50 protein-coding genes are annotated in these 55,548 nt (G+C 56.0%); 22 read left to right on the forward strand and 28 right to left on the reverse strand.

Annotated elements, in window-relative coordinates; all coding sequences use genetic code 11:
- Positions 1-131: 131 nt before the first annotated feature.
- The 8 genes from ACOYIE_RS00705 to rpsO form a co-directional block, all read right to left on the reverse strand.
- Positions 132-1,193, reverse strand: coding sequence for a DUF4179 domain-containing protein (locus ACOYIE_RS00705; RefSeq protein ID WP_433409909.1), 1,062 nt, complete (start codon positions 1,191-1,193; stop codon positions 132-134).
- The gene (locus ACOYIE_RS00710; RefSeq protein ID WP_433409910.1) at positions 1,177-1,668 is read right to left on the reverse strand and encodes an RNA polymerase sigma factor; all 492 of its coding nucleotides are present in this window, start codon (positions 1,666-1,668) and stop codon (positions 1,177-1,179) included. Before ACOYIE_RS00710 ends, ACOYIE_RS00705 begins: the two co-directional genes overlap by 17 nt.
- A gap of 116 nt (positions 1,669-1,784) precedes the next feature.
- On the reverse strand, positions 1,785-3,089 hold the full coding sequence (locus tag ACOYIE_RS00715; RefSeq protein WP_433409911.1) for a permease prefix domain 1-containing protein: 1,305 nt from the start codon (positions 3,087-3,089) through the stop codon (positions 1,785-1,787).
- Positions 3,076-3,423 (reverse strand): PadR family transcriptional regulator, encoded by a 348-nt coding sequence (locus tag ACOYIE_RS00720; RefSeq protein WP_433409913.1) that lies wholly within the window; start codon positions 3,421-3,423, stop codon positions 3,076-3,078. The genes ACOYIE_RS00715 and ACOYIE_RS00720 overlap by 14 nt, the downstream gene beginning before the upstream one ends.
- A 101-nt stretch (positions 3,424-3,524) precedes the next feature.
- Complete coding sequence (locus ACOYIE_RS00725; RefSeq protein ID WP_433409914.1) at positions 3,525-4,460, reverse strand: AEC family transporter; 936 nt, start codon at positions 4,458-4,460, stop codon at positions 3,525-3,527.
- Between the two features lie 180 nt (positions 4,461-4,640).
- Positions 4,641-6,764, reverse strand: a complete 2,124-nt coding sequence (locus ACOYIE_RS00730) for a polyribonucleotide nucleotidyltransferase (RefSeq protein WP_433409916.1) — start codon at positions 6,762-6,764, stop codon at positions 4,641-4,643.
- A complete protein-coding gene (locus ACOYIE_RS00735; protein WP_433409917.1) occupies positions 6,742-7,113 on the reverse strand; it encodes a hypothetical protein in 372 nt (123 codons plus the stop codon). Before ACOYIE_RS00735 ends, ACOYIE_RS00730 begins: the two co-directional genes overlap by 23 nt.
- 134 nt (positions 7,114-7,247) lie before the next feature.
- Positions 7,248-7,514 carry a 30S ribosomal protein S15 gene (gene rpsO / locus ACOYIE_RS00740; RefSeq protein ID WP_031476090.1) on the reverse strand — a complete coding sequence of 89 codons (267 nt, stop codon included), beginning with the start codon at positions 7,512-7,514 and terminating at the stop codon, positions 7,248-7,250.
- A gap of 500 nt (positions 7,515-8,014) precedes the next feature.
- Between rpsO and ACOYIE_RS00745 the strand changes: the two genes are divergently transcribed.
- A complete protein-coding gene (locus ACOYIE_RS00745; protein ID WP_433409918.1) occupies positions 8,015-8,899 on the forward strand; it encodes an SPL family radical SAM protein in 885 nt (294 codons plus the stop codon).
- A gap of 95 nt (positions 8,900-8,994) precedes the next feature.
- Here the strand turns inward: ACOYIE_RS00745 and ACOYIE_RS00750 are convergent, their stop codons facing one another.
- The 3 genes from ACOYIE_RS00750 to ACOYIE_RS00760 are packed head-to-tail and all read right to left on the reverse strand — an operon-like array spanning position 8,995 to position 11,322.
- Positions 8,995-10,707, reverse strand: coding sequence for a hypothetical protein (locus tag ACOYIE_RS00750; RefSeq protein WP_433409920.1), 1,713 nt, complete (start codon positions 10,705-10,707; stop codon positions 8,995-8,997).
- A 59-nt stretch (positions 10,708-10,766) separates the two neighbouring features.
- The gene (locus ACOYIE_RS00755; RefSeq protein WP_433409922.1) at positions 10,767-11,108 is read right to left on the reverse strand and encodes an RNA polymerase sigma factor; all 342 of its coding nucleotides are present in this window, start codon (positions 11,106-11,108) and stop codon (positions 10,767-10,769) included.
- On the reverse strand, positions 11,086-11,322 hold the full coding sequence (locus tag ACOYIE_RS00760) for a hypothetical protein (RefSeq protein ID WP_433409924.1): 237 nt from the start codon (positions 11,320-11,322) through the stop codon (positions 11,086-11,088). Before ACOYIE_RS00760 ends, ACOYIE_RS00755 begins: the two co-directional genes overlap by 23 nt.
- Before the next feature lie 153 nt (positions 11,323-11,475).
- On the opposite strand from ACOYIE_RS00760, the gene spoIID reads away from it, so the two are divergent.
- Both spoIID and ACOYIE_RS00770 read left to right on the forward strand, forming a co-directional pair.
- Positions 11,476-12,447: a stage II sporulation protein D gene (spoIID, locus tag ACOYIE_RS00765; RefSeq protein WP_433409926.1), complete on the forward strand. Its 972-nt coding sequence runs from the start codon at positions 11,476-11,478 to the stop codon at positions 12,445-12,447.
- Positions 12,448-12,493: 46 nt separating this feature from the next.
- Complete coding sequence (locus ACOYIE_RS00770; protein WP_433409927.1) at positions 12,494-13,225, forward strand: peptidoglycan DD-metalloendopeptidase family protein; 732 nt, start codon at positions 12,494-12,496, stop codon at positions 13,223-13,225.
- A gap of 33 nt (positions 13,226-13,258) precedes the next feature.
- Here ACOYIE_RS00770 and ACOYIE_RS00775 read toward each other — a convergent pair whose 3' ends face one another.
- The 4 genes from ACOYIE_RS00775 to ACOYIE_RS00790 form a co-directional block, all read right to left on the reverse strand.
- Entirely contained in the window at positions 13,259-13,933 is a 675-nt protein-coding gene (locus ACOYIE_RS00775; protein WP_433409929.1) for a hypothetical protein, read from the reverse strand.
- Between the two features lie 92 nt (positions 13,934-14,025).
- On the reverse strand, positions 14,026-17,139 hold the full coding sequence (locus ACOYIE_RS00780) for an efflux RND transporter permease subunit (RefSeq protein WP_433409930.1): 3,114 nt from the start codon (positions 17,137-17,139) through the stop codon (positions 14,026-14,028).
- A gap of 6 nt (positions 17,140-17,145) precedes the next feature.
- Positions 17,146-18,360: an efflux RND transporter periplasmic adaptor subunit gene (locus tag ACOYIE_RS00785; RefSeq protein WP_433409932.1), complete on the reverse strand. Its 1,215-nt coding sequence runs from the start codon at positions 18,358-18,360 to the stop codon at positions 17,146-17,148.
- Positions 18,361-18,386: 26 nt separating this feature from the next.
- Complete coding sequence (locus tag ACOYIE_RS00790) at positions 18,387-19,730, reverse strand: TolC family protein (protein WP_433409934.1); 1,344 nt, start codon at positions 19,728-19,730, stop codon at positions 18,387-18,389.
- Positions 19,731-20,136: 406 nt separating this feature from the next.
- On the opposite strand from ACOYIE_RS00790, the gene ACOYIE_RS00795 reads away from it, so the two are divergent.
- Positions 20,137-21,297: a GTP-binding protein gene (locus tag ACOYIE_RS00795; protein WP_433409935.1), complete on the forward strand. Its 1,161-nt coding sequence runs from the start codon at positions 20,137-20,139 to the stop codon at positions 21,295-21,297.
- Positions 21,298-21,310: 13 nt separating this feature from the next.
- The gene (locus tag ACOYIE_RS00800) at positions 21,311-22,258 is read left to right on the forward strand and encodes a TIGR03943 family putative permease subunit (RefSeq protein WP_433409936.1); all 948 of its coding nucleotides are present in this window, start codon (positions 21,311-21,313) and stop codon (positions 22,256-22,258) included.
- A 142-nt stretch (positions 22,259-22,400) separates the two neighbouring features.
- Here the strand turns inward: ACOYIE_RS00800 and ACOYIE_RS00805 are convergent, their stop codons facing one another.
- Together ACOYIE_RS00805 and ACOYIE_RS00810 are read right to left on the reverse strand one after the other, a co-directional pair.
- Positions 22,401-23,768, reverse strand: a complete 1,368-nt coding sequence (locus tag ACOYIE_RS00805) for a TrpB-like pyridoxal phosphate-dependent enzyme (protein WP_433409938.1) — start codon at positions 23,766-23,768, stop codon at positions 22,401-22,403.
- 421 nt (positions 23,769-24,189) lie between these two features.
- On the reverse strand, positions 24,190-24,405 hold the full coding sequence (locus tag ACOYIE_RS00810) for a hypothetical protein (protein ID WP_433409940.1): 216 nt from the start codon (positions 24,403-24,405) through the stop codon (positions 24,190-24,192).
- Positions 24,406-24,535: 130 nt separating this feature from the next.
- On the opposite strand from ACOYIE_RS00810, the gene ACOYIE_RS00815 reads away from it, so the two are divergent.
- The 4 genes from ACOYIE_RS00815 to ACOYIE_RS00830 all read left to right on the forward strand — a co-directional run bounded on the left by ACOYIE_RS00815 (position 24,536) and on the right by ACOYIE_RS00830 (position 29,159).
- Positions 24,536-25,501, forward strand: a complete 966-nt coding sequence (locus tag ACOYIE_RS00815) for a leucine-rich repeat protein (RefSeq protein WP_433409941.1) — start codon at positions 24,536-24,538, stop codon at positions 25,499-25,501.
- Between the two features lie 29 nt (positions 25,502-25,530).
- The gene (locus ACOYIE_RS00820) at positions 25,531-26,817 is read left to right on the forward strand and encodes a vWA domain-containing protein (RefSeq protein WP_433409942.1); all 1,287 of its coding nucleotides are present in this window, start codon (positions 25,531-25,533) and stop codon (positions 26,815-26,817) included.
- 45 nt (positions 26,818-26,862) lie between these two features.
- Positions 26,863-28,350 carry an ATP-binding protein gene (locus ACOYIE_RS00825; protein ID WP_433409943.1) on the forward strand — a complete coding sequence of 496 codons (1,488 nt, stop codon included), beginning with the start codon at positions 26,863-26,865 and terminating at the stop codon, positions 28,348-28,350.
- A 203-nt stretch (positions 28,351-28,553) separates the two neighbouring features.
- Positions 28,554-29,159, forward strand: a complete 606-nt coding sequence (locus ACOYIE_RS00830) for a VanZ family protein (RefSeq protein WP_433409945.1) — start codon at positions 28,554-28,556, stop codon at positions 29,157-29,159.
- Positions 29,160-29,215: 56 nt separating this feature from the next.
- Here ACOYIE_RS00830 and ACOYIE_RS00835 read toward each other — a convergent pair whose 3' ends face one another.
- From ACOYIE_RS00835 to ACOYIE_RS00875, 9 genes are all read right to left on the reverse strand, one after another.
- Positions 29,216-29,530 (reverse strand): hypothetical protein, encoded by a 315-nt coding sequence (locus ACOYIE_RS00835; protein ID WP_433409947.1) that lies wholly within the window; start codon positions 29,528-29,530, stop codon positions 29,216-29,218.
- On the reverse strand, positions 29,527-29,934 hold the full coding sequence (locus ACOYIE_RS00840; RefSeq protein ID WP_433409949.1) for a hypothetical protein: 408 nt from the start codon (positions 29,932-29,934) through the stop codon (positions 29,527-29,529). Before ACOYIE_RS00840 ends, ACOYIE_RS00835 begins: the two co-directional genes overlap by 4 nt.
- A 31-nt stretch (positions 29,935-29,965) precedes the next feature.
- A complete protein-coding gene (locus ACOYIE_RS00845; RefSeq protein WP_433409950.1) occupies positions 29,966-31,447 on the reverse strand; it encodes a UxaA family hydrolase in 1,482 nt (493 codons plus the stop codon).
- 11 nt (positions 31,448-31,458) lie between these two features.
- Positions 31,459-32,949: a tagaturonate reductase gene (locus ACOYIE_RS00850; protein WP_433409951.1), complete on the reverse strand. Its 1,491-nt coding sequence runs from the start codon at positions 32,947-32,949 to the stop codon at positions 31,459-31,461.
- Between the two features lie 26 nt (positions 32,950-32,975).
- Positions 32,976-34,259 carry a lactate racemase domain-containing protein gene (locus ACOYIE_RS00855; RefSeq protein WP_433409953.1) on the reverse strand — a complete coding sequence of 428 codons (1,284 nt, stop codon included), beginning with the start codon at positions 34,257-34,259 and terminating at the stop codon, positions 32,976-32,978.
- Between the two features lie 78 nt (positions 34,260-34,337).
- Positions 34,338-35,621, reverse strand: coding sequence for a TRAP transporter large permease (locus tag ACOYIE_RS00860; RefSeq protein ID WP_433409955.1), 1,284 nt, complete (start codon positions 35,619-35,621; stop codon positions 34,338-34,340).
- On the reverse strand, positions 35,621-36,148 hold the full coding sequence (locus ACOYIE_RS00865; RefSeq protein ID WP_433409957.1) for a TRAP transporter small permease: 528 nt from the start codon (positions 36,146-36,148) through the stop codon (positions 35,621-35,623). Before ACOYIE_RS00865 ends, ACOYIE_RS00860 begins: the two co-directional genes overlap by 1 nt.
- A 152-nt stretch (positions 36,149-36,300) precedes the next feature.
- The gene (locus tag ACOYIE_RS00870; RefSeq protein ID WP_433409958.1) at positions 36,301-37,389 is read right to left on the reverse strand and encodes a C4-dicarboxylate TRAP transporter substrate-binding protein; all 1,089 of its coding nucleotides are present in this window, start codon (positions 37,387-37,389) and stop codon (positions 36,301-36,303) included.
- A gap of 60 nt (positions 37,390-37,449) precedes the next feature.
- Positions 37,450-38,475, reverse strand: coding sequence for a zinc-binding alcohol dehydrogenase family protein (locus tag ACOYIE_RS00875; protein WP_433409960.1), 1,026 nt, complete (start codon positions 38,473-38,475; stop codon positions 37,450-37,452).
- 349 nt (positions 38,476-38,824) lie between these two features.
- On the opposite strand from ACOYIE_RS00875, the gene ACOYIE_RS00880 reads away from it, so the two are divergent.
- The 13 genes from ACOYIE_RS00880 to ACOYIE_RS00940 all read left to right on the forward strand — a co-directional run bounded on the left by ACOYIE_RS00880 (position 38,825) and on the right by ACOYIE_RS00940 (position 53,750).
- Positions 38,825-39,493, forward strand: a complete 669-nt coding sequence (locus tag ACOYIE_RS00880; RefSeq protein ID WP_433409962.1) for a GntR family transcriptional regulator — start codon at positions 38,825-38,827, stop codon at positions 39,491-39,493.
- Between the two features lie 27 nt (positions 39,494-39,520).
- Entirely contained in the window at positions 39,521-39,952 is a 432-nt protein-coding gene (locus ACOYIE_RS00885; RefSeq protein WP_433409963.1) for a hypothetical protein, read from the forward strand.
- Between the two features lie 26 nt (positions 39,953-39,978).
- Complete coding sequence (gene larE / locus ACOYIE_RS00890; RefSeq protein WP_433409964.1) at positions 39,979-40,770, forward strand: ATP-dependent sacrificial sulfur transferase LarE; 792 nt, start codon at positions 39,979-39,981, stop codon at positions 40,768-40,770.
- Positions 40,771-40,783: 13 nt separating this feature from the next.
- On the forward strand, positions 40,784-41,542 hold the full coding sequence (gene larB, locus ACOYIE_RS00895) for a nickel pincer cofactor biosynthesis protein LarB (protein WP_433409966.1): 759 nt from the start codon (positions 40,784-40,786) through the stop codon (positions 41,540-41,542).
- Positions 41,539-42,864: a nickel pincer cofactor biosynthesis protein LarC gene (larC, locus tag ACOYIE_RS00900; protein WP_433409967.1), complete on the forward strand. Its 1,326-nt coding sequence runs from the start codon at positions 41,539-41,541 to the stop codon at positions 42,862-42,864. The genes larB and larC overlap by 4 nt, the downstream gene beginning before the upstream one ends.
- Before the next feature lie 274 nt (positions 42,865-43,138).
- Positions 43,139-46,423, forward strand: coding sequence for an S-layer homology domain-containing protein (locus ACOYIE_RS00905; protein WP_433409969.1), 3,285 nt, complete (start codon positions 43,139-43,141; stop codon positions 46,421-46,423).
- A gap of 198 nt (positions 46,424-46,621) precedes the next feature.
- Complete coding sequence (locus ACOYIE_RS00910; RefSeq protein ID WP_433409970.1) at positions 46,622-47,671, forward strand: LacI family DNA-binding transcriptional regulator; 1,050 nt, start codon at positions 46,622-46,624, stop codon at positions 47,669-47,671.
- 84 nt (positions 47,672-47,755) lie between these two features.
- The gene (locus tag ACOYIE_RS00915) at positions 47,756-48,961 is read left to right on the forward strand and encodes a CaiB/BaiF CoA transferase family protein (protein ID WP_433409971.1); all 1,206 of its coding nucleotides are present in this window, start codon (positions 47,756-47,758) and stop codon (positions 48,959-48,961) included.
- 15 nt (positions 48,962-48,976) lie between these two features.
- Positions 48,977-50,125 carry an extracellular solute-binding protein gene (locus ACOYIE_RS00920; protein WP_433409973.1) on the forward strand — a complete coding sequence of 383 codons (1,149 nt, stop codon included), beginning with the start codon at positions 48,977-48,979 and terminating at the stop codon, positions 50,123-50,125.
- 23 nt (positions 50,126-50,148) lie between these two features.
- The gene (locus tag ACOYIE_RS00925) at positions 50,149-50,904 is read left to right on the forward strand and encodes an enoyl-CoA hydratase/isomerase family protein (protein WP_433409975.1); all 756 of its coding nucleotides are present in this window, start codon (positions 50,149-50,151) and stop codon (positions 50,902-50,904) included.
- 33 nt (positions 50,905-50,937) lie between these two features.
- Positions 50,938-51,954: a C4-dicarboxylate TRAP transporter substrate-binding protein gene (locus ACOYIE_RS00930; protein WP_433409977.1), complete on the forward strand. Its 1,017-nt coding sequence runs from the start codon at positions 50,938-50,940 to the stop codon at positions 51,952-51,954.
- Positions 51,955-51,977: 23 nt separating this feature from the next.
- Positions 51,978-52,466, forward strand: coding sequence for a TRAP transporter small permease (locus ACOYIE_RS00935; RefSeq protein ID WP_433409979.1), 489 nt, complete (start codon positions 51,978-51,980; stop codon positions 52,464-52,466).
- Complete coding sequence (locus tag ACOYIE_RS00940) at positions 52,467-53,750, forward strand: TRAP transporter large permease (RefSeq protein ID WP_433409981.1); 1,284 nt, start codon at positions 52,467-52,469, stop codon at positions 53,748-53,750. It abuts the gene before it with no gap.
- An 856-nt stretch (positions 53,751-54,606) separates the two neighbouring features.
- On the opposite strand, the gene ACOYIE_RS00945 is transcribed toward ACOYIE_RS00940, so the two are convergent.
- The gene (locus tag ACOYIE_RS00945) at positions 54,607-55,314 is read right to left on the reverse strand and encodes a M48 family metallopeptidase (protein WP_433409983.1); all 708 of its coding nucleotides are present in this window, start codon (positions 55,312-55,314) and stop codon (positions 54,607-54,609) included.
- Positions 55,314-55,548, reverse strand: a 235-nt coding sequence (locus ACOYIE_RS00950; protein WP_433409984.1) for a hypothetical protein, incomplete at its 5' end; no start/stop codon positions are given. The genes ACOYIE_RS00945 and ACOYIE_RS00950, both read right to left, overlap by 1 nt.

Below are 55,548 nucleotides of genomic sequence, written 5' to 3' on the forward strand. Positions count from 1 at the left end.
CAGTTTCCCTCGTTCCAGCATCTTTCATCACCCATCCGCATTTTACCATATACATGCGAAAAAGCCCAGCCGTAGCTGGACTTTTTCGACAAGCTGAGGGCTTCCTTTCGGAAGCCCTTTCTGTTTTTCTGTCACGCAACCGGAATTTCAATGCCGCCCAGCAGAACAGCCTCGATCTGTTCGAGCGGAATCACCTCGTCAAACACGCCGCCGCGGATGCAGATGGTTTTTCCGTCCTGCACATCCATGCTGCCGCCGTTGCCCGATTTCCGCAGGTCGATCACCGTGCCGTCGGTCAGGCGCACGCCGTAGTCGGTAGAAAAGCGCGTCCACTCCTCCTCGTGCTGTTTGGGCTGCTTGCCGCTCGGCGCATCGTCAAACGACGCTTCCGCGTTCACGCTGTACACAAAGTGGTAGCCCATCGGCGAAACCAGCGCCTGTTCGACCGTTCCCGTCATGCCGTCCAGCGTAATTTCCTGCCCGGCGGGCAGCGCAACGGACAGGTTTTCCGCATTCAGCTTGAACTTCACACGCCATGTTCCCTCGGCGATGACCTTTTCCGGTGTGCGCAGATCGCCGAACATAACCTTTGCCGTGCCGCCGGTTTTAACCGCTTCGTTATAGGACATGGTCTCCACATACTGAATGGCGGGGTCTTCCGGATTTTCATCGAAAAAGTAGCTGCCGCCATGCCCGCCCGAGGTATTCGAGCCGATATCGCTCGACCAGCGGTTCCAGAGCAGATCCAGCTTGCCGCCGTCCGGAATCTCCTGCACGTCGAACGGCTGGCCGTCCTCCCGCACAAGCGAGTAGGTGAGCATATAGTTATAGCCGTCAAACAGAATCGCATCCGCGGTTACGGTCACGCCGTTGTCCGTATCGCTCGCGCCGACCGGGCGGCCGATCCTGTCGATGATCTCGGTGTCCGCAGTCGGGCCGAACACGCCCGCAAAGGCTTCGCCCGCCGTTTTCAGCACGCCGGTCGCCCCTGCGCCGACGCCCAGCACCAGCGCGGCCGCCACGCCCACAGCCGCAATGCGCGGCAGGCGGCGGGTACGCCGGCGGGCGGGCTGCTCGGCGCGGGAAAGGGAATCATGCAATCGGTTTGCCATACGCTGCTTTGCCTCCTCCGAAAAGTGCAGTTCGTTCATCGCAGCCTGATAATTTTTATCCTCGTTATATGCTTTGCTCACAGCAATCGCCTCCCAGTTCCAGTCTCAGTTTGTTTCTTCCTCTGCTCAGATGGGCGGATACCGCCGCCTCGCTGCGCCCCAGCAGCGAAGCGATCTCACGAACAGAGTAACCTTCATAATAAAACAGATACACCGCCTCACGGTATTTTTCCGGCAGCACCATCACCGCGTCCAGCACGGAGCAGTCCGGCGGCTCGGGCGCGGCGGCGCTGTAAGCCGTGTCCAGCGGCGCATTTTTCCGCCGGAAGGCGCGCAGCTCGTCCTTGCAGGCGTTGGCGGTCGTCCGGATGATCCACGCCTTTTCATGTGCGGGGCTTTCAAATTCCCGCCCGTCCGTTAAAAGCTTGAGAAGCACGTTCTGACAGATATCCTCCGCATCGTACGTCGATTTCAGATAGGTATAGGAGAGCCGCAGGATCAGGTCGGAGTAGGTATCCACCAGCCGCTCGGCCTCGGCCCTGTCAATTTGTTTCATTTGGTCATCAGCTCCTTTGGAAAGCGCTTTCACCTACAATACGAACGGCAGGGCGCGATCCTGACACCGAAATAAAAAAGAGACGGTTTTTACCGTCTCTTCATTATACCACAATCTCAGCCGCCTATGTCGGATGCCTGCACCGGCGGCGCGCCCGCCTCCAATGCGCCGCAGCGCTGCGCGGAAAGCAAAACGCCGAGCAGCAGCATGGTCTGGCACAGATATGCGCCGCCGTAGGACAGCAGCGGCAGGCCGGTGGCAAACGCGTTGCCGATCAGCCCCAGATCTACAAACAGGTAGATGAGCGTCTGCGCGGCAAGCGTCAGCACGACCGCATGGCTTACCAGCCACGCAAGCTGTCCGCTCTGCCGTCCCGCCTGAAGCAGGCCGCGGCCGAACAGAATGAGCAGCGGCAGCAAAACAGCCAAAACCGCCAGCCACCCCCACCGAAGCTGCGCCAGCGTCAGCAGGTGGTCGGCGGTATCCGCACTTTGTGCAAAACTTTCTGCCGGATGCGCAGCAATTTCACCGCCGAACGGGATCTCCGTGCCGTACAGCAGGTGGCGGATTACATGCGTCATGGCGCTGTATTGGTATTTCGCATCGGACATCAGATCTGCATAAAATACCGCGTCCATTGCCTGCCGCACAGCCGCGTAGCCGATGGGCAGGGCGGCAAGCGCCATATGCCCCGCGCGCCGCGGGCCGAATACGCCGTGCCATACGGCGATCAGCAGAATCACGCCGCAGGTGGCCAGCAGCGCCCTGTCATACACAACTTCCATGATTCCGAACCGCGCCAGCAGCGCAACGGCTACAACAGCCATCAGGCAGTTGGCCACGCCCTCCATCCCTTTGCCGCGCATGCGGTAGATCAAGCCGGCCAGCAGCAGCGGAAAAGTCCATAAAACCGGCGTCCCCACCGAAACCAACACATCCGCTTCCCGCCAAAAGGCGTGTATGCGGTGGCCGAGCAGAACAGCCGCAAACCATACCCCCAATACGATCCAGAGATGCCGCCCGAGCAGGGTATAATCGACAAAATAAGCAGCCAGCAGGCAAACTGCGCCCACTGCATAATGCCCCAGCAGGGTGTACCACATCAAATCGCTGTTCGTGCGCAGCAGGTATTGCAGTACGCATCCCACTGCGGCGATCGCCAGCACCAGACCGAGCATGACCCAGTTAGGCTGCGGCCGCCAGGCGCGGTCAAGCCGCGTGCCGGTTTCCACAGGGTCGCCCATCTCGCGTACCGTGGCCGCCGCTGCGGCATCCTCCTCCATACCATCCTCCAGAAAGGCGGCGTATTGATCCTCCATGTGATCCGCCAGCTCCTTTGCCGCCACCGGACGCGCCCGTTTCCACCGCATTTGTCCGGCTGCGGTATCCAGCCACTGCTGCAAAGCTTCAGGCAAACGCATGGTTTTCTCCCCCTTTCAGCACGCGGTCGACCGCGCCGGAAAACGTCCTCCATTCCTCGGTTTTTTCCGCAAGCTGGGCGTGTCCCGCATCGGTCAGGTGATAATATTTGCGGATACGCGCGCCGTCCGCCGTCTGCTCGTAGGACTGCACCAGCCCCTGCGTTTCCAGCGTGTGCAGCAGCGGGTACAGCGTGCCCGCCTTGAGTGAAAAGGTGTCGTCTGACCGCTCACGCAGCCGCTCGATCATCTGGTAGCCGTACAGGTCCTCTTCCTGCAGCAGGCGCAGTACAAGCAGCCCCGTACTTCCCGCCAGCAAACTTTTGTCGATCGCCATGCTTCTCTCCTCCTCATATCGATGTTCTATATATAGAATATATCGAATACCGATATATGTCAAGCAAAAAAAACGGACGGCTGACCGTCCGCTTTTATCGCCTATAATATTTCAAACAACGCGCCGAATACTGGCAGCGCAACAATGCTCAATACCGATGTAACCGCACAAATAATGCTGGAATATTCCGCATCTCCCCCATAAAGCTGCACCATCTGCGTAACGGTGCTGCCCGCATTCGTCGCCACCGCCAGCAAAACGATGAGCAAAATATTCGTTCCGTCCGGCGCCAGCAGCTCCGCATGCGTCACCTTAAGCAGAAAAATGGCAAACAGCGGCGCCGCCACCATGCGCAGCAAAACGATCAACGGCAGACGGCGGTAGCTCCGCATCTTCTTCCAGCTGACGCTGCCCACCAGAACGCCCGTGACAATCATACTGAGCGGGCCAAACAGCCCTGCAACGGCTTCAATCGTTCCGCTCAGCACCACCGGCAGCTGAATATTTGCCAGCAGCAGCACAAATCCAACCGCCATGCAAAGCAGATTGGGATTGCAGAGCACTTTTTTCCAGTTGACATGCGGATGTCCCGACAGCCGGCTCGAACAATGCGTCCATACCAGAATGGTGTGCACAAAAATCATGCCCGTTGCATACATGACGTATTCCCTGCCGAACGCCGAAATGACAATCGGCACGACAATACCCGTATTGAAATACAGGATATTCATTTCCTCCACCGTCGTCAGCCGCAGCGGCTTCATCAGCAGTGTCACCAGTCCCACCAGCGACAGGCTGATTACCGCGGCCGCCGCATAAGCCAGCACCAGCCCGCGCGCCTTATCCATCGTAAATTCCACACAGAACGAATGGAACACCACGCACGGCAGCACGATATACAGCAGCAGTTTGGAAATGACCTTGCTCTCCTCCACGCTGAGCACATGCCGCCGGTACATCAAAAAGCCCAGCAACATCATCAAAAACAGCTTGCCGACTTCCGCCGTCAGCAATCCGAAAATTTCCATCTCTTTCATCCCCCATACCGGCCGTTTTCCGCCTCCGGCCGGACTCCGCGCTTTCATTGCAGCGCCGTCCCCCCGCCATTGCAAACAGGCTTCCGGCGGAAAACAGCCTTTGCGCCGCAATTCCGCACCATTCCAGTAAAAAAGACTTCGGAAGAGGCTTCCGAAGTCTTTTTTCTCATGTCAAATCTATTACAGAATCTTTTCGTCGTCCTTAACGTCCTTCATGGACAGGTTGATACGGCCCTTGTCGTCAATCTCCATGACCTTGACCCAGACCATATCGCCTTCCTTGACGGCGTCCTCCACCTTCTCAATGCGGTGATCCGCCATCTTGGAGATGTGTACCATGCCGTCCTTGCCCGGCAGCAGGTTGACGAACGCGCCGAAGTTCATCAGACGCACAACCTTGCCGTAGTAGATTTCGCCCGGCTCCGGCTCCTTGACGATTGCTTCAATCATCTTGCGGGCCTTGTCCGCATCCGAAGCCTTGATCGCCGCGATGGTGACCGTGCCGTCATCCTCGATATCGACCTTTGCGCCGGATTCAGCAACGATGTTCTGGATCACGCTGCCGCCCTTGCCGATGACCTCGCGGATCTTATCCGGATGGATGTGCATGGTGGTCATCTTGGGCGCCCACTCGGATACGTCCGCGCGCGGCTTGTCGATCGCCTTGAGCATGATCTCATCCAAAATGCCGTAACGGGCAACGCGGCACTTCTCGAACGCCTGCTTGATGATGTTCGGGGTCAGGCCGTCCACCTTGATATCTACCTGAATCGCGGTGATGCCCTTCTTGGTGCCGGCAACCTTAAAGTCCATATCGCCGTAGAAGTCCTCAACACCCTGAATATCGGTAAAGGTGGTCTCCTGACCGCCGTCCGTAATCAGGCCGCAGGAAATGCCGGCAACCGGCGCGGTGATCGGAACGCCTGCGTCCATCAGCGCCAGCGTGGAACCGCATACCGAACCCTGCGAGGTCGAACCGTTGGAGGAAATGACCTCGGATACCAGACGCAGCGCGTACGGGAACTCGCTCACCGGAGGGATAACCGGCAGCAGCGCACGCTCCGCCAGTGCGCCGTGACCAATCTCACGACGGCCGGGGCCGCGGGACGGGCGGGTCTCACCGACCGAGAAGGACGGGAAGTTGTAGTGATGGATATAGCGCTTTTCCTTCTCTTCAAAGATGGTATCCAGCTCCTGCGCGTCACCCAGCGTGCCCAGCGTACACAGCGTCAGCACCTGCGTCTGGCCGCGGGTGAACATGCCCGAACCGTGTACGCGCGGCAGCACGCCAACCTCGGCCGCCAGCGGACGGACTTCCTCCATGCCGCGGCCGTCTACGCGCTTGCCGTTCGCCAGCCAGCGACGGACGATCTTCTTCTGCAGCTTGTCCACGCACTCGCCGAGGTTCGCGCCGTGCTCTTCCTTGTATTCCTCGGAAAGGGTCGCCTCGAACTCGTCTACAATCGCGCGCACGCCCGCATCGCGGACGGTCTTGTCGTCGGTGTCCATTGCGACCTCGAACTTGTCATTGCAGGCCGCCTCGAGCTTGTCAAACAGGTCGTGGTCGATGTCATGATGCTCGTACTCGAACTTGGGCTTGCCGATCTCGTCCTTGATGGACTGGATGAATGCGCAGATCTTCTTGAGTTCCTCATGCGCTTCCATCAGGGCGTTAAACATATCGTCCTCGGGCACTTCCTTGGCGCCGGCTTCGATCATGACGATCTTGTCCTTGGTTGCGCACAGGGTAACGTCCATCTCGGACACCTTGCGCTGCTCGCAAGTCGGGTTGATGACGGTCTTGCCGTCCACAATGCCGACCTGGCAGCCTGCTACCACATAGTCAAACGGGATATCGGAAATCGAAACCGCAATGGATGCGCCCAGCAGGGAAACGACCTCGGGCGAGTTGTCGTAGTCGTTCTCCAGCACGGTGCAGACGATGGAAACGTCGTTGCGCAGATCCTTGGGGAACAGCGGACGCATCGGGCGGTCAATCTGGCGGGAGGCCAGGATCGCCTTTTCGGACGGACGGCCCTCGCGGCGCATGAAGCTGCCGGGAATACGGCCTACCGAATACAGGCGCTCCTCAAAATCAACCGAAAGCGGGAAAAAGTCGATGCCGTCGCGCGGCTTGGCCGACGCGGTCGCGGTGACGAGCACGGCGGTATCGCCGTAGCGTACCAGGCACGAGCCGTTGGCGAGCTGCGCCATCTTGCCAGTTTCGACGGTCAGCTTGCGGCCGGCGATCTCGGTTTCAAACACACGGTAGTTTTTGAAGTCAAAATGATTGATGTTTGCCATTTTTTGTCCTCCTTTTTTGTTTGGCGGAGGGCGGCAGATGCTTTTTTAGCACTTGAAACAAAGCCCAAACTCCTATAGGGGGCTTCCAAAGCCCCCTATATACGAAACCAAGTTCCAAGGCAACTTGGTTTCGATACCCGAAGGATGCCGCCCAAGGCGGCTGGGTCGGGGTGTAAAAAACCACGCGCATGTCGCGGTTTTTTACGGAAACCGCAAAGCGGTTTCCAAATGAAATGCCGCGCGATACGCGCGGTCGCCTGCGGGCGGGCCAAAGGCTCGCCGCGCCCTCCGGCACGGCTGCCTTGTGGATACGGTTTGCAAGCAAACCGGTTTTTTGTACCGCGAACAAAGTTCGCAGGTTGTCTGCGGATGAGCGTTCTCCCCTTATTGGGCGCTGTTTCAACTGCTAAAAAGCGGTTTTGCCGCCTTCCATGAAAATACAGAAACAGGGGAGCAGACTGCTCCCCTATATCCTTGTAGCTTTTACTTACGGATGCCGAGCTTGGCAATCAGCGCGCGGTAGCGGTTGATGTCCTTCTTCTGGAGGTATGCCAGCATCGAACGGCGCTGGCCGACCATCTTGAGCAGGCCGCGGCGGGAGTGGTTATCCTTCTTGTGAACCTTCAGGTGCTCGGTCAGCTCCTGAATGCGCGCGGTCAGAATGGCGATCTGAACCTCCGGCGAACCGGTATCGGTCGCATGGGTGCGGTTTGCTTCAATTACGGCAGTCTTGTCTTCCTTACGGATCATGTTGGTGTTTCACCTTTCTGTAATAAATTTTTGTTACCCACAGGCTGGGCCGCGGCTTGGTGAAATGGACACGGTAAAACGCGCCCGGTTGGTCCGTCGGCTAAGCAGGGGGCGAAAGTACATATATAATACCATACAGCGGATATTTTGTAAAGTAATTTCTCTTTTTTTATTCGTTTTCACTCTTTTTCGGCGCAAATTCTGTCAAATCCAATCACGCATTGTCGATTTGTACAATTATGAACAAATTGTGAATTATATTTTGTCAAATTTTAACCTTGTCCCAGAGAAAGCCAAAGTGCTATAATCTTTTCATTCGATGGATAGTTTCTTTCGGTGGATAGCTTGATATTCCTATCGCTTGAATCCGTTTTTATTTATTGCTTGAAGATACGCGACGGGGCGGTGCAACAGCGCGGCCTGATGTCGCGTTCTTTTTTTATTCTTTTGCGCCGCTGCTGCATTTTTCTGTTATACTAAAGCAGAAGGGGGCCTGTCCTATGCAGACAATTCCGGCCAAAACCATCGTCACCAATACCAAAAGCGCCGCGGGCTGGTTCGGCGCGCGGTATAATATGAACATCTACCGCGGCTGCTGCCACGGCTGCATCTATTGCGACAGCCGGTCCGAATGCTACCGCAACGACGATTTTGACACCGTCTGCGCCAAGCAGGACGCGCTGCGCATCATCCGCGACGACCTGCGCCGCAAAACGCGCACGGGCGTGGTCTCCACCGGCGCGATGAGCGACCCCTACAATCCTTTCGAGCGCACAGAACAGCTCACGCGCCACGCGCTCGAACTGCTGGCGGCTTACGGTTTCGGCGCCGCCATCGCCACCAAAAGCGACCTCATCTGCCGCGATATTGATGTCCTGCGGGAAATCCGGCAGAACGCACCTGTGCTGTGTAAGCTGACCGTTACCACGGCGGATGACGCGCTCGCCCGCAAAATCGAACCGCATGCACCATCTCCCTCCGCACGGCTGGACGCCCTCGCGCGCCTGCACGACGCCGGACTGCACACCTGCATCCTGCTCATGCCCGTGCTGCCCTGGATCACCGACACCGAAACGCATTTGCTGACCATCGTGCAGCGTGCCAGGCAGGCGGGCGTGGATTTTATCTATCCCGCCCTCGGCCTGACCATGCGAGACCGGCAGCGCGCTTATTTTTATGCCGCGCTCGACCGGGAATTTCCCGGTCTCAAGCAAAAATACGTCGCCCGCTACGGCACGCGCTACCAATGCGCCAGCCCGCGCGCCGAAGCGCTGTGGGCCGCTTTCACCCGCGCCTGCAACGAAGCCGGCATCTTCTATCAGATGCGCGACATCACCCGCCGTTACCAGCGCGGCTACGGCGCCGGTCAGCTGACCCTGTACTGAGAGAGGCCGCCTGCCTCTCCCCGTTTTTCTCCCACTGGGGCAGCACATCTGGATAAAAAAGCAAACAGCCGGAGCAATTCTGCTCCGGCTGTTTTTCATTGCATGTATGGCTTGCTTGTATCAATCGAGATCACGCCTGCCGCGCCGTCCCACGAAACGCTGACACCCAGCACCATGCACAAATCGCGCAGTTTAAAATAGTGATTCCCGTCAATCATATACGCCTTGCCGAGCAGCGGCATGTTCTCCACATAAACTTCCGCATCCGCACGGACCGCGGGCTTTGTCCCGCCTTCCAGCGGCAGCAGTTCACCGCCAACCGGCGTATATACGCCTCCGGACAGCGTGACTCTCCGCGCCGCGCCATCCCAGTTCACCTGAAAAGCCGCCCGTGTGCCGGCAAACGCCATCGCAAGGTCGCGCAGTTTAAAATAGTTGCTGTCCCCAATTTCATATGCGGCAGCGGCAGCCGCTTTGCCATCCACCACGAGCCGGGCGGACGAAACCTCTGCCGGTCTGCGCAGTTCCGGTTTGACCGGCTCCCGCTTCAGAATTTCCTGCACAGCAGTGTCCACGCCGTTCAAATAGTCCGCAAAGCGCTGTTCCACTGCAATATCCGGCGGAAAACTCTCAATCCCATAGGGCTTGGCAGCCTCATAAACGCCCAGGTCGATAAACTTGTTGGAGTACTGCCCGCGGATGCCCGAATACGGCAGCGTAAAGCCTGTAATCTGACCGAAGTGATCGACGCTGCCGCCCGTCGGCGCGCCGACGACTGTCGCACCGATATCCTTGAGCTGCACGGTGTTGATCAGCGCAGAAGAAAACGTATTCTCACCCGCCAGCGCATATACCGCGCCGCCTTTTACCAGAAACTGCTGCGCCGCATACATCACCGGATACAATACGCCGTCCGAACCGCCGCCATTATAACGCAGGTCAATCACAAACTTTTCATATGCGCCCGATTCCAGCTTTGCCGTGATCTGCGCGGCAAACGCCTCTATCGGCAGGTTGGGGTCCTCCCGGCAGGCATTATACTGCATATACAGCGTGCCCTGTCCCAAATCAAGCAGTTTGTAGACCGCATTTTTATCCGGCTCGGTCGGCGGTACCGCCTTGCGCAGCTGCGCCTGGCTGACATAGCCCTGCTCGCCAAGCGCCGCATATTCCGCAGGCGTCAGCACAGGATAAGACAGCACCGTCTCCTTGCCCCCGGCGTCGCGCACCGTTAGAGAGACCGTCTCCGCGCCTTTTTCCACCAGACCGTAATGCTCCAGAATCTGCACAATATACATCATACTGCCGAGATCGCGGCGCAGGCGCGTTTCATTATCGTATGAAATCATGGGGGCGATCCGGCGCTGCACCTCATCCATCGTGCAGCCGGCGACTGCAACGATTTGCTGACCGATATAGTCCCTGTATTCCGCCGCCGTTCCGGCAAGCGTCCACCGGCCGTCATACCATGCAGGCGCAAAAGGAAGCAGCCGCGGCTCCTTGAGCGTCTGCCCGATGCCCAGCATCGTATGCGAATCCCCGCCCAGCGCGGTCAGTTCGGACAGCGCGACCGCAAAATCGAAATCGTCCATCTGTTCCATGTTCCGCTCGATTTCCGCCTTTTTGTCCAGCACGGTCTGCTCGCTCACTTTGGTAAAGAAATCCGGATGCTTTTCAGTCAGAATCTCCATCAGCATATCCAGATCCTCCTGCCGCCCGTCCGCAGCATCTGCCGCGCCCGCAGCGGGCAAACCGCCGCACAGCATCGCTGCGCTCAGGCATCCGGCCAGCCAGCGTTTCCACTTCATCTCCATCGCTCCTTTGTATCGTTTTGATAATACAAATATATATCGATTTTCTGTGCTTGTCAAGCTCTTGTTTGCCCGGTCTGTCCGTCAAATATTTCATGCTGCAAATCCAGGTTGTAGGACAGCAGCACGCGCAGTTTCCGTTTGCCGCGCGTGCGGTGACGCGAAACCGCGCTTTGGCTGATGCCCAGCTTGTACGCGATTTCCTTGCCGGAAAGACCGTCTACTTCGCTCAGCCACAGCACTTCATATTGCCGTGCGGTCAGCTGCTCGCGCATCGCGCGGAAGAAGGTTTCCCGGAATGCCGCGCGAAACGCGCTGTTGTCCGACGCAAGAGAGGACAGATACCCTTGATATGCCGCTCTGTCCGCCTGCATGTCAAACAGCCCGTCTTTCATCATAGGCCACCCCTCCCCTGTCGTGATAATGTTCCATCTCAAACGCTGCCTTGCGGCTTTCATTAATCAGCATGCGCAGGCAGCCGATTCTTCGCTTAAGCCGGAACCGCACCTCCTTTTGCCGTGCAAGGCGCTGCGCCGCCTGAAGCTGTTTGACACGCAGTTCAAGCAGCGCAGTGTTCGCACGGTATTCTTTTGACATTTCATGAAGTGTCATCACTGCACCCCTCCCAAATACGAACATTTGTTTGATTATTATGTTTTCAATAATACATCATCTTGTGTTTATTGTCAACAGAAAATCAATATATCCGTATTCTATTCCTTATCGCATCTGCATACAATATTCACAGGAAAGGAGGCGGCGGACATGCGCAGGCTGTTTATGACCGGTTTGGGGCTAAGCGTTATTCTGTATCTGCTGCCCGCTGTATGGTCGCTGACCGGCACAGCGGAGCCGCCCGAGCTGCTTACCGTTCCGCAAACGGTTGCGGGCGAAATCAAAAACGAGGGCGGCGGTCAGCCAACCATTACTGTTCAGCTGGAGGGCACACCGGTCGAGATGCCGCTTGAACAGTATGTGGAGGGCGTAACCGCCGCCGAAATCCCAAATGATTTTCCAATTGAAGCCATCCGCGCACAGGCGGTTGCCGCACGAACCTATGCCGTTTACAAATGCCGCCTCGGCCGGTCCGAGGTCCATCCGGACGCCGATGTATGCGATAACTTCAGCCACTGTGCCGCCTACCGCGACCCTGCCGCAGCCGCTGCGGCAGGCACAGGGCTTGACAGAGTGCGGCAGGCTGTGCAGAACACCGCAGGGCAGATTCTGACCTGTCAGGGCGCACCGATTGCCGCGGTATTCCACAGCGCCAGCGGCCCGCGCACCGAGGCTGCGCGCGATGTCTGGGGCGAGGACGTTCCTTATCTGCAAAGCGTGGTGAGCCCCGGCGGCTCCGCGTCCAGCGAATACGAAGATACCGTAACCGTATCGGCGGACGAATTCCGCAAAAAAGTAAACGAAGCTTTCCCGTCGGCAGATGTATCCGGCGCCCCGCGCACCTGGTTTAAAGCCTCCGAGCGTTCGGAGGCCGGCGGTATTATCACGGTGAAACTGGGCGGTGTTCCGGTGGAGGGCACGGCTGTGCGCACGCTGTTCGGGCTGCACTCCACCAACTTCACCATTACCACCACAGAGGACAGCATCTCTTTCCATACCGTCGGTTACGGGCACGGCGTCGGCCTGTCGCAATACGGCGCGCGGTACATGGCCGAACAGGGCGCTTCCTATATCGATATTTTAACGCATTATTACAAAGATACCGTGCTTTCCAATGTATAAATCCCCCGCTCCGCGGCGATACTTTTTGCAACGGAGGTAAAGGGTTATGAAACAATATCATGCAAAGCACACTGCGGTCCTGTCGACGCGCGGATTCTACACCATTCTGACCGTCTGCGGTCTGATTATCGCGGTTTCGGCGTGGGTGCTCTGGACGAGCATTTCCGCACCCAACGAGCCGCCGGCAGCCGCAGACACGCCCGTCATCACGCCCGCCGGCGCGCTGCCCGACCTGAGCGAAGACCTGCCCGCTGCACAGCAGGAGCCGCAGCCGGCCGAACCGGCGGATGCCGAAGTTGCGGAAGAGTCGCCGGCACCGGCCGAAGAGCAGCCATCCGCCCCTGTGCAGACCGTCTATGCGCCTGTTTATGTCCGTCCGGTTTCGGGCGCGGTGCTCACGCCGTTTTCCGGAGACGAGCTGCTGTTCCAGCCCACTTTGGGCGACTGGCGCGTACACACAGGTACGGATTTCGCCGCAGAAGCGGGAGAAACCGTGCTTGCGCTGACCGACGGCGCGGTGACCGACGTATTTGAGCAGGGCCTGTACGGCACCTGCGTGACGATGACGCATGACGGCGGTCTGACGACCACCTACCGCGGCCTGACCGACGTGCGCGTTTCTGCCGGACAAGCCGTATCCGCAGGCGAGGCCATCGGCGCATGCGCGCCGTCTATCGAGGCCGAGGCAGCGCTCGACCCGCACATCCACGTGGAAGCCGCAATCGACGGCACGGCCATTGACGTGCTCACCCTGCTTGGCGAGTACGAGCCGGAATAAGCAAAAGCCGCAGGAAAATCCCTGCGGCTTTTCTTATACTGCAATTTTTCGGGAATAATTGCCCGTCATTCCCCCGCCGACGACGGTTACAATATCGTCGGAATACAGGAAGTTCATCTCACCGTCCTGCGATTTTGCAGTGCTGCCCGTAATATCGGCGTTGCCCGCTGTCCCGTCTGAAAAGCGATATTCAAACGAATGCGGATCTGCCTGCAAAATTTCCAGTCCAACCAGGATTGGGCTTTCATACGCCCCCTCCCAGTCGCACGTTTCACCGGCGTCTGTTTGACAGAGCGATTCCAAAGCCTCCAGCGTTCCCTCGCCCAAATAGCGATAGGTTTCACCGGTCTGCTGATCCACCGCAGCCTGGCCGACTACACTGCCAGACGCCGTTTGCACGTCAAACACGAAAAACGCATGCGCGCCGTCTTCGCTTCCGCCAACTTCCAGTTGAATATCGGTCAGCTGAACAGTATATGCATCGGTATCCAGCGCTTTCGTAAGCAGATTCGCGGCTTCCTGAGCGGTCAGCAGTGCAGGCTCTTCCGCTTCGTCCGTCAGCAAACCGGCCTCTTTGGCCTGCTCCAGCGCCTGCATCTGCGAATTTTCCGCAATATCCGCCTGCGCGGCGGCCGCATCACTGTCCTGCTCCGTACAGCCTGCCAGCAGCAATACAAGCAGCGCCGGCAGCGCGATCAACCGTTTCATCCGTCTTCCCCCTTCTCTTCTTACTGGTCTGTTCATTAATATAGCGCAGCAAGAGAAAAAAAGCAACGGATTTTTACGCAAAGCGTGCGGAATTATTCTGTCGGATTCTTCTTTTTCCGCCATCCGCGCGGCTGTTTCGGCATTTTCTTCCGGTTTTTGAAGCGTTCCGTCAGGCTGTCCATCAGCGAATAATATACCGGCGTGATGAACAGCGTGGCGGCAGTCGAAACGACCATGCCCGTCATCATAACAATGCCCATCGGGCGCATCATCTCCGCGCCCTCGCCGCCGGAAAAGACCATCGGCACCAGACCCAGGATCGTGGTCAGCGAGGTCATCAGCACAGGGCGCACACGGCGCGGACATGCGTTGAGAATCGCCGTCTGCTTATCCTCTCCATGCGCACGGCGCTGTTCAATATAGTCAATCAGCACAATGGAGGAGTTAACCACCGTACCCGCCAGAATGATCACGCCCAGCAGCGCCACCATGGAGAGACGGTGCCCTGTCGGCGCCAGCAGCGCCATGGAGGCCAGCAGACCGACCGGCATAATCGTCATGATGATCACCGGCAGCAGGAACGAGTTATACTGGCTGGCCAGCACGAAATAAATCAGCAGAATAGATACTGCCAGCGCCAGCAGCAGCGTGTTCATCGTTTCGTTGATTGTTGCAAGGGTGGTTTCGCCGTCGTCAATTTCAACGCCTTCCGGCAGCTCGTAATTCGCAAGCAGCGCCTGTACGCTGGCGTTCATGCCCGCAGCATCGCCCGATTCCGACTGTCCCGTAATCGTGACGACCTCCTGCTGGCCCACGCGCGAGATCGACTGCGGCGACAGTTCGGTATATACATCGGCCACCATGCTGAGCGGCACCGTGCCGCCCGCCGCAGTCGGAAGCTGCATCGAACGGAGCGCGTCCAGGCTTTCCGATGACGCTTCGCTGCCCGAAACGGTAACGTCATATTCCTCGCCGCCCATGCGCAATGTGGTTGCCGTCGAGCCGGTCAGTTCCGCACGGACCAGTCCGCCGATGGCAGCGGCGCTCAGCCCGAAGCGAGAGGCATTCTCCCTGTTGATTTTAACCGCAACGCGCGGTACCTCCTTGCCGGAGGAAGACTCCACATTGATGGCGTCCGGCAGCGCGGCAACTTCTCTGGCCAAAGCGTCCGCCGCTTCCGCCAGTTCGTCATAGTCTCTGCCCATCAGCTGAATGCTGATATCCGAACCGCCCGTCATCTCCATCATGCTGCTGCTGGATACGGTCAGCTCGCAGCCCGCAATATCGGCAAGATGCCGACGAAGCTCGTTGGCAATTTCGGTGGCCGAGCGGCTGCGGTCCTTCAAATCGGTCAGCATAATCGTAACGCTCGCACCCGAAGACGCGGACATAACAGAGGCCGAATCGCCCGTTGAGTAATACAGCTGGTCAATTTCCGGTATGGTATCCAATGCAATGCGCGCAATGCGTTCCTGAATCGCAGCCGTCTCTTCCATCGAGGCGCCGGTCGGCATATCCACCGTCACGCCGATCTGTCCCTGGTCCATTTCCGGAATCAGTTCGGTGCCCGCAGCGCCGATGCTGACCACGGAAACAACGCAGATGGCAAGCGTAATCAGCATGCCAACGCTGCGGCGGCTGATCAGCCATTTCAGCGTATTTTTGTACCAGCGCATCACCGGCTTTTCGATAATCACCTTGTCTTTTACTTCCGGAATGGGCACCTGCCGGTGTTTGCCGCCGCGGCGCAGCAACGCAAAGCTCAGCAGCGGCACCAGGGTCAGCGCAATAATCAGCGAAGATGCCAGCAGCACCACAATGGTAATGCTCATCTCGCGGAACATCATGCCCGTCATGCCGCCGGACAGGCCGATGGGCAAAAATACACAGATGGTCGTCAGCGTTGACGCGATGACCGACATTGCAACCTCTTTCGTGCCCTCAACACAGGCAGTGCGCACGTCATATCCGTCCGAGCGGTATCGGAAAATATTATCCAGCACGACAACCGAGTTATCCACGATCATGCCGACGCCCAGCGTAATGCCGCCGAGAGACAGCATGTTGAGCGTGATATCCAGCACATACATAATCAGGAATGTGAACAGGATGCAAACCGGCATGGCTACAGAAATGGCAATCGTCGCACCCATATCGCGCAGGAAGAAAAACAGTACGATTGCCGCAAACAGCACGCCGTACAAAATGTTGGATACCGCGTTGTCCACCGTCATATTGATAAAATCTGACTGATCCATCAAAACGCTGCACTGCAGGCGCTCGTTTTCCGCGGTTTTTTTCTCCATGGTCTGCTTGGCGAGCTCCGCAATCTTAACCGTATTGGAGCCGGACTGCTTGTTGACCGACAGAATGACGCATTCCTCGCCGTCCACCTTGGAGATAACCGTCCGGTCCTTGGGCTGCATGGCCACGTCCGCAATCTGGCTCAGGCGCACCGTACCGCCTGCCGGCAGCGCAATCAGCGCGTTCTTTACGTCATCCACCGTTTTATATTCGCCGTCGGTGCGCACGGAAAGTGACTGCGAGCCGCGGTCCAAGTCGCCGCCCGGCACGGCCATATTGTCCGCCCCGATCTGCTGCGCCACCGTGGACACGGTCAGATTATACCCTTTCAGGCGCGCAGGGTCGGTTTTAACGGCAATCTCATCCTCATAGCCGCCCGAAATATCCACAGAGGCCACGCCGTCCAGCCGCTCAAGCGCAGGCTTCAACTCGTCTTCCGCAACCGACTGCATGGCGGCAAGATCTCCTCCGCGCAGGGCAAACAGCGCAACGGGCATCGCGTCCACGTCAATGCTCATTACCGTCGGGTCGGAAGCGTCCTCCGGCAGCGCGGCCTTGGCCATATCCACCTTGTCGCGCATATCAACCATGACTTTGTCCAGATCTGTGCCGTCTTCAAACTGCACCACCACCATCGAAATATTTTCCGACGAGGTGGACGACAGCGTATCCAGGCCGGACAGGCTGGCGCACGCCGCTTCCAGCGGCTTGGTCACCTGCTGCTCAATGTCCTCCGGACTTGCGCCCACATAGGTTGCATAAACCATCGCAACCGGCAGCTCCATATCGGGCATCAGCGCCAGCGGCAGTCCCTGAAAACAGTACACGCCGAAAATCGCAACCAATATGTACGCCAATATGGTCATAACGTGGTGTTTGATACATTTTTCCGCGATATTCATGGGGAATCAGCCCTCCCCGCCGTCTGCGGCATCATCCGAACCGTCTGCCGGCGCAAGGCCGGCTTCGCCCGTCACCACGCGCACCGCCTCACCGTCTGTCAGGTAGGACTGTCCCTTAACAACCACGCGGTCTCCTTCGCTCAGGCCGGAGACAATCTCCGTATCCGTTTTGCCGACAAGGCCGGTTTCCACCGTAACGCGCGTTACCGTTTCGCCGTCGCCGAAATCATCCGCCACAAAAACATACTGCTCGTCATTCTCACCGGTCAGCAGCGCTTCAGTCGGGATATGCAGCGCGTCTGCACGGCGGTTGGTGTAAAAGGTGACGGTTGCAAACGCGCCAATCGGCGGCGTGACCGTATCCGGCAGCGCAACCGAAATATCATACAGGCTGGTCTGCATATTGGCAGCCGCAGGCAGCGGCCCAATGGTGCCGTGAATGACCGTATCCCCCAGCACAGAGATCACCACATCGGCGTTTTCTCCTTCTTTAATATTGGTATACACATCCTCCGCAACCGAAACCTGCACTTCCACCTTGCCGTCCTCCGCAATAATCACCGCGGGCTGCGCCGAAGCGGCCATGCCGCCGGCCACCAGGTTAACCACCGTCAGCGTACCCGCGCAGGGAGCGGTAACCGTTCCGAGCGAAACCTGCTTATTGATCTGGTCCATGGAAGCCTGAATCTGCGCCAGCGAAGCGGTCTGCTGCGCCTGTGCAGAGGCAAGGCCTATTTTGGCCTGCTGCAGGCCCTGCTCTGCCTTGGTAACATCCTGCTGGGCCGCCGCGCCAACCTCAAACAGCGCTTTCACATTATCCACTGCAAGCTGCGCCTGCTCCACCGTAATCCGCGCGTTGGCAATCGCCTGGTCGGTCGCAGCGCGGGTCGCCGCATAGGACTGCTGAAGCGAGCCCAGTGTTGAAGTCACGGTAGAGGTATCCACCGTGAACAGGGTCTGCCCCTTTGTCACCTGATCGCCTTCCTTCACAGGAAGCGACACCACCTGTCCCGCCAGCATGGGGAACACCTGCACGGCGTTTACGGCTTCTACCTTGCCCGTCAGCGTATGTTCCGCGCTCATCTCTCCGGCAGCAACCGCCAGCACTTCAACGGCGGTGCTGGCCTTCGGCGCTTGCTCCTGCGTTTGCTGCTTGCCGCAGCCGGCGCCAAGCAGCAGTGTGCCTGCCAGCGCTGCGGCTAAAATATGTTTGCTCTTCATGTATATCCTCTCCATCGTTTGGCAGTTTACGCAGCGCCGCTCATAAAGCCGCGCGTCGCCCAGTCGTAAGTATTATATGCGGTAAACAAATCCAGCCGCGCGGTATCCAGCGCGTCCTGTTTGGCGGCCAGCTCATCCTGCGCGTCCAAATATGCATTGCGGGAAATCATGCCGCGCTGATACTGAACGGTAGCGGCGTCAAAATTCTTCTGCTGCGTCTGCAGCGCAAGCGCTGCCTCATTTTCCAGCCGTCTTTTGTCCTGCACATCGTCATACAGTGCGCGGAACGAATTGGTCACATTGTCCTTTTCCGCCTCCAGGTTGAGTTTTGCCGCCTCATACGCGTCCAGTGTCGAGGTTACATCGTCTTCATAGTCGTTGGAGGCCTCGCGCAGCGCATCCTGCTTGGACCAGATGGAATAGCTGTTCTTCAGCGCAGCCTGCAAATCCTTATCATAATCCATATCCTGCAGCTGTTTGTCCGTCACCGCAGGCACGGCCGAGGGCGTAACGGCAGTATCTGCCGCCTTGCCCAGCAGCAGTCCCAGTTGTTTTTCCGCCGCGTTCTGCTGTTTGAGCAGCGTATCCTGCTGCGCCGCCGCTGTGCGGCGCGTCTGCTTCAGATTGTCCAGCGTAAGCTGCGAGGCCATGCCGATTTCGTATTGCCGGCTGACCGTCTCAATATTTCGGTCCAGCATTGCCAGGTTGCGCTCCAGCGTATCCAGCCCGCGGTCAATGGCAATAATGCCCAGGTAGGCCGTCTGTGCGCCGACGACAAGCTGATTTTCCACATTGGCAAACTGCCGCTTATAGGTCGCTACGGTATCGTCCAGTTTCTCCTGTGCATCTTCCTCCGCATCATCCAGCGCGCCAAGGGCGGCGTTTGCCGCCGCCACGCCCGCCTGGCTGACCGCCAGGTTGGCTTTCGCTGCCGTCAGCTGCGCCTGCAGCGCCCCCTTGGTCGCTTCGTCCAAATCGGGCGTGATCGCTGCGTTGAGCGCGGCAATGGTGTTCTGATACCCCTGCACCTGCGCCTGATAGTTTTTCAGTTGTCCTTCATATTGCAGGTACTGACCGAAAAACTGTCCTTCAATATCGGTATTTTCAATGCCGGAAAGCGTTCTTTGCAGCGCCTTAACCGTCGGGTTGTTTGCGCGAACCGTTCGCTCAATCCCCGTAAAGCCCGCCTGCTGTACGGCAGACGTTCCCTGCCCGCTCCCCTCCGGCTGCGCGGCAGTCACCTCCCGCACGCCTGCGTTCTTCAAAAAGCTTTCCGCCGTACTGTCGTTCAGCTGCGCCGCGCCGGCAGGGATAACCCCCGCCGTCAACAGCATGCAGGCCAGCAGCATGCCGGTGCACATTCGCTTCATGGTCATTCTCCTGTTCTCCGTTTTACTTTACCGCATGCCGCCTTTTGGGCGGACGAAAAGCGCATCCCACGCCGCGCTGCCGCTTCGGTGTGTTATGCGCCCCACAATCCTCTGCCGGTCCGGCCCCGCATGGCCGGATCTCAAACAGTTTCTCCTTCATATACCCCTGATTTCCGCAATCCTGTTATGTCACAAGATGAAATAATTTTATCACAATGTTGTTATCCGCACAAGTGTTTGCTGGTATTATAGACATCTTTCTGCGCTTATGTCGTGTTTTTTACAAATATTTAACGCCGCCTTTTCAGGATAGCAGCTTTTGTTAGGGATGGCTAACCTTTTTTCTTTCCATTTTCAGAAAAATGTGGTATACTGATAGCAAAATAATCATAACGAGGCGAAAGCAATGACTAAAATCGACATTATTTCCGGTTTTCTTGGCGCCGGCAAGACGACGCTCATCAAGCGGCTGCTGGCGGACGCTCTCAAGGGCGAGCAGGTCGTGCTGATTGAAAATGAGTTTGGTGAAATCGGCATTGACGGCGGTTTTCTGAAGGACTCCGGCATTGTCGTCAACGAGATGAACGCAGGCTGTATCTGCTGCTCGCTTGTGGGCGACTTTGGGCAGGCTCTGCACGATGTGGTCGACCAGTACCATCCGGACCGCATCCTGATCGAGCCCTCCGGCGTGGGCAAGCTGTCGGATGTAATCGCGGCTGTACAGAATGCGCACCTGGACGTGCAGCTCAACTCTTTTGTAACGGTTGTTGACGCGCTCAAGGCAAAGATGTACCTGAAAAACTTTGGCGAATTCTTTGAAAATCAGGTAGCGCATGCCGGCTGCATCCTGCTTTCCCGCACGGCGGAATGTCCTGCAAAGCGTCTGGAGGAAACGGTTGCCCTGCTGCGCGGGCTGAACGCACACGCGCGCATTGTCACAACGCCCTGGAAGGACCTGACCGGTCTTCAGCTGCTGGAAACCATGGAAGGCAGCCGCGATCTGGTGGCAGAAGTGCTTGAGGAAATTGCGCATACGCCGCACCATGAGCACCACCATCATGCGCATGAGCATGAGCACGAGCACCATCCCGACCATGCACATGAGCACGAACACGAGCACCATCCCGACCATGCACATGAGCACGAACACGAACATCACCACGAACATGAGCATGAGCACGAGCATGCACATCACCACGAACACGGTCCGGACTGCACCTGCGGCTGCCATGACCATGACCATCATCATCACGACCACGACTGCGGCTGCGGCCACGACCATGACGCGGACGAGGTCTTCACCTCCTGGGGCCGCGAAACGACGCGCAAGTACACCGAAGCCGGCCTGCTGGCCGCGCTGACCGCGCTCGGCGATCCGTCTCTTGGCACGGTGCTGCGCGCCAAGGGCATTGTGCCGGATGAAAACGGCGGTGAGTGGCTGCACTTTGACTATGTGCCGGGCGCGCCCGAAATCCGCCGCGGCGCCGCCGATTATACCGGCCGCCTGTGCGTCATCGGCTCGGCGCTGGACGAAGAGCGGATTACCGCGCTGTTCGGTCTGGAATAAGGGAGGCCCTGTTATGGAGCGTATTCCCGTATATGTTTTCACCGGCTTTCTGGAAAGCGGAAAAACCAGCTTTATCCGTGAAATTCTTTCCGACCCCAATTTTACCGAAGACGAGATTTCCCTGCTCATTCAGTGCGAAGAAGGCATTGAGGAGTTTGACGAGGACGAGCTGAAACAATACCGCACCGTTCTGGAGGTCATAGACGACCCCAAGCGTCTGACCCCCAACGTGCTCAAGCGGCTGGAGCAGAAATGTAGGCCCGACCGCATTCTGATCGAACTGAACGGCATGTGGAGCCTGGAAACGGCAGTAAACGCATTTCCGGCCCGCTGGGAGCTCTGTCAAATCGTCACCACGGTTGACGCCGGCACCTTTGCATTATATTCGCAAAACCTTGGCCCCATGATGTTCGAGCACATTTCCACTGCCGATCTTGTGGTCTTCAACCGCTGTACGGATGAACTCAAACAGATGCTGTATGACAAGAGCATCAACGCAATGAATCCGCGCGCCACCATTTATCTGGACGATGTGGACGGCAATTCCGAGGATTATGCCCGCCATCTGCCGCTGCCGTTTGATATCGACGCCGATGTGATCGACATCGGCGCGGAGGATTATGGTCTGTGGTATCTGGACGCAACCAGCGAGCCGGAGAAATACCGCGGCAAGACCGTCCGTTTTCTGGCGCAGGTCTATAACGGAAGCAACGTCCCTGCCGGCTCTTTCGTGCCCGGCCGGTTCGGCATGGTATGCTGCGCGGAGGACATCAGCTTTCTCGGTTTCGTATGCCGCTATCCGGCCGCCGGCCAGCTGAAAATGCGCGACTGGGTGCGTGTGACCGCATCCATTACCGTTGAGGAACTGCCGGAATACCGCGGCGAAGGGCCTGTGCTGCACGCTATTGAGGTTGTGCCCGCCGAAAAGCCCGCAGACGACTTGGTTTACTTCAACCGGTAAGCCCTGCGCCTGCATGCAGCCAACCCGCTGCGTCCTTTCACACAAAAAGACCGTGTATCCCGGCAGGAATACACGGTCTTTTCTCTTCTGTAAACGCTTCTCTGTGTGCTGCCGCTTCCGCACGAACTGCCTGCGGCTTTGCTCAGTCCAGCGCAGGAAGTGTGGCAAAGCCCTCTGCCAGCTCCGCGTCAGTCGGCACATGATTGCGCATCCGTCCGTTGTGATACGCCTCGTATGCCGCCATATCAAAATACCCTGTGCCCGTCAGACCGAACAGGATGGTCTTGGCCTCGCCCGTCTGCTTGCAGCGAAGCGCTTCGTCAATCGCGCAGCGGATGGCGTGCGAGGATTCGGGTGCAGGCAAGATGGTTTCAACCTTGGCGAACTGCACCGCAGCCTCAAATACATCGGTCTGTTTAACCGAAACCGCCTCCATATACCCATCGTGGTACAGCTTGGAAAGAATCGGGCTCATACCGTGGTAACGCAGGCCGCCCGCGTGGTTGGGCGCGGGCATAAAGCCGTTGCCCAGCGTGTACATCCGCGCCAGCGGGGTGACGTGGCCGGTGTCGCAGAAATCATACGCATACCTGCCGCGGGTAAACGACGGGCAGGAGGCCGGTTCGACCGCGATGATGCGCGGGTCCGCGCGTCCCAGCAGCTTATCCTGCATAAACGGTGCGATCAGCCCGCCCAGATTGGAGCCGCCGCCCGCACAGCCGATGACAATATCCGGATATTCGTCCAGCAGCTCCATTGCCTGCTTGCTTTCCAGCCCGATGATCGACTGGTGCAGCAGCACCTGATTGAGCACCGAACCCAGCACATAGCGGTAGCCCTCATGCGTGGCGGCCATTTCCACCGCTTCGGAGATCGCGCAGCCGAGCGAGCCGCCGGTTGTCGGGTCATGTGCAAGGATGGCGCGTCCCGCCTCGGTTGTATCCGACGGCGAGGGCGTCACATCCGCCCCAAAAGTCTGCATGACCGCCTTGCGGTAGGGCTTCTGCTCATAGGACACCTTAACCATAAACACCTTGAGATCCAGCCCGAAATACGCGCACGCTTCGGACAGTGCCGTGCCCCACTGGCCTGCGCCCGTCTCGGTCGTCAGGCCCTTGAGTCCCTGCTCCCTGGCATAGTACGCCTGCGCGATGGCCGAATTGAGTTTGTGGCTGCCCGATGTATTATTGCCCTCAAACTTATAATAGATCTTTGCGGGGGTGCCGAGCGCCTTTTCCAGATTGTACGCGCGGCAGAGCGGCGAGGGACGGTACAGCTTATACATATCGAGCACCGGCTCGGGGATATCAAAATAGCGGGTGGTGCTGTCGGTTTCCTGCTGGGCCAGCTTTTCGCAGAAAATGGGATACAGCGCCTCGGTCGGCAGCGGCTCATGCGTGCCGGGATGAATCAGCGGGGCGGGCTGTTCCTTCATATCAGCCCGCAGGTTGTACCACCGGCGCGGCATCTGGTCTTCGGTCAGGTACAGTCTGTGCGGAATTTTTGCCATGATGGGTTCTCTCCTTTTTCATATTGGTGGGTTGACAGTTGACGCGCCGGAACGGGGATACAAAAAAACTCCCGTCCCCTGTGTAAAACACACATGGGACAGGAGTACAATACTCTTGCGGTACCACCCAAGTTGACGCAAAAATGCGCCCGCTCACTTTCGCACATCCGACAGTGTACGCTCCCCTGATAACGGGCGGAGTCCCCGTCGCAGATACTCGGGATATCATCCCTTTCGCCTTGCCCTGATAAAGTCCATTCACCGGGGCCTTGCCTGCCGCGATTTCACCGCCCGTGGCTCTCTGAAAGGTTTGGTTTCCCTGCTACTCGTCTTCGTCATTGGTTTTTCGGTATGGACACAGTATATTCTCATTTTCCCGCTTTGTCAACCATAATTTGAGAAAATTTTAATAAATTTATCTTCATTTTTTCTCACAGTTTTCTTTCTGCTCAAGCGCATGTACCCGTTTTTCCAACTCCAGGTTATGCAGCCACAGGCGGACGATGCTGGTCAGCAGCGCCGCAAGGCACAGCGTATACAGCACAAATCCCCGCTCGACGGAAAAATCCTGACAGAAATAGATCAGCCATGCGCTCGGCACCAGGCACAAAACGAACGTAAAAAGACAACTCTGCATAATTTTCCCTCCTTTTATCCTGTTTTCAGTATAGCATAGTGTACGAGAACGTGTCAACCTTCTTGCTGTGTACGGTCCGCTGTGCTATAATCAAAGCCGAACAGAAAATCCGAGGAAAGGACGGTGCGCCATGCGCATCATCGAAGGCGAAAATGAACTGCTGCTGACCTGCCAATCCACACAGGACGGCATCACCATCCTGCGCTGCGAAACGCAGGACGATACCGTGCGCCTGCCCGCAGAGATTGACGGTTATCCGGTGACGGCGCTCAGCGCCTATGCGCTTTCCGAACGCGCCCCCGACCTGACCGGACAGGCCTGCTTTCCGGTTCGTGTGACCTGCGGCGGTCCCGCGCCGGTACACAATGCGGACGCGGTGCGGCAGTGCATCCTGCCTGCCGGTGTGCGCAGCATCGGCAGCTACGCTTTTTACAACTGCCGGCGGCTGGAGGGACTGACGCTCCCCGCCGCGCTCACCGCAATCGGCGGCGGACTGCTGATGAACTGCCGCGCCCTGCGCACCATTGCGCTGTGCGCCGCCCCGGACGCATCCACCTGCCTGCCCAAACTGCTCGGCGAAACCGCCGCCGAGATCGACGTATCTTTCGAACACAGCGCGCGCCTCATCTTCCCTGCCTATTCGGAGGAGCTGGAAGACCTTTCCCCCGCGCATATCTTCCAGCGCCGCATTCACGGAGCGGGCTACTATTACCGCCAGTGCTTTGCGGACGGCAGGCTGCGCTTTGCCGAATATGACCGCGCCCTGTCCGAGCTGCTGGAGCGGCACGATTTTGCCGCAGCCGTCCGTGTCGCGGTTCGCCGCCTGGCGCAGCCCTACGCGCTGAGCGATGCGGCGCGCGAAGCATATCTGACCTGCCTGCGCGCACACGGCCGCGCCTTCGCCTGCGAGCGGGCCGCTGCGGGCGACAGTGCTGCGCTGCATTTTCTGCTGTCGCTCGGCGTGCTGGACGCACCGGCCGTCGCCGCCGCGTGCAACGCTGCCCGTGCCGGCGGACAGACCGCTGCGCTCTCCGTGCTGCTGGCTGCAAACGGCGGCAAACAGGCTGCCGGGCGGGCAAAATCCTTTGACCTGTAACCACCCAGCCTGCAAGGAGGTGTTTTCCCATGCCCCAATCCGAACAATGGAGCCGCATCGGGCGGGAGATCCTGTTTTCCGCCCGCACCGAACTGTATATGAGCCTGCCCTTTCTGGATGCGGCGGTTTCCTCGCTTGCCATCACAGAAGGATACGATACCCCTACGCTGGCAACCGACCTCAATCACCTGTATTACAGCGGCGCATGGCTTGCCCAGCAGTATGAACGCGGCCGGACGAATGTCAACCGCGCCTACCTGCACACGGTATTCCACTGTCTGCTGCGCCATCCGGCCAAAGCGCACGGACGCGACCGCGCCCTGTGGGATCTGGCGTGCGATGTAGCAGTTGAAAGCATCATAGATGCACTCGACTACCGCTGCCTTGCCGCCGGGCATCCCTCGGTGCGGCGGCAAAACCTGTACCGCCGTCTGCGCGAAGCGCTTCCTGTGCTGACTGCCGAAGCGGTCTACCGCCAATTCCGGCGCGACCGCCTGAGCAGCTACGACTGCGCTGCGCTGGCGCGTGTATTCGCCGTGGACGACCACGCCCTGTGGCCCGAAGAGGGCGATGACGAACAGGAAAAGCAGTGGCAGCGCCGCGCCGAGCGCACCCAAACCGCTATGGAGACCGTTTTTTCCAATCAGGCGGCAGGCGGGGAAGCCGTGCGCGAACAGCTTGCAGTTTCCACCCGCGGCACGGTTGATTACCGCGCCTTTCTGCGCCGCTTCACTGCCCTGCGGGAAGAGGTTGCCATTGATGCGGACGCTTTTGATTACGGCTACTATGCCTATGGTCTGCGGCATTTCGGCAACATGCCGCTGATCGAACCGCTCGAAACGCGCGAGACCCGCAAAATCGAGGATCTTGTCATTGCAATCGATACCTCCATGTCCACCTCGGGCGAGCTGGTGCGCAGCTTTCTGTCCTACACCTACACACTGTTGCAGGACCGCGAGAGCTTTTTCCGTCACATCAACCTGCGCATTTTGCAGTGCGATGACCAGCTCCGCTCGGACAAACGCATCACCAATGCACGCGAACTGGCCGACTATATGGCGCAGTTCGAGCTGATCGGCCAGTCCGCAACCGATTTTCGTCCGGTTTTCGCGCATGTTGACCGGCTGATCGCCGAAGGCGCATTCCACCGGCTACGCGGCCTGCTGTATTTTACCGACGGGCTGGGTATCTACCCCAGCCGGCGTCCCCGGTACGATGCGGCCTTCCTCATGCTGGAGGGACAGGCTTACCCGGATCAGGTACCGCCGTGGGGCATCCGCGCCGTGCTGCGGGAGGAAGAGCTGACCATGCCGTAACCGGTCATCCCCCGCTTTCCAACCCATACAAGGAGCAACAGCCATATGAATATCAAACGAGCCAAAAACGAGATTAAAAACACCCTGCGCGCCTATTTTGCGCGGGATGCCTTCGGTGTTTACCGCATCCCGCCCATCCGGCAGCGCCCGATTCTGCTGATGGGCCCGCCGGGCATCGGCAAAACGCAGATCATGGAGCAGATCGCCGAGGAGACCGGCGTGGGGCTGGTCGCCTATACGCTGACCCACCACACCCGCCAATCCGCGCTCGGCCTGCCCTATATCGACCACCAGACCTTTGACGGGCAGGAATACGCCGTTACCTCCTACACCATGAGTGAGATCATCGCCTCGGTCCACCGCGAGATCGCCCGCACCGGTGTTCAGGAGGGCATCCTGTTCCTCGACGAGATTAACTGCATTTCGGAAACCCTTACCCCGATGATGCTGCAATTTTTACAGTGCAAAACCTTCGGCAACCAACAGCTTCCCGCCGGATGGGTGGTCGTAGCTGCCGGCAATCCGCCGGAGTACAATAAGTCCGTGCGCGAATTTGATGTCGTCACGCTCGACCGCGTTAAGCGCATTGATGTGGAGGAGGATTTTGCCGTCTGGAAGGAATACGCCTACCGGCGCGGCATCCACGGCGCGATCCTGTCCTATCTGGAGATCCGCCGCGAGCATTTTTACCGTGTGGAGACCACAGCGGACGGTATGCAGTTTGTCACCGCGCGCGGCTGGGAGGACCTGTCCGAGCTGATGCAGGTATATGAATCGCTCGGTCTGCCGGTCGACCGGCAGGTTGTCGGGCAGTACCTGCAGCTTCCCCGCGTGGCAAGCGATTTTGCCGGCTATTTGCAGCTATATGAAAAATACAAGCGCGTTTACCGTGTGGACGAAGTGCTGCGCGGCACATGGGAGCCTTTGCGCGCTTCCGAGCTGGCAGGCGCACCGTTTGACGAAAAGCTGGGCGTGCTCAGCCTGCTGCTGACCCGTCTGGCAGACGGCGCGCGTGAACTGTACCGTCTGGATGCGCTGACCGATGCCCTGCACGGCGATCTTACCGCCATCCGCGACGGCAGCGCCACGCTGGATGCCCTGCTGGACGACCGGCAGGCAGCGCTCACACGCCGCCGCGCCGCCGGTTCGACTGACCGTGACGCCCTGCTGACAGCAGCCCGCGAGATCGAACGGCTGGAAGCGTTCCGCACCCATCTCCGGCAGCAAAGCATTCCTGCCGCGCAGGCGTTTGACTGCCTGAAAGCGCTGTTCGCAGAAGATGTACAGTCCCGCGCGGCTGCCGTCGAACAAACCGATACGCAGATCGCCAACGCCTTCGCCTTTCTCGGCGCGGCCATTCCAGACAGCCAGGAGCTGGTGCTGTTTGCCACCGAGCTGACGGCAAACTTCTTCACCTCGTGGTTCATTCAGAACTTCGGCAGCGAAGCGTATTTTGCGCACAACAAGCGCCTGCTTTTTGATGACACACACAGTCGGCTGCTGGATGAAATCCACCAGGCCAAAAACGAATAATCCGGCAAAGGGAGCGGCTTTTCAGCCGCTCCCTGTATTTCCATCCAATCATCCGGCTGCAAAAGCAGCTTGTGCGCGCCAGACTGCCTGCGCGGCAGGCCCGCCCGCTGCTTATGGGTCTTCTTTCGCAAATCTTAAGAATTCTCTTCCGGTTTTCCTTCGTTTTTGCTGCTATACTGCACAATAAGGGAGGAAAAATCACCATGAACAAATTACTGCTGAACGGGTACGAGCTGCTTACCGTGCTGCTTGCCTTTGCCGTGCTGTACGGCGCTATGCGGCACAAATCCCCCGCCTGCCGCGGCGCGTTTTCTTTTATTCTGCTGCTGGCGTTTGCCGTCTATCTGTGCGGTGCGCTCCATTACACCGGCGCAGGCACACTGTATGAACTGCTCCGCCGCGGCTTTGTGCTGCGCCCTGCCGCCATCAATCTGCTGCCCTTTTCCCGGCGGATTGACGTTGCAGGATACCTGCTCAACATTGTGCTGCTCCTGCCGTTCGGCATGCTGGCGCCGCTCATCTGGCCGCGCCTGCGCAGGATCGGAAGAACGGCTGCGGCGGGTGCGCTGTTTTCCCTGCTGATTGAAATCAGTCAGCTCTTTACCAGCCGCCGTCCGGATGTGGACGATTTGCTGCTTAACACGCTTGGCGCTGTGCTTGGCTGGCTGCTGTATCGTCTGCTGCCGGCGCGTTTGCGGGAGCGGCAGCAGGCCTGTCCGTTTTCTCCCGCCTGGGTGGTTGCCCTGCTGTTTCTTGGCCGGTTTCTGCTGTTTGATGAGCTGGGCGCTGTCAGCCTTCTGTATTTTTAAGTCCGGCTTGTGCAAAAAAGAACGGGTATCCTTTTCCGGATACCCGTTTTCTTTTTTTATTTTTCCCGCAGAAGCGCGGTTCGGATGACGCCTTTGGGGTCTTTTGCCAGCAGCATAACCAGCCAGATCACCAGCCCAAATGCCACGGCAGACAACCCGAGAAACGCATCGTTCAGCATATCCGCAGCAGCCGGCATAAAGTAGGCCGCGCCCTCTTCTGCATACGCAAACACCGCGTCCACCAGCCACATCAGCGATGCACCCCAGTACATGCAGCACAGGGTGCCAAGCTTCAGCCGGTTATCCGGCAGCCGGAAATACCACGCCGCTGTGCTGATTACTGCGGCAAACACCGTAATCAGCAGCGTCATACCGTTTCCCCCTCTTCCGCAGCATGCGCCTGCTGCAGCGCGCGCTTTTCCATCGCACCATAAACCAGCACGGCAGCTGCCCAAACAGCCGTCACCAGCAGGGCCATCGCCACGCCGGCGGTCGCCATTTCATGCAGCATCGCGGCTGCGTCCACCGGATTTTCCATGGCGGACAGGAATGGGAAATAGGGAACCACTTCGCCGTGCCACACATGCTCAAACGCCAGCAGCGCAGAGCCGCCCCACAGCAGGTTGGACAGCCACTTGAGCTTGCGCGAAAACGGCAGTCTGCGCGCAGGCGCGGACGTTTGCTCCTGTGCGGACGTCTCTTCCTTTGCCTCCAGCACCTTGGCGGCAATCGTTGTCACAACCGCCTCGGCGGTCGGAACGAGAAAACATGCCATAATTCTTTCCTCCTTTGATTTCGATATCCGGTTACAGCGTTACGCCGTCTTTAAAAATCGCAATATCGCGGAAGCCTGCCAGTTCGGTTTTGGACGGCTGTCCACCGGCAATGGCAAGCACCAGTGCAAACAGGCGCTTTGCCGCGTCTGCAATCGGCTCGCCGTCTGCCACCGTGCCCGCATCAAAATCAATCCAGCCGCTCTTTCTTGCAGCAAGCTGGCTGTTGCTGGCAATTTTCACGGTCGGCGCAGGCGCGCCGAACGGCGTACCGCGTCCTGTGGTGAACAGCACCATATGTGCGCCCGCCGCCGTCATCGCCGTGGCCGATACCAAATCGTTGCCCGGCCCGTACAGCATGGTCAGGCCGCGCTTTGTCACCGTCTCACCATAGCCAATCACGTCCACAATCGGTGCCGTGCCGCCCTTCTGCACACAGCCGCAGGACTTATCTTCCAGCGTGGTAATGCCGCCCTTTTTGTTGCCGGGCGAGGGGTTTTCATACACCGTTTCATGGTGGCTGATGAAATAATCCTTGAAACCGTTGAGCATGTGCGCCGCTTTATCGAACACCGCGCGGTCCTCGCAGCGCGGCAGCAGCATGCCCTCCGCGCCGAACATTTCCGGCACTTCGGTCAGCACGGTGGAACCGCCGCGCGCAATCATCATATCGCTGAACACGCCGACGGTCGGATTGGCGGTCACGCCGGAAAGGCCGTCCGAACCGCCGCACTTCAGGCCAATCACCAGCTCGCTCACCGGAATCGGCTGGCGGCTGAACTGCGCGGCATAGTCCGCGCACTGCTCCAGCAGCGTGCGGGCCGCAGCAAACTCATCCTCTACATCCTGGCAGGTCAGAAAACGGATGCGTTCCGCATCGTATTCGCCCAGCTCCTCCACAAACTGGTCATGCTGCAAATTCTCACAGCCCAGACTCAGCACAAGCACTGCGCCTGCATTCGGATGCTTTGCCAGCGCCGCCAGCAGCTTGCGGGTCTGCGCATGGTCCGCACCCGTCTGCGAGCATCCGTAAGGATGCGCGAAGGTGTAAAGTCCGTCAATGGAGCCGCGCACCAGGTCCTGATTGTCCGCAACCATTTTCTTCGCCACATCGTTAACGCAGCCAACGGTCGGAATAATCCAAATCTCATTGCGCACGGCCGCGCGTCCGTCACGGCGGCGGTAACCCATAAAGGTTTCCGGCTCAACGGGCTCCAGCCGCGGCGAGGCCGGCGCATAGGCGTATTCCTCCTCGCCCGAAAGGTTGGTCTTCATATTATGGGTATGCACCCAGCGGCCGGTCTGGATATCCGCCGTCGCCCTGCCGATCGGGTAGCCGTACTTGACGACAGCTTGCCCCTCTGCAATAGGCGCAAGCGCAATTTTATGGCCCTGCGGAATATCCTCAGCCGCCGTTACGGTTATGCCGCCGGCCGCCAGCGTTTCGCCCTGCGCCACCGGATGCAGCGCAACGGCCACATTGTCTTTATCTGTTATGCGAATAAACTTTGTCATACCGTTCTCCCTTACAGGCAGGAGGCAAACGCCGCCTCCGCGCCTTCGGTGCGAATCTTGTTCAGACCGTCCAGCACAGCCTGCTCCAGACCGGCAATCTGAGACAGATCACGGTCCCACATCTGCTGGTTGGTCAGCACAGCGTGTACCAGGTCGGCTGCGCTGTCATCCTTATGATTCCAGTAAAACTCCAGCGCCCAACGGTCGTCCGAGCAGGTGTAGGTATTGCCCTTCGGCCGCTTGCAGACCAGGCCTGCGTCGGTCAGCTCCTGCACATCGCTGGAATAAAACGCAATATACGCCGAAAGGCTCATCGTCAGGCAGACCGGCAGCTTGCCGTTCTTCTCAATATACTCCAAAAAGCTCGGCATGTTGCGCGCCTTCCACTTGGAGGTGGAGTTGAGCGAAATGCTCATCAGCTCATGGTTGACAAAGGGGTTGTTGAAACGGTCCTGCACTGCGGCGGCAAACTGCTTGCAGTCCTCCTGATCGAGCGGCAGAATCGGCACAACTTCCTCATACAGCATCTTGTTCATAAAGCTGCGGATGGTGTCGTCCTCCATGCACTCGCGCACAATATCCTTGCCCGCAAGGTACGAACCAAGGGTAAAGCCCGTGTGCGCGCCGTTAAGGATACGCACCTTTCTCTTCTTATAGGGCGTAACATCGGGTACAACCGGGCAGTTGAGACCGGATTTCCGGAACGGCAGCTGCTCTTCCAGCCATGCCGGTCCCTCGATGTTCCACACGCCGAACACCTCGCCCACATCGATCAGGTCGTCCTGGTAGCCGTTTTCTTCATTCAGACGCTTGACTTCTTCCGCATCCTTGATGCGGCCGGGCACAATGCGGTCCACCAGCGTGGAGCAGAACGTGCACGCACCGCACCAATCCTTGAATTCGGCTTCCAGTCCCCACTGCGCAATGTACTGGCCGACGCATTTTTCCAGCTCCTTGCCGTTGTTGTCGATCAGCTCGCAGGAGAGGATGACAACCGGCTTTTTGCCGGCCTTGAAGCGGGCATAGAGCACCTGCGTCAGCTTGGCGGGGAAGGAAGACGGCGGGCAGTCGTCCTTCTGGCAGGCCGGATCGTACACGATGCCGGCCTCCGTGGTGTTGGACACAATGTATTCCAGGTCATCCGATACGGCAACCTGCATCATCGCGTCGTAATCCGCCTTTTCATAGGGGTTCAGGCAGCGGGAAACCGAGGAAATCACGCGCTTGCGGTCCACCTTTTCTCCGTTTTCGCGGCCGCGCAGATACAGGGTATAAAGGCCCTGCTGTTCATTGATCTGCTTTGCCAGGCCCATCTCAATCGGCTGCACCAAAACCGCCTTGCCGTTGAAGCCCACCTTTTCGTTGGCCATATCAAACCAGTAATCCACGAAGGCTCTCAAGAAGTTGCCTTCGCCAAACTGTAAAATCTTTTCCGGGGCTTTTTCTAGGAAATAACCCTGATATCCGGATTTTTTCAGCACTTCATAATTCAGTTTTTCCATTGCCGCTCCTCCTCAATACATCAAATTTACCACAAGTTTCCGTCCTCGTCAAACGGCAGATATTCGGGTTCGGATTCAATCGTCAGGTTCGGGTCTGCCTGCGCCTGCTCCCAGTAGGATTCAGACAGCATGATGTGCTCCAGGTGCAGGCTGTTCGGAATGCGCACAACGCGCGGATTCGTCTTATCAATCTCATTGCAGCTCTTAATGCAGACCTGAATGCACTCCCTGTCGCTCTCCATCACAATCGGAATGCGCACGCCGCCCAGCACCGTGCAGGTGATCGCATTGGGATACATGGAAGCCAGATCCAGCTGGTCGAATACGCGCTTGGTCGTCGCGCTCGAGTAGCCGAGGCCAATGCCGTTGCCATGCGTCTCCGGGCTCAGGTCAAGCACGGCCACACGCTGCGACACAATGCCGCCCGTCGCATATTCCGAGCAGAACGTACCCGTGATATTGGGGTCCATGCCGTCGCCGCTGAAGTTCTTGCCAATCTGGTCCACCACAAGCACATCGCACTCGTCCACCAGAATGCGCGGCATATAGCTGAACGCTTCCTTGAGCAGTTCCGGTTCCACCGCGTCAATATCCTCGGCTGCAACCGCAGTGATTTTGCAGGTCTCGTCAAAGGCGTTTTCAATCGTGGGCACGCCAAACAGAATCGGCGCATTTTTCAGAATGCACCGGCCGAACAGCGGCACATTTTTGGCCATGTTTTTAAAGCCTTCCTCATGCACCTGTTCTGCGCCGTGCTGTTTGCCCAAGCCAATCGCCATCATCTTCATCAGGCCGCTCTCATAGGGGCCGCGGAACGCTGTATGCGGCTTGACGCGGCATCCCAGAATGATACCGTCTGCTTCGGCTGCATTTTTATCAATGTAGACGTCCTTGCCCTCTTCGTTGACGCCGATCTTCTTGACCTCCATTGAAGAAATAATCGGGCAGCCGACGTATTCCTCCACAATACCGTAGCCTGCCAGAATTTCACGCTGGCCTTCGGCAGTGGCGCCGCCATGGCTGCCCATTGCCGGCACGATAAAGGGGTGCGCGCCGCGGGATTTGCAGAAATCTGCGATGCACTTGGTCGTCAGCGCAACATTTGCCACCCCGCGGGAGCCTGCCGTGATGGCAATGCGCATGCCCGGCTTGACGCGGGACGCAAACTTTTCTTCACTCAGCAGGTTTTCAATAATGCCGGGAATATCCGCAGGATCAATGCGCGGGCGCGGAAAGCTCTGGCGCACACGGAACATTTTTGGAATATGGGTATCTTTTACCAAATCCGCAACCAAAGGTCGGTCTCTCATATTTGAACCTCCATTCAATGCTTTCAAAGCCCGGCTGCCTGTCCGGCGCTTGTGCGACGGCGGTGCCGGGCTTTGTTTTTAGTATACCAGATTTACAAGGAAAGTGGAAAGGGGCGGGAAGTAAGTAAGCAAAATAATATCCAGCGCAAACAGTGCGTAGAACGGTATCGCTTCCTTAATAAACTCCTTTGTCGGGCACTTGGTAATACCGCAGGTGACAAACATCAGCGTGCCCATGGGAGGCGTAAACGCGCCGATGGTGCAGTTGAAAATATACACCATTGCAAAATGGATGGGGTCAATGCCGAACGCCATCGCAACCGGATGGAGCAGCGGCCCCAGCACGATCATCGAGGCGTTGCCCTCAACAAACATGCCGACAATAATCAGGAAGATGTTGACAACCAGCAGGAAAACATATTTGCTGTCAATCGCGCTGGTCATCCAGTTGGCAAACATCTGCGGAATCTGTTCCTTGGTCAGAATCCAGGAGAAGCAGGACGCCGCCGCAACAATCAGCATGATGGAGCTGGTGGTCGTTACGGTTTCCTTGCAGCCCTTGGCGAAATCGCGCTTGTTCATTTCCTTGTAGCCGATGCCCAGTGCAAGTGCGTAAACAATTGCAACCGTACCGGCTTCCGTTGCGGTGAACACGCCGATGCGCACGCCGCCGATGATGATGATCGGCAGCAGCATGGGCAGAATGGCAGGCTTAATGGCAAACCACTTTTCGCGTGCCGGAATCTTTTCGGTGCGAAGCGGCTCATAACCGCGCTTCTTCGATACGAAATGCGTGAAGATCATCAGCGTAATGGTCAGAAATACGCCAGGGCCAATACCGGCGACAAACAGCTTGCCAACCGAGATATTGTTGATGCACGCGTAAATGATCAGGCCGGTTCCGGGAGGAATCAGCGGCACAACCATGCCGGACGCTGCGGTAATAACGGTCGAAAACGCCTTGGAGAAGCCGTGCGCTTCCATCGAAGGAACCAGCATCTTGGCTTCCATCGCGGCATCCGCCAGCGAGGAGCCCGACAGGCCGCCCATCAGGGTGGACAGCAGAATATTTACCTGCGCCAGACCGCCGGGCATACGGGAGGTCAGCACGGCGCAGCAGTCCATGATACGGCGGGTAACGCCCGTGTAGTTCATAAATACGCCGGCCATAACAAAGAACGGAATCGCCAGCAGGGACAGGCCCTGTGCGCCGGTCAGCGTCTGCTGGGCAAAAATCATCGCGTTGGTCGCCGGATTGCCAAGAAAATACACGGCAGAAGCTGCCAGAATTGAAATATATACCGGCACCTTCAGGAACAGCAGAACCAGCAGAAGAATGCAGGAGACACCAATGATATTCATTATTTCTTCGCCTCCTCAAACTCTTCGTCGGTAATGGCTTCAATGGTTTCCTGCTCCGTATAATGGAAGAAGTTCACCAGAATAAAGTTGAACACCTGCCAGATACAGGAAACCGGAACGATGCAGTAAATTGCAATATACGAAATATGCAGAATCGCCGTGGTACGGCCGCTGGCAGCGAATACATTCATGTACTGAATGGACAAATAGCCCAAAAATACCAGCGTCAGCACAGTAACAATCAAAATCAGAACGTTGATTACTTTTTTCAGTGCTTTGGGGAAAAATTCATAAAAAACTTCAATGGCTGCATGGTTGGCCGTGCGGAACGCTGCGCCCGCCGCGCCAAAGATAACCCATATAATCAGGGCTGCCTGCACCTCCTCAATCCAGGAGAAGGGCATGCCTAAAATATAGCGGGAGACAACGCCGCCGAATGTGACGCCAACCAGCAGACACATTGCAACGGATGCAATCACCACGTCAATATTCAACAGCCATACTTTCCAGTTTTGCTGCTGCTTCATTGGGAAACCCCCTATTTCTATTTGGATACCGGCAGTTTTCCTGCCTAAAAAACGTCAAAGAGAGGCAGAGGGGCGGAAACTCGTTCCGCCCCTCCGTAACATGAATTGGTCAAGCGCCGAACGGCTTGTGGTATTAATCTTGCGTATCAGTCTCAGGCAGCCGCGATCGCCTTAACGGTATCGTACAGGCCTTCAGTCCAGCCCATGGCCTCGGTTGCGCCTTCAAAGAACTTCTGCGCAGCTTCAACCCAGGCAGCCTTGTCTTCTTCGGTCAGCTCGTAAACCGTAACGCCGGCATCAATCATGCCCTGCTCGGCCTCAGCGGTCGCTTCGTCGTACAGGTCGTTGTTCATCAGGCCGGCTTCGTCCGCGCACTCCATCAGAATCTGCTGCTGCTCTTCGGTCAGGGTGCTGAAGAAGGTTTCGCCGCAAATCCACATGGAGGTGGCGAGGATGTGCTCGTTCTTGCACAGATACTTGGCAACTTCCTGGAAGGAACGGTTGTACAGAGAGGTGATCGGGTTTTCAACAGCGTCAATCGTGCCGCCGCTCATCGCCTGGTAAACGTCGCCCATATCCATGCCGACCGCAGTAGCGCCAAGGTCCTCAAAGCTGGTGGTGGACAGGTCGTTGGAAGAAACACGCATCTTCAGGCCAGCAAGGTCTGCCGGCGTATGTACCGGCTTGATGGACAGAATGTCGCGCGCGCCGTAAATCCAGTTGGAGGACAGAACGCGCAGGCCGCCGGTGGAAGCCAGCTGATCGCACAGATCTGCGTACCAGTCGCTGTCCAGAACCTTCCACAGCTCGTCCCAGCTCTCAAATGCATACGGTGCATAGAAGAAGCCGAAGTCCTTGACGCCGTAATCCGCCAGGAACGCGCCGTCTGCAACGGTGATAACGTTCTCGCCCATCAGCATCTGGTCGATCAGGTCGTTCTTCTTGCCCAGGGTGGAGTTCGGGAACAATTCAAGCTTGATGGAACCGCCGGACTTTTCCTCAACCAGCTCTTTCCACTTTTCGCAGGCCTTGGCAGCCGGCTCGGTAACAGCGTTCTCATAGCCTACGTTGATGGTAACTGCATCCGCTGCCGCAGCATCATCGCCTGCATCAGCGGCAGTATCGCCTGCACCGGTGTCCGCAGCGGCGTCCTTGTCTCCGCTTCCGCCGCAGGCGGTCATACCCAGTGCCATTGCGCCGCAAAGAAGCGCGGCAAGCAGTCTCTTGGTCGTTGCTTTCATAATGATTCTCCTTTTCTCATCCATTTCTTTTTTTATTCCGCTTTATCTGAACGTTTCCGCTCAGGTAAAGTCGATTACAACTTTCAGCATTTTGCCGGCATTTGCCGCAAAGTCTTCAAATGCCTTGGGCGCATCTTCAAACGCATAAGTATTGGTCACAATCTTTTCCAGATCAATGCCGCCCGCCTTTACCAGATCAATCAGTTCCAGAAAATCTTTTTTCATCGCGTTGCGAGAACCATAGATGTTCAGTTCCTTCTTCTGAATAATGGTAAAGAAGAAATCGTCAATATTGCGTTTGGAAACGCCGATCAGAACTACGCGCGCGCCAAAGCAGGCTGCGTCAATGCAATTCTGGAAGGTCTGCGGCATACCAACCGCCTCAATCGTTACATCAAAGCCGTCGCCGTTCGTCAGTTCTGCAACCGCCTTCTCAAAGGCCTCAGGCGACTCGTTGAGCAGCTTATGGTCCAGACCGAAGGTCTTGTATGCATAGTCAAGCTTATCCGGCGCCACATCGCAGATGGTAACTTCCGCACCCTTTGCCTTGGCGGCCACTGCGGCCAGTACGCCGATCGTGCCCGCGCCGACAACCAGCACACGCTCGCCCTGCTTGACATCCGCACGGGCCACGCCGTGATAGCTGATGCAGAACGGCTCAATCAGCGTCAGCACCTTGGGGTCCAGCCCCTTGCCGTCATAGATGCGCTCCACCGGCATGGTGATATATTCAGCAAACGCGCCTTCCCGCTGTACGCCCATCGTCTGGTTATCCGTGCAGGCGTTTACCAGCCCGCGGCGGCAGGAATAACATTCGCCGCAGTTAAAATACGGATTGCAGGTGACGATCATACCGGGTTTCAGTCCCTGCTCATTCTCGTCAATCTCGATAATCTCGGCCGAGAATTCATGGCCGGGAATACGCGGATACGATACATAAGCGTTCGCGCCGCGGTAGGAGCCGAGGTCGCTGCCGCAGATGCCGCCGTAAAGCAGCTTAAGAAGCGCCTCTCCTTTTTTGCGGACCGGCTTTTCAATCTCTCGAATTGTAACACAGCCGGGCTCCTGAATGCAAATTGCTTTCATTTTTACATGGCCTCCGTTTTTATTTTCAGACCGCCGCACCCCCCTTGGGGACGGCAGTCCTCTTGTCTTAACTCTTATATTTCTCTTGCATTTCTCATATATTTTTCTTGTGCTCAACTTGTATCCTACGACTGCATTATAAACTCCTCTTTGCTATATGTCAACTCAATTTTGAGATTTTCTTGTCAAAATTGTCGTTTTAAATAATTATCTGTCCATCTGTCTGTTCATAATCACGAATTTGCAATTCTTTTTCTCAGCGACCATTGCAAAAACTCCTTTTTAGTTGTATTATAGGTTGTATTAGAAAAAATACATGATGTATCCCACATCGTCAAGGAGGGTCAGAATGCCTGCTTCCAAGAAACAATCCATGCAGTCCACTGCCTACGATTTTATCAAGAAAAAAATAACCACCTGCGAATACGCGCCCAACCAGATGTTGAGCGAATCTCTGCTGCAGGCAGAGCTCGGATTTTCGCGTACCCCTGTGCGGGAGGCCATCAGCCGGCTGGCGCAGGAAGGGCTGCTGAAAGTCTTCCCCAAGCGCGGCATCGTCGTTTCCGGATTTACCTTCAGCGATATCAACATGATTTTTGAAGTACGCACACTGGTTGAACCCTATACCCTGCTGAATTATGGTATCAAACTTAACCTGGATGAAATCGCGCGTTTTTCCAAACGGCTTCAAGCCGAGTGTGCCGCGTCGTTCGATTCCTCCTTTTACCAGGTGGACGACGAATTTCACTCCATGCTGGTGGCTGTTCTGCCCAACGTTTATCTGCGCGAGCTGTATAACCGTATTCAGACGCAAAACATCCGCCTGCGTATCATGAGCGGCCAGCATACTGCAAACCGTCTGGCCGAAACCAACGAAGAACATCTGCAGATTCTGTCCGCCTGCCTGGCGCAGGACTGGCAGGCAGCCGCGCAGGCCATGGCGCTGCATTTGCAGCGCTCGAAGGAAGCCTCGCTGGCTGCGCTGATGCAGGGCGATGTGAGCGCACAAATCATTTAGTTACAACAGAAAGGACCTTGAAAGGCTATGTCAAACCGTTCTAACAATTCCTATTATCAGCGCTATCGCGGCGCCGCGATACGTTTTCAGGTCATTGGCGGCATTTTGCTGGCGGCCGGCATCGGAGCCAACTTTTTGTTCGACTCTTCCATGCTGGTTGTTTCATTGATCTTTGCCGGCCCCGGCGCCTTTCTGCTGATTACAGGCGGCTCCAGCATGCGTCCACACAACCTGGTCAAAGCATTTGCGCAGCAGTGCATCCGCGAGCCCAGCCGCGAAATGGCGCAGGGCCTGCTGGACGCTCTTACGCAGCAAAAAAGCGTCCGGCTGCTGAACAACTCCCTTCAGCTTGTACATAATGCGGTTGCCGTTTATGAACAGACGGAAGACGCCGATCCGCAGCTTGTGCAGCAGCTTCACGAAGCTGCCGAAGAGCGGATTGTCAAAAAGGTCTTTTAACGCAGTTTTATCAGGAGGATTTGTTTATGCCTGATCAGTATGCGCAGCTGCTGGCGTATCTGCGCTCGCTCGGTTCGGCCGCCGTGGCCTTTTCCGGCGGCGTGGATTCGGCGCTGCTGCTGCGCGCGGCCAAAGACGCGCTGGGCGAGCATACGGCTGCCGTTACCGTTCGCTCCTGCCTGTTTCCCGCGCAGGAACTGGAAGAAGCGTCTGCCATATGCAGGCAGCTCGGCGTGCGCCACCATATTGTCACCCTGGACGCGCTGGCGGTTGACGGTTTTGCATCCAATCCGCCAAACCGCTGCTATTTATGCAAAACAGAGCTGTTCCGCTGCATGCGCCGCACTGCGGATGCGCTTGGTCTTGCGCATCTGGTGGAGGGCTCCAACCTGGATGACTGCGGCGACTACCGGCCGGGCATGGCCGCGGTCACTGAGCAGGGCGTGCTCAGCCCTCTGCGGCAGGTTGGGCTGAACAAGGCCGGCGTCCGCGCGCTTGCGCAGCAGCTTGCGCTGCCGGTCTGGAACAAGCCGTCTCTCGCCTGCCTTGCCTCGCGCATTGCCTATGGCGAGCAGATTACCGAGCAAAAGCTCCGCATGATCGGCGAGGCCGAACAGTATCTGCGCGGTCTGGGTTTTTCTCAGGTGCGCGTCCGGCTGCACGGCAGCATTGCGCGCATCGAACTCCCGCCCGCCGAATTTACCGGTATACTGCCGCTGTCCGGAGCGATCGACACACACCTGCGCACCCTTGGTTTCCAATACGCTGCGCTTGATCTGCGCGGCTACCGAACGGGCAGCATGAACGAAATCCTGTAAAGGAAGGATATCCATGGAGCAAAACGAACTCAAGGCGCTGCTGCAGCAGGTCGCGGAAGGGCAACTGTCCGTCGACGACGCAGTACTGCAAGTCCGCACCGCGCCTTTTACCGACCTGGGCTTTGCCAAAATTGACTGCCACCGCGGCATCCGGCAGGGCGTATCCGAGGTGATCTACGGCGCAGGCAAAACGCCGGAGCAGATTGCTGCCATCGCGGGGAAAATGCGCGAAGCAGGACAGCGCACAGTGCTGATCACCCGCCTCAGCGCGCAGGCCGCAGAATTTTTGCAGCAGTCGCTTCCCCTTGCCTATCATGCGGAGGCGCGCCTCGGCATCGTCGGCGAGATGCCTGTGCCGCAGGGCCGCGCCAGCATCGTAGTCGCTGCCGCCGGTACCAGCGACCTGCCCGTTGCGGAAGAGGCGGCGCTCACTGCCGAAGCCCTTGGCAGCCGGGTCGTCCGCCTGTATGACGTGGGCGTCGCCGGTCTGCACCGCCTGCTTGCGCACACCGAGGAGCTGATGCGGGCCAGGGTTATCATCGCCGTTGCCGGCATGGAGGGCGCGCTGGCAAGCGTCATCGGCGGACTGGCCGACTGCCCCGTCATCGCTGTGCCGACCAGCGTGGGCTACGGGGCCTCCTTCGGCGGGCTGTCCGCGCTGTTGAGCATGCTCAATTCCTGCGCAAGCGGGGTCAGTGTAGTCAACATTGATAATGGATTTGGCGCCGGCTATCTGGCCCATATGATCAACCGGATTGGAGAAGAAGCATGAAAACACTGTATCTGGAATGCAGCATGGGCGCCGCCGGCGATATGCTGATGGGCGCGCTGTACGAACTGCTGGATGATAAAGCGGATTTTATCCGCACAATGAACGCGCTGGGCCTGCCAGGCCTACAGATCACGCCCGCAGACGCGGTTTCCTGCGGCATCACGGGCACACACATGGCGGTAACCGTGCATGGGCAGGAAGAGCACAGCATTGATGTGCCGCACAGTCATGCACACGAACACATCCACGAACACGCGCACGAACATACGCATACACATGAGCATACGCACGAACACGCACATGAGCACGAACATCCGCATGCGCACGAACATACGCACAGCCACACGGCGCTCGCCGATATCCGCAGCCATATTGCCGCGCTGCCGCTGCCCGAGGAGGTCCTCCGGACGGCCCTGTCGGTCTATGACCGTCTGGCGGCAGCCGAAGCCCGTGTACACGGTCGCCCGGTTGAGCAGGTGCATTTTCACGAGGTCGGCGCGCTGGACGCAGTGGCCGATGTGGTCGGCGTCTGTTATGCGCTTTCCCTGCTGCGGCCGGAGCGCATCGTCGTGTCCCCTGTCCATGTCGGCAGCGGTTCGGTGCGCTGCGCGCACGGTATTGTGCCTGTGCCCGCGCCGGCAACGGCCGTCCTGCTTGAAGGGGCACCGTGTTACGGCGGCAGCATTGAGGGCGAACTGTGTACGCCGACCGGCGCCGCGCTGCTCACCACGCTGGCGGACAGTTTTGGCGCCATGCCCACCATGCGCATCTGCAAAACCGGCTACGGCATGGGCAGCAAGGTTTTTCCCGCCGCCAACTGCGTGCGCGCCTTTTGGGGAGAAAGCGAGGACCCTTCCCCCGCGCCGGTTTGCGGCCAGGCCAACGGCGAAATCGTTGAGCTTACCTGCAACCTGGACGATATGACGCCGGAAGCCCTTGCTTTTGCCTGCGAGCGGCTGCTTGAGCAGGGCGCACTTGATGTATACACCATCCCCGGGCAGATGAAAAAGGGCCGCCCCGGCTGGGTGCTCACCGTGCTATGCCAGCCGGAAGATATGGACGAAACCGCGCAGCGCATTTTTATGCACACCTCCACCAACGGGCTGCGTGCCCGCAGGTGCGCCAAATATTTTCTCCGGCCCCATACGCAGACTGCTGATACGCCCTATGGGCCCGTGCGCATGAAATACGCAGAAGGCTTTGGCACCGCGCGCTGCAAACCCGAAGCCGACGACGTTGCGGCCCTTGCCCGCGCGGCTGCGCAGCCGTTTGACACCGTTTGGCGCGCGGCGCAGAAAAACCAGCCGCCCGCCGATCGCTGAAACAGAAAAACACCCGCTGGAAACGCTGGTCTGCCGACCATTTTCCAACGGGTATTTTTTATTTTGCACCGTTTGCAATTGTGTACTTTTGCAAAAAAAGAAATACAATGATTTTTCCCAATAAATTAACTTGTAAAATCGTCCAAAATACGATATTATGGAGAAAAGATAAACCGCGTTAAACGGTTTTTATAGGTACACTTTATCAGCCGGCGAGGGGGTGAGTTCCGCAGTCATACCGGACCCTGAAAACAGCATTAAAAGGAGGAAACACATGAAAAAGAGAATTTTATCAGCCCTGTTGGCAGCACTCATGCTGCTGACGATGGTGCCCGCGGCGTTTGCGGCCGGCGGAGACCCCGCAGAAGTGACTGTGGAGCCGTATGTTGTGGCGGGACAGACAACGATTGAGGAACAGTATTTTCAGGTTGACACAAGTACTACTTATCGTTTTGGTGTTAAGCTGACCTCCGACAGTTTTACAAATGGTCAAGTCCTCGCTTTTACCGATGCATCTGTTTCGACAAAAAAGCTTGATGGTGACGTTGTAGATGAGGGAGGGATCGGAACAAGCGGCTCTGTCGAAGTAAAAAATCAAACATTAAGCATTCCTGCTGGATTAGGCGTTCAGTTTGAGCTTACTGGCGTGCTCCCTTATGAAGAAAACTCAACCTATGAAGTGAATGTGTCCCTCACCGTAGACGGGAAAGCCTATTCATACACCTACTATGTCGGCATCAACTGCGAGCCGAGCAACAAACCCAAATACGTCGCGCAGGTTGGGGACGTTAAATATCCGTCGCTCCAGGAAGCGGTGGACGCTGCGAAAGACGGCGAGACAGTTACGCTGATTGATGACTCTCCAGCTGGCGTCGATATCAGAAAAAAAATTACTTTGGACCTGAACGGTCATACGATTACGCAATCCTCCACCTGGACTGTTGGAATATTTAGTGACGTGACAATCAGGGACAGTTCTAACGGGCAAGGCCAAATTGTCAATGCATCGGAAGACACTTCGGCGGTCAACGTTCATGCCGCAGTGCTCGTAAAAGAAGAAGATTTGACCGGCAGAACCTGCAAATTGACAATCGAAGGCGGTGTGATCACTTCCACTAAATCGAAGAATTCTTACGGCATATTCAGCAACACTGCAAAGTATGCGCCTTTTGAAAAATACGGCCCGACGATTCTTGTCAGGGGCGGCACAATTGAGGGCGGCAAAAATGGACTGTCAGTTACCCATGATTCCGATTTGGTGATTTCCGGCGGCACGATTATCGGTGGAGATTTCGCGGTTGCAGGGAACGGAAACAGACACAATACGAAAATCACCATCTCGGGAGGGCTGCTCAAGCAGACAAGCGCGCTTGGTTCCGCTCTCTTCCACCCGCAAATCGGCGAGTTGACGATCACCAGCGGTACGCTGGAGGGAGACAATACCGGTATTGAAATGCGTTCCGGCACACTGAATATTTCCGGCGGCGAAATCATCGGCGGTATGGGCACTCCATCTTCTCAGGCGAATGGCAGCGGCACCACCACCTTTAACTCCGCCGTAGCTGTAGCCCAGCACACTACCACGAATCCCATCATGGTAAATATTACCGGCGGTACGCTTACCGGCGGCGCGGCTTTCTATGAAAGCGACCCTAACAGCATCTATGCTGACAGTGCTGTGCAGAAGCCCGTCGTATCTGTCTCCGGCGGCGACTTCAGCGGACAGGTTTACAGCGCGGACTGCCAAAATTTCGTATCCGGCGGCTTCTTTACCGAAAATCCTGACAAATATGCAGCTGCCGACAAGACAGCCGTTGCCAGCGGTCGGGCCGACTACCCGTGGACGATAGCGGACGCCACCGACTCTATCGTAAAACCTGCCGTGGGCGAGCCGTCGGTAAATATGGACGCAATTGACGCGGGAGACCGCGATGCTGTCGAAGCTGCCGCAAAGGAAATCGACGTGCAGGGTCTGGCGGCTTATGCAAGCACCGAGGCGCAGAAGAGCAAGGTTGATGAAGCGTCTGCGGAACAGGCGCTGAAGGATGCAGGTATTGCAGGCGCTGAAACCTCTGAAACGCACGTTTACGCGCAGGCTTATCTCCAGATCGTCCCGACAGGCTACACCAAGCCTGTAGTAGATGGCGGCGAATCGGTTGTACCGAAGCTGACGCTGGACATCACTCCCATGTACCGTCTGGTTGCATCCACGGCATCGAACCCTGCTGACATCAAGGTGCAGAATGATACCGGTGTAACGGTTGCAAACGCAGTAATTATTCCGAATACCAAACCGGAAAAACTGGATGTCAAGGGCACTGTTCATATGGTGGTTCCGATGCCGGATGGATTTGTTTCTCAAGATGGGACAATTTTCGTTCAGCACAAAAACTACGAATATGCGGCAGCACTCATTGGTATAAGTGATGGGAGTAGTACGAAGTATATTGCAAAGTTCGACAATCCGCACGGTTTCAGCACGTTCACCTTTACCATGTCTCCCACTTCTGAAGCAGGTCTGAACGGTATCGGATATGCGAAGCTTGCGGATGCGATTGCGGATGCAAAGGACAACGAGATCATTTTTGTTATGAAGGACGGTCTGACCGCTTCCATGTCCGGCGACAGCCGCACAATCAAGTTGCAGAATAGCGACACACAAAAAGCAATTACGGTAACGATTAACGGTGAAACTGTGGAAATTCCAAAGGGAGAAACCGTTGATTATACCTATACCCGTCCGTCTACCGGTGGCGGCTCCTCCGGTTCGTCCAACCGCACCCTGACCTTCAATGTCAACGGCGGTTCTGCAATCAAGAACCTGACCAAGGCAAAGGGCACCACGATTGACCTGTCCGATTACGTTCCGACCCGCACCGGCTACACCTTTGCAGGCTGGTACACCGACAAGGAGCTGACCGAGAAGATCACCTCCGTCAAGCTAAATGAAAACACCACGGTTTACGCAAAGTGGACCAAGAATGCGGACGAAAGCATCGCAGGCTTTACCGATGTCAAGGCCGGCGACTGGTTCGCAGAAGAAGTGCAGTATGTAGTCGACAAGGGTCTGATGAACGGCGTCACCAAGACTACCTTTGCGCCGAGTGCTACCACGACCCGCGGCATGATTGTGACGATTCTCTACCGTTTGGAGGGTTCACCGAAGCTGGACAATGAGAATCTGGGATATCCTTATGCGGATGTCAACGCCAGTGCTTACTACGGCGACGCTGTCTACTGGGCGCGTCTGAACGGAATTGTAAACGGATATTCCGCTGAAAAGTTTGGTCCCAATGATGCGATCACCCGCGAGCAGATGGCTGCGATTCTGTACCGCTACGCGCAGTACAAGGGATATGACGTAAGCAAAACCGCCAAGCTGGACGACTACAAGGACGGCGCAGAAGTCAGCGCTTACGCGACTGCCGCGATGCAGTGGGCGAACGGCGAAGGTTTGATTACCGGAAAAACCGCAACCACGCTTGTGCCCAAGGGCGACGCAACCCGCGCGGAAGTTGCTACCATCCTGATGCGCTTCTGCGAGAATGTAGCAAAATAACGGAAGATAAGAAAAAGGAGGCTGCGGCCTCCTTTTTCTTTGCACAAACGCCTGTGCGACATGCGGCCAAGCAAGAGGAAAGCACACTTTATACAAAAATAGAAAGGGAAAATTAGCTATTTTACTCAGTGACAAAAAAATATACATATGTTATATTAAAAACAGTAATAAACACGCGTTCACAAAGGAGAAATACTTATGGTCAACAGCACAGAAATCGCAAAAATCGTAGGTGTTTCGCGCAGCACAGTATCGCGTGTCATCAATGGTTACAGCAACGTTCCTCCCGAAACGCGGGAAAAGGTGGAAAAAGCCATCCAGGAATACGGCTATGTGCCAAATAATGCCGCGCGGAACTTAGCTGGGAAACCCAGCAATACGGTCGGCCTGTTTATTGTTGAATACGGCGTTTTAGCAGAAAATATCATCCATTCTTCTCCCTTCTATTCAGAATTTCTTGTCAATGCAATTGATAAGCTCAAGCGCCGCGGCTATCAGCTTCTGGTTTCGATTATCAATGATCCCGCAGAGTTTGAAACGATCCTTGCCCAGTACTCCAACCGCAGTATTTGCGGCTGTATCATGATGGGAGATATCGTTTCAAATCGCATTCTGAAACAATTTCAAGCGATTGAGTGTCCCGTTTTTCTCATAAATCAGCGTGATAAAACCCCTTATAATGACATCTATCTTCTCAACACAGAAAATTATCAGGGCGCATACAGCGCTGTACAGCTTTTGATTGATGCTGGTCATCAACGCATTGCCCATATCACTGGTTCGATGGAAAAAACCTCAATCAAAGAGCGTTTTGAAGGCTATCGAGACTGTCTGCTGCACAATGAGCTTTCTTTTTGCGAAGATTATGTGTGCTACACCCATATCCACCGTGCGGAAAGCGGCTATCAGGCAATGATGGAACTGTTGGAGCGCGATATCGAACCGCCAACTGCTATCTTCGCGGCAAATGATCTGCTGGCTTTCGGTGCAATGCGTGCCCTAAAGGAAAAAGGGTTCCACATCCCGAACGACATTTCTGTTGTAGGTTATGACAATGCGGAACTGAGCCAGTACATGTCTCCACCGCTGACAACTGTAGCAACCAGCATCGAAAAATTAGCTGAAATTGCAGTCAGCAACCTTCTGGATGTGACAGACAAGAAAAAAGTTCCTTCCTATCAAAAAATGGAGGAATTTACTCTTGTGGAACGCAGCAGCGTTGCCCCCTGCCCCCCTGAACGCAGGTAATCATATCCCAGCGGCATTCCCGCTGGGATAAAAAAAATTTTTTGTGCACAAATAAACGCGTGTTTATTTTGAAAGGAGAATACAATGAACACAAAAAAGGCATTAGAAGGAATCAAGGTCCTTGATTTCAGTCAGCTCCTGGCCGGCCCATTTGCCACGATGATGCTGGGTGATCTGGGCGCTGAAGTCATCAAAATTGAGCGGCTTGGCAGCGGCGATCTGTACCGTGGTATGACATTCTTCGCAAAGAATATCAAAGACAAGGAATCGCCGTGCTTCATGGCTTGGAACCGCAACAAGCGGTCTATCGCAATGGATATCCGCAACGAAAAAGCCAAAGCGTTTATCTATGAGATGGTCAAAACAGCAGACGTTGTGGTTGAAAATTTCCGTCCCGGTGTGATGGATCGGCTGGGATATGGCTATGAAACGCTCAAGAAAATCAATCCACGCATCGTATATGCAAGCAATTCCGGTTTCGGCTCCTCCGGCCCCTATGTGACGCGCCCCGGACAGGATATGCTCATTCAGGGCATGGTCGGCCTGACTACGCTGACCGGCCGCAAAACGGACCCGCCGCATCCGCTCGGCACCACGCTGCCGGATGTGCTCAGTTCTTTCCATCTGGTCTATGGTATCCTGTCAGCACTGCTGTACTGCCAGAAGACCGGCGAGGGACAGCATGTAGAAGTGGATCTAATGCGCTCCACCCTTGCGCTGGAGAGCCAGGAATTCACAACGCTGCTCAATATGGATGTGCAGTATGAGCGTCCGGCATCCGGTATCGGCCATCCTTTCCAGTCAGCACCTTTCGGCATCTACGAATGTGCAGACGGCTATATTTCCATTGCGATGGGGCCGTTCGATGTTTTAGTTGATGCGTTGGAAGCCCCTGATCTGATGCGGTATTTCGATCCGCAGATTCGCTTCAATCAGCGCGACGAGGTATTCTATGCCATCGAAGCCGTTACTAAGACCAAATCCGTGCAGCATTGGCTGAACCGTATGCTGGAGCGCGATTTGTGGGTAGCCAAGGTCGAGGATATTACCGATGTAGAAAACAATCCGCAAGTGCAGCACATGCACGCGCTGACCTCGTTTGAACATAAAAAGGTCGGCACCGTGCGCTGTGTCGCGCCGGCAATCAGCATGAGCGAAACACCCGCCACAATTGCGTCCGCACCGCCGTTAGTCGGTGAGCACACCCGTGAGATCATGCAGGAATACGGCATGTCCCCAGCGGAGATAGACGCGTTCTTTGCGGAAGGAATCGTCAGCGAGGAACTCTGAGCAGGGGGAATATCTTTGATTGTACTAAAAGGCATTACTTGGGATCACGAACGCGGCTATTCGCCGCTGGTATACACTTCTCGTGCATTCAGCAAACTGCATCCGGATATTCGTATTGATTGGAAAAAGCGTACGCTCAAAGAATACGGCGATTATCCGGTCGAAAAACTCGCGCAGAAATATGATCTTCTTCTGGTGGATCATCCTTTTATGGGGGAAGCTGCAAAACAAAATATTCTGCTGGATCTGGAACAGCATATGGACGCAGAAATATTGGAAACACGAGCCCAGCAGGAGCTTGGTGTCTCTCACCGATGCTATCGCTACGGGGACAAACAGCTTGCGCTAAGCGTGGACACGGCTATGGTCACGGCTGTCTATCGTCCCGATCTGCTCTCCCAGCTTAATATGGCGCCGCCGAAGACTTTTGCAGAAATGTGTTCTTTCGCAAAAGCGCTGCCGGAGGGAAAAAAAATAGCCTCACCGCTATGTCCAACTGATATCTGGTGCACCTTTCTAAGCCTTGGTTCAGCACTGGCCGGTGCAGATTTTATCACCGAGGAACGGATTCATCACGAAGCCTCCTGCGAAGCACTTGAAAAAATTAACATGCTGCGACAGCTTGTCGATCCCCGCAGTCTTAACTGGAATCCCATCCAGGTGCAGGATGATATGGCAGCAAACAACACTATTGTGTATGCGCCATATGTATTCCAATATATTAATTACGCGTGGCAGGACCAGCCGCATCCGCTTCGCTACTGTGCTTCGCCTCTATGGCCGGAAGCCCGAACCTCCGGCGTTCTGGGCGGCGTAGGCATCGCCGTTTCTGCAGCAAGCTGTCACATACAGGAAGCGCTGGAGTATGTGAAATATGTGACCGACCCCACGGTTCAAAGCGGCGAATATCTGTTTTCCGGCGGTCAGCCTGGTCAAAAAGCTGCATGGTTATCAGCAGAAAACAACTGCATGACCGGTGGTTTTTTCTCCGATACCCTGGACGCATTGGAACATGCGTATCTGCGTCCGCGTTTTCCAGGCTGGAACAGCTTTCAGGAGAAAGCGGGCGATCTGCTGCATGATGCGTTCGGCAGAGCACTTCCGGTGACAGAAATCGCAGACGAGCTGAAGCAGTTATTCCGCTATGAATTTCATACAAAATAAAAATGAGAGGTGTGATAACAAGCATGTATCAGTATTTAACCATTGATCGAAAAGACAGCATCGCCATAGTGACCTTTCAGCGCCCCGAACAGCTTAACGCCATGAGCCGTGCCTTTATGGATGAAATTGTGAGCGCATTCCATGAGGTAAATGAAGACGAAAGCGTACGGGCAATTATTGTTACCGGTTGTGGACGCGCGTTTATGGCCGGCGCAGACATCAAAGAATATGCAGCGCAGACCGACGATGAATTTCTTGCTTTTCAGAAGAAGGGCTGGGAGCTGTATGACGCGGCAGAAAAGAGCAGCAAGCCGTATATTGCGGCGGTAAATGGCTTTGCACTGGGCGGCGGCTTTGAAATTGCCGCAGCCTGCGACCTGATTCTGGCCAGCGAGGACGCAAAGTTCGGCTTGCCGGAAGTGCATCTCGGCCTTGTGCCTGGCGGCGGCGGAACACAGCGTCTTATTCAGAAAATCGGCATCAACCGTGTACGCGAAATTCTGTATACCGGCGGTCAGTTCTCTGCGCAGCAGATGTATACATGGGGCGTAGTCAACCAGGTGGTGCCGGTAGACGGCCTGATGGATGCAGCTCTACAGCTTGCCGGAAAGATGGCGCGCCGTCCGGCTAAAGCGCTTGCACAGCTGAAGAAACTCGCCTACCTCAGCACCTGCCCACTCCCGCTCGAGGAACGCATGGCAACCGAAGCACAGACGGTCTATGACCTCTATCATACCCCTGAAGCGCAGCAAAAGATACATGAGTTCGCAAATAAATAGAACAAACAGGTTGAAATAAAGGAGAGAAAACACATGAAAAAGAAAATCGCACTTGCACTAGCTACTACGATGGCTCTGTCCCTGATGACCGGCTGCGGAGGCGGCGGAACGACCGCTGACACCGGCGCGAATACGGACGCCGCTGAGCCGATTGTGCTCAAGCTCAACCATGTACAGAGCAACACCGACCCCGTGCAGGCCGCCTTCCTGGACTTGGCTGACATGGTCAAGGAACGCAGCAACGGCTCGCTGGAAATCCAGGTCTACGCCAACAGCGAACTTGGCAGCAACAAGGATAATCTGGAACAGATCTCCAGCGGCGCTTCGCTGATCTCAGTCGGAGATGCCGGTTTTATCGCAGACTATGTACCGGATATTGGCATTATGAATGGGCCGTTCCTGTACAGCTCTTACGATGAGCTGGTCAAGCTGTGCGACTCGGACTGGTACCACAGCATTGAAGAAAAGTGCAGCGAGCAGGGTATCAAGTTACTGGCCATGGACTGGTACTTTGGTGAACGCCACATTATTTCCAAGAAGCCGATCAGCTCTACCGATGATATGAAGGGGCTCAAAATTCGTGTACCCTCCAATACCATGTGGACGGCAACCATGGAAGCGCTTGGTGCAGCACCGACCACCATCCAGTGGAGCGAGGTATACAGTGCGCTCGATCAGGGTGTTGTTGATGCCGCTGAGGCACCGCTTGCAACCATCTATTCCTCCAAGCTTCAGGAGGCTGCTAAATCCATCTCCACCACTGGTCATTTTACCGGCATCATCGGTTTGCAGATGAGCCAGAAAGTGTGGGATTCCCTGAGCGAAGAACAGCAAACCGTACTTGCAGAATGCATCGAAGAAGAAGGCAAAATCTACAGTGAGAGTGTATTGAGTAGCGAACAGGAATACCGTGAGAAACTGGAAGCAGAGGGTGTTACCTTCATTGATGTGGATCGTGTGCCTTTCCAAGAAATGTGCCAGAGTGTTTACTCCAAGTTCCCCGAGTGGAGCGAGGGTCTGCTGGAAACAGTTCAGGCTGCGATGCAGTAATGCATTTGAGGTGAAATAAAGGTATGAAAAAAGTAATTAATCGCATTGAGTTCGGCGTGGCGAGCATTGCGATTTGTGTGGCGGTTTTTGCAACAGCACTCAATGTTGTTTTGCGCTACTGCTTCGGCCGGCCAATCTATCAGGCCGAAGAAATTGCAACCTCTATGTTTGTCTGGCTGGTCTTCGTCGGAGCCGCAGCCTGTTATGGGGAAAAGGCACATATCGGCATCGACTGCATCGTTAATCTGCTGCCGGCTCGCCTGAAACAGGTTGTAGAGCTGCTGACCTCCGGCATTATGGTATTAATCACCGCAGTTATGACCTATATGAGCGTACTGTTTACCGTTAATGCAGGCGCAAAGCTGACCGCAGCGCTGCGTCTTCCCTATTCATGGATCGACGCCGCGGCTGTAATGGGGTTTGCTCTCATGTGTTTGCACGCAATCGAATTTTTTATCAGTAATATCAAAAGCTTCCGTTCCGACAAGACAGGAAAGGAGGACGCGGCATAAATGGTTGTTTTTCCTTTGATTCTGCTGTTCGTCATGTTCATCTTTAATATTCCAGTAGCCTTTTGCCTCATGATGGCGGCACTTTCGTATTTCGTGCTCTGCCCAACCGGATTGGAAGCCTTCATGGTTGTACAGCGTATGGTTGCCAGTTCGGAATCGTTTCCGATGCTCGCGATTCCTTTTTTCATCCTCGCTGGTACAATTATGACCTATTCGGGCATTTCCTCCCGTCTGATGAGCTTTGCGGAGTGTCTGACCGGCCATATGAACGGCGGTCTTGGGCAGGTGAACGTGCTGCTCAGCGCACTTATGGGCGGCGTATCCGGTTCTTCCAACGCTGATGCTGCAATGCAGTCCAAAATGCTTGTGCCGGAGATGGTAAAGCGCGGATACAGCAAAGCTTTCTCCGCAGCAGTCACAGCGGCATCCGCATGCATCACGCCAATTATACCGCCCGGCATCACGCTGATTCTGTTCGCCTTTATGGCAGAACAGTCGGTAAGCAAAATGTTCATAGCCGGTATTGTTCCAGGTATCCTTATCACAGTCGCACTGATGATCGTTGTTACGATCATTTCCCGACGTAAAGGCTACAAGCCCGTGCGCGAAAAACGCGCTACCGGACGTGAGATCTGGCATGAATTTGTACAGGCCATCTGGGCCCTGTTCATGCCGTTTGGTCTGATCATGGGGCTGCGTTTCGGTGTGTTCACCGCAAGCGAAGCAGGTGCAGTAAGTGTTGTGTATACCTTGATCGTAGGTTTCTTTATCTATAAAGAACTGAAGCCAAATATGATCGGCCGCATCCTCAAAGAGTCCATCCAGTCCACCTGTTCTGTCATGCTGATCATCGTATCTGCGGCGGCATTCAGCTATTATATGAGCTGGGAGCGCATCCCGCAGATGGTCACCAACGCGCTGGTTGGCCTGACGAGCAGCCCGTGGGTACTGCTTCTCATCATCAATATTTTCCTGCTTATTCTTGGTATGTTTCTGGAGGGTACGGCAAGCCTTATCATCCTCACGCCGCTGCTGCTGCCGGTAACAACCGCATTGGGCATTGATCCCATCCATCTGGGCATTCTCATGGTCGTTAACATCACACTCGGCGGCATGACGCCTCCGTTCGGTACTTTGATCTTCGTTGTCTGTTCAACACTCAAGCTTGAGATCACCGAATTTATTAAAGAAAGTATTCCATTCATTATTGCCATGCTGATCGTTTTGGGCATCATTACTTATCTACCAGGCGTTGTAATGTTCCTGCCTAATCTGATCGGATGACACAAATGATCGCTTTCTGCGGGGGTGCTTGTAAAGCGACAACCTTCTTTTCCTATTTCATCACATAAAGGATAAGCGCAAAGCCCTGTACTTTCATCAGGGCTTTGCGCTTATCTATTTTCATGCAATGCAGATTATATTTTTGTTAACTGGCCTATGTATATCCATTCACATACCTGCTGCGTTCTGCTTGGATATGTTCTTTTCCGCAAAATAATTTTATCGCAGGCCCGCCCCTCCGAACAGCAAAAACCGCGCTTTATCTTTCGATAAAGCGCGGTAATCTGGCGGAGAGTCAGGGATTTGAAGAGCCAAATTTTGGAACTTATGCACTAATTCCGTATTATCTTATCCCATTTTGTTTGGAATGATATGATATTCAGAACATTTGAGCACAGTTGGTTTTTATGCTTTCAGGCTGTAAAGGGTACTTTTAAGGGTACGGGACAGCCCCGTTTTTCATTGCGGTTTGATCTCAAAACACCCATCCATCATTGTTTTCTGCCCCTCGTATCGGCCTTCACGCCGATACGAGGGGCAGCTTTTATTTTGCATAACGGCATGTAATTTCCCAGTGCTTGACGAACCATTTTACGCTTTAATCAACTGCAATGCTTCTATGAAAACCTGTTCCTGCTTTTCATTTTTGACACAAAGCTTTCATAAAAACCTTTTAATGTAATTCCCAAATTTATAGAAAAGTATACTGCGACCGATAAACTGTCTTAAAGAGTTTTTGCGATTCAGGTGTCACCTTCATTGAAGCACTAAAAGCGAATAGAAAGTGTATTGGCGTCGATCTTAATCCTTTGGCTATTAAACTGGCGAAAGTCTCAATGACATCAGTTAATATTGATTACTCGCTCATATAATCCAGCATTTGCTGATTCAGTGTTTCCTTTACTACTCGCCACTCCGGGAAAAACGCGCCCATATACTTCTGGAATTGCTCATTGTGATTTCGCTCCAGCAAGTGCACCAATTCATGGGTCACGACATAAGCGAGACACTCTGGAGTTTTCTTTGCAAGCTGGAGGTTAATCCAAATCCTTTTTCGGTCTATATTGCAGGTTCCCCATTTGGTACGCATGTTTTTGACCTTCCACTCAGATGCATGGACACCTACAACCTGTTCACATTTTTGAATCACTTCCGGCAGCTTGCTTTTTAGCTGCTCCCGATACCAATCATTCAAAACACGCTCGCGCTGCTCCGGGGTGCTTTCAGGCCTCACTTGCAAAATCAGATGCCCGCCTGTAAGGGACACCTCATTCCTAACACTTGAGTATTGCACATCCAGACGATAACGACGCCCCCAGACATAGTAGCTCTCTCCGGTCACATACTGTCGCTTCGTTTGTCGTGCCTGTGCTGCGAAGTTTGCACGCTGCTTTTTAATCCAGGAAATTCTGGATACCGCAAACATTCGGATCGCGTCATCCCCAGCAGAGTGCGGTGCAGTAATTTGGACTTTCCCATCGGGCGGCAGAACGCGGATGTACATATTCTTGATGTTCTTTTTTGTAACGGCAATACTCATGTTGCCGATTTGCAGTTCATCCACTAGAATTCACTCTGCTCCTTTACCAATGCAAGCAACTGATCGGCTTCCTGGTCATCTTTTACGACAGCACGAATAGCCCGCCAGATTTTACGCTCTTTGATTTTGCTTCCCCGGAAATTGTCCTGTTTGCTAGACATGACAGCGTCATATATCTGATTGGCCACAACCGTATCCCCGTTGAGATGGTCATAAAAGGCTCGCTTGGCGGCGCTCTCCCGGATTTCCGGAGGATAT

The sequence above is a fragment of the Agathobaculum sp. genome (assembly GCF_050946325.1).
Classification (GTDB): Bacteria; Bacillota; Clostridia; order Oscillospirales; family Butyricicoccaceae; genus Agathobaculum.

Bases quoted from the DNA above. Each gene is read 5' to 3' on its own strand.
- ACOYIE_RS00835 (WP_433409947.1), bottom strand. From the start codon at position 29,530: ATGACGCTGCTGATTACGGTGTTTGCCGCAGTAATCAGCACAGCGGCG.
- ACOYIE_RS00845 (WP_433409950.1), bottom strand. From the start codon at position 31,447: ATGACAAAGTTTATTCGCATAACAGATAAAGACAATGTGGCCGTTGCG.
- ACOYIE_RS00770 (WP_433409927.1), top strand. From the start codon at position 12,494: ATGAAACAATATCATGCAAAGCACACTGCGGTCCTGTCGACGCGCGGA.
- ACOYIE_RS00750 (WP_433409920.1), bottom strand. From the start codon at position 10,707: ATGAAGTGGAAACGCTGGCTGGCCGGATGCCTGAGCGCAGCGATGCTG.
- ACOYIE_RS00930 (WP_433409977.1), top strand. From the start codon at position 50,938: ATGAAAAAGAAAATCGCACTTGCACTAGCTACTACGATGGCTCTGTCC.
- ACOYIE_RS00855 (WP_433409953.1), bottom strand. From the start codon at position 34,259: ATGAGAGACCGACCTTTGGTTGCGGATTTGGTAAAAGATACCCATATT.
- ACOYIE_RS00860 (WP_433409955.1), bottom strand. From the start codon at position 35,621: ATGAATATCATTGGTGTCTCCTGCATTCTTCTGCTGGTTCTGCTGTTC.
- ACOYIE_RS00730 (WP_433409916.1), bottom strand. From the start codon at position 6,764: ATGGCAAACATCAATCATTTTGACTTCAAAAACTACCGTGTGTTTGAA.
- ACOYIE_RS00925 (WP_433409975.1), top strand. From the start codon at position 50,149: ATGTATCAGTATTTAACCATTGATCGAAAAGACAGCATCGCCATAGTG.
- ACOYIE_RS00725 (WP_433409914.1), bottom strand. From the start codon at position 4,460: ATGAAAGAGATGGAAATTTTCGGATTGCTGACGGCGGAAGTCGGCAAG.
- ACOYIE_RS00830 (WP_433409945.1), top strand. From the start codon at position 28,554: ATGAACAAATTACTGCTGAACGGGTACGAGCTGCTTACCGTGCTGCTT.
- ACOYIE_RS00715 (WP_433409911.1), bottom strand. From the start codon at position 3,089: ATGCGTTTGCCTGAAGCTTTGCAGCAGTGGCTGGATACCGCAGCCGGA.
- spoIID (WP_433409926.1), top strand. From the start codon at position 11,476: ATGCGCAGGCTGTTTATGACCGGTTTGGGGCTAAGCGTTATTCTGTAT.
- ACOYIE_RS00935 (WP_433409979.1), top strand. From the start codon at position 51,978: ATGAAAAAAGTAATTAATCGCATTGAGTTCGGCGTGGCGAGCATTGCG.
- ACOYIE_RS00865 (WP_433409957.1), bottom strand. From the start codon at position 36,148: ATGAAGCAGCAGCAAAACTGGAAAGTATGGCTGTTGAATATTGACGTG.
- ACOYIE_RS00870 (WP_433409958.1), bottom strand. From the start codon at position 37,389: ATGAAAGCAACGACCAAGAGACTGCTTGCCGCGCTTCTTTGCGGCGCA.
- ACOYIE_RS00815 (WP_433409941.1), top strand. From the start codon at position 24,536: ATGCGCATCATCGAAGGCGAAAATGAACTGCTGCTGACCTGCCAATCC.
- larC (WP_433409967.1), top strand. From the start codon at position 41,539: ATGAAAACACTGTATCTGGAATGCAGCATGGGCGCCGCCGGCGATATG.
- ACOYIE_RS00840 (WP_433409949.1), bottom strand. From the start codon at position 29,934: ATGGCATGTTTTCTCGTTCCGACCGCCGAGGCGGTTGTGACAACGATT.
- ACOYIE_RS00805 (WP_433409938.1), bottom strand. From the start codon at position 23,768: ATGGCAAAAATTCCGCACAGACTGTACCTGACCGAAGACCAGATGCCG.
- ACOYIE_RS00850 (WP_433409951.1), bottom strand. From the start codon at position 32,949: ATGGAAAAACTGAATTATGAAGTGCTGAAAAAATCCGGATATCAGGGT.
- larB (WP_433409966.1), top strand. From the start codon at position 40,784: ATGGAGCAAAACGAACTCAAGGCGCTGCTGCAGCAGGTCGCGGAAGGG.
- ACOYIE_RS00910 (WP_433409970.1), top strand. From the start codon at position 46,622: ATGGTCAACAGCACAGAAATCGCAAAAATCGTAGGTGTTTCGCGCAGC.
- ACOYIE_RS00915 (WP_433409971.1), top strand. From the start codon at position 47,756: ATGAACACAAAAAAGGCATTAGAAGGAATCAAGGTCCTTGATTTCAGT.
- ACOYIE_RS00825 (WP_433409943.1), top strand. From the start codon at position 26,863: ATGAATATCAAACGAGCCAAAAACGAGATTAAAAACACCCTGCGCGCC.
- ACOYIE_RS00880 (WP_433409962.1), top strand. From the start codon at position 38,825: ATGCCTGCTTCCAAGAAACAATCCATGCAGTCCACTGCCTACGATTTT.
- rpsO (WP_031476090.1), bottom strand. From the start codon at position 7,514: ATGATCCGTAAGGAAGACAAGACTGCCGTAATTGAAGCAAACCGCACC.
- ACOYIE_RS00760 (WP_433409924.1), bottom strand. From the start codon at position 11,322: ATGACACTTCATGAAATGTCAAAAGAATACCGTGCGAACACTGCGCTG.
- ACOYIE_RS00820 (WP_433409942.1), top strand. From the start codon at position 25,531: ATGCCCCAATCCGAACAATGGAGCCGCATCGGGCGGGAGATCCTGTTT.
- ACOYIE_RS00790 (WP_433409934.1), bottom strand. From the start codon at position 19,730: ATGAAGCGAATGTGCACCGGCATGCTGCTGGCCTGCATGCTGTTGACG.
- ACOYIE_RS00885 (WP_433409963.1), top strand. From the start codon at position 39,521: ATGTCAAACCGTTCTAACAATTCCTATTATCAGCGCTATCGCGGCGCC.
- ACOYIE_RS00875 (WP_433409960.1), bottom strand. From the start codon at position 38,475: ATGAAAGCAATTTGCATTCAGGAGCCCGGCTGTGTTACAATTCGAGAG.
- ACOYIE_RS00795 (WP_433409935.1), top strand. From the start codon at position 20,137: ATGACTAAAATCGACATTATTTCCGGTTTTCTTGGCGCCGGCAAGACG.
- ACOYIE_RS00810 (WP_433409940.1), bottom strand. From the start codon at position 24,405: ATGCAGAGTTGTCTTTTTACGTTCGTTTTGTGCCTGGTGCCGAGCGCA.
- ACOYIE_RS00800 (WP_433409936.1), top strand. From the start codon at position 21,311: ATGGAGCGTATTCCCGTATATGTTTTCACCGGCTTTCTGGAAAGCGGA.
- ACOYIE_RS00785 (WP_433409932.1), bottom strand. From the start codon at position 18,360: ATGAAGAGCAAACATATTTTAGCCGCAGCGCTGGCAGGCACACTGCTG.
- ACOYIE_RS00940 (WP_433409981.1), top strand. From the start codon at position 52,467: ATGGTTGTTTTTCCTTTGATTCTGCTGTTCGTCATGTTCATCTTTAAT.
- ACOYIE_RS00720 (WP_433409913.1), bottom strand. From the start codon at position 3,423: ATGGCGATCGACAAAAGTTTGCTGGCGGGAAGTACGGGGCTGCTTGTA.
- larE (WP_433409964.1), top strand. From the start codon at position 39,979: ATGCCTGATCAGTATGCGCAGCTGCTGGCGTATCTGCGCTCGCTCGGT.
- ACOYIE_RS00745 (WP_433409918.1), top strand. From the start codon at position 8,015: ATGCAGACAATTCCGGCCAAAACCATCGTCACCAATACCAAAAGCGCC.
- ACOYIE_RS00775 (WP_433409929.1), bottom strand. From the start codon at position 13,933: ATGAAACGGTTGATCGCGCTGCCGGCGCTGCTTGTATTGCTGCTGGCA.
- ACOYIE_RS00710 (WP_433409910.1), bottom strand. From the start codon at position 1,668: ATGAAACAAATTGACAGGGCCGAGGCCGAGCGGCTGGTGGATACCTAC.
- ACOYIE_RS00905 (WP_433409969.1), top strand. From the start codon at position 43,139: ATGAAAAAGAGAATTTTATCAGCCCTGTTGGCAGCACTCATGCTGCTG.
- ACOYIE_RS00780 (WP_433409930.1), bottom strand. From the start codon at position 17,139: ATGAATATCGCGGAAAAATGTATCAAACACCACGTTATGACCATATTG.
- ACOYIE_RS00755 (WP_433409922.1), bottom strand. From the start codon at position 11,108: ATGATGAAAGACGGGCTGTTTGACATGCAGGCGGACAGAGCGGCATAT.